The sequence below is a fragment of the Bacillus sp. E214 genome, from assembly GCF_008087365.1.
In the GTDB taxonomy this organism is placed as follows: Bacteria; Bacillota; Bacilli; order Bacillales; family Pradoshiaceae; genus Pradoshia.
The window spans coordinates 1-57,671 of record NZ_VENN01000004.1; the positions used below are offsets into that span (position 1 = coordinate 1).

Genomic DNA, 57,671 nt, shown 5'->3' on the forward strand with positions numbered 1-57,671 from the left:
TTTTCACATATCTTCAAGGAACTTCCATATCAATAAAGGAAGTTTATTTGTCATGCCTTAATTTCAGTATAACATGCTTAAATTATAAGATTGAGTGAAATGTTTGACAAACTATTAGCTGGTTTAGCTGCATAAGAAAAGGCCGTTAATTTAACAGCGGCAATCTTCTGTGCTATTGCTCCGTTAGTGGAATAGTAAAACTCAATCTTACTAATGCTCTTAAAGTACGGTTAACGGATGGTCAGGTGGGACTGGTAGGAGATATTTTTGAATAATGAATAAAATATAGAATTATTGATATTTTAAATAAGGTAGGCAAGACTCTGATATAAGAAAAAGGGAGGCTTTAATAGCCTCCCGCTAAGCTTATTCGCCTAGTCTACCTTTAAGTAATTTCTTTACGTATTCACAAAGAAAAGTATAGAAGTATACTTTTTAAAAGAGAAATTTCTTCGGCTTTATATCTAGCAAAAAAGACCGACTGGAATTGTTTAATCCTTGAGGTCAGTAATATGCAAAAGGATGACATCTAAAAAGATATGATATCCGCTTTCATTCAACCAGCAGTTAGCAAAAATGAAATGCTATAATAGGATTTGAAAGCAAGATACACAACTGAATATCAATAGTAATAAGCTATCTAATAGTAATCTTACTATTCTTCAATTTCAACTAGACTTAAATTTGTAATAGTAGCTGTGCCCCAATAATTAGCGTTAGGAGCATCATCCCTAGATTTAACTACCAATCTTATAAAACTACGTTCAGCAACAAAGGTCTGATCAAGAGTACCAGAATAGTTCCCACCTTTAAACCCAAAACTTTTACCATCATTTATATATATGTAAGGTGAAACTTCTCGAGAAGAATTATTAGCTGTGATTCGATATTTCTTACCCTTAGTCACCTTAAAAGCTGTGGTAAATGACCACTGGTTACCAGAAGGTCCTGATACAGTTATTGCGTCATAGTCATCCACTCTATAACTTGAATTATTGGTTTCAAATTCCGCTTTATTCAAATTAATTAAGTTTATACCAATAGATCCATTTTCATCAGTCCCCTCAAAGATTGAATCATCAAGTATCTCGGAACCTTCAGTGATAATACTATGTATATTTTGTTTGTGTGTGTGAGCGCTGTTATTAGCATTTGTCAATTCATTTTTAAGATGATTTATTTCATTAGTTGAATTTCCTGATTCAACTGTAAGGCGTTCATTTTCTTCTTTCAATCTTCCTATTTCAATATTGGCATCTTCTAATGAATTTGTTGTTTCATCAAGGTTGCTTTGTAGTTCATCAATTCTAGCTTCTAGGGTAATAATATCTTGTTCTAATTTTTCAACAGCAGCCTGCAAAGTTTCATTATTGCTATTTTTCTCTTCTAATTGTTGCTCCAAATCTGCTTTTGTTTCTTTTAGTGTTTCAACTTGAGATTTTAGAGAATTAATGGCTTTTTCTGTCTTGGTTATGTAATCATTTACTCCAGAAACATATTCACTCACTTCTGTTTCTGCATTAGATAATTGATTATCACCAGTCCAAGTTAAAAAAACCTCACTTGCTAGAACTCCCATACTAAATATTAAGATCCCGGCAAATGTTAATACCGCTATTCTTTTAATTTTCTTCATAATTTTCCCCCCTATATATATTCATAAAATATTATATCAATATACTTTAGGGTAGGTAGATTTATTTTTAATAAATCTTGATTATTTTCATATAAGTGACACTACCTGCAACTTACTCTAACTTCAACCCATAATTATAAAGCTCATAAACGCATAGGATACAAAACACATAAGAATTAATAATCAATCAACATAAGTTTGTTATTAGAATGTGAACAATAACAATTCCTTCCTTAATGTATCCTTGTTCCGCTAACCTGCCCCTTTAACGGAATAACAAAAAAGAGCTGATCACAGCCCTTCAGAGTAATGCCCTGGTACTTTAAGAAAACTGATACAAGGCATACATAAGTAAGAACCTATTAAAAGGAAATCATAGCTCCACGTTCATCGAATACTGAATCTGGATTCCAAGCAATCTCCCAAAGGTTGTTTTCAGGGTCCGAAAAATAAGCTGTTCTTCCTCCCCAGAAGGCATCGCTTGGTTCTCTTAAAATATTCCCACCTGCTTTTTTAATAGCATCAATTGTTGTATCAACTTCTTCGGGTTTATCTACGTTGATTGAAAAAGATACTCCACGAAAGGTATCTACACTTTGAGTAATTTCAACTGCTGCATCCTTAGCCAATTCCTCAATAGGAAATATTGAAAGATTAACACCTGCCGTTTTAAAGACAGCGTAATTATCAGAACTTATCTCTGTTTCTTCCCATCCTAAATTTTTATAGAACGAACGTAAAATAGGCAAATTGAATGCACCGATAGTAATTAGGCTAATTCTTTGCAAAACCATTTATATTCCCCCCTCATATATTTTTATAAAGTAATGATTTCAACAAAACGTTTTAATTCTCCTTCTTCAACTAAACTGCCCCGTTTCTACAATGATCAATGCCCCCGTTAGTTGAATAAGAAATTTCAAATTTTAAATTTTCAGCTTTAAACCTTCGTGCGTTGCTTTAAAACCTAATCGTTCATAAAATCTTAACGCATCTGGTCTTTTTTTATCCGTTGTCAGTTGTACCAAATGACAACCACGTTCTTCTGCACGCATAATTGCCCATTTTATAAGTTCAGTACCTACGCCCATTCCTCTTACAGAAACAGCTGTTCTCACTCCTTCGATAGTAGCTCTCAATCCACCTTGATGTGTTATATAAGGTGTGAAAGTAATTTGCTGTACTCCAACAATCACTTCATTTCCGTCACAAGCCACTACTAACTCGTTATTAGGGTCAGACGTTATAGCTTTAAATGCTTTTATGTAACTATTAGGAAGTGGATGCTCATAACGCTCACGTTTACTTCCCATAACATCATCTGCAAGCATTGCAACAATGCAATCTAAATCTTTTTCAGTAGCCATTCTGAACCTTATTTTTTTATTCAATCAAATCCTCCTCTTATTAGTAAACCTTTTTAATAGAGCACCAGTTAATCGAATAAGAATTAAAGAATTGGTTCTATAAAAACCTACAATCTTTCAATAGTAAGCAACGCTTAATTTAGTTATATTCTACATACTTATTGAACTAACCTGCCCCTTTAGTAGCATAAGAAAAAAGAGCTGATCACAGCCCTTGATATGGAGTAATTCCCCCGTTAGTTCAATAAACAGGTTACTTTTTCTTCAGTCTTTCTAGAGAAATTATATAAATCCCCGTCATCAAATCCTGTTGCAAATACGATTTCTTTAGGAAATTTTGAAGGGTTATCGACCAAATATGTATTTGCAAAAGTAATAGTTGAAGAAATCGTTAGAAATAAACCTAAATAAAACTTATCATCCCAAAAATCATATAGGTCATTATACAGCATTATACTAGGGTATCTATCTTCAGGAAAATAATCATTATTACTTGTCCAATCATCATCATCAAATTCCCATTCTGTTGAACCTGTAATATAGAGTTGAATACCGTTCTCATTTTCAAAAAGACCAAAATTAAAGGCTTGAATACTCTCTTGTGCTTTCTCTTGCTCAAATAATTTGTTAAGCCAATTCTCAAATTGTTTATAGCCAGTAGATAGTTGATTTTTAAAGTTACTTAAATCTACTGTATTATCTATATTTCTTGCATACTTTTCGAGTATGTCATACCCGTTTTTTAAAGTTGGGATTTCTTTTATTAAAGATTGTAACAATTCATCCACTTTTTCAATATCAGACATATCGCACCTTCTTGACCTTATAATGTTATATCTATTCCTTCGATTCTACAAAATATATCGTTTATCCCTTCCTGGATTAACGCCCGAATTGTTCCATATGTACTGAAGAAATATTTTGTAATTCACTTGCTTTTAATATTCCAAGATTATGCCATTTCTAAAGAACTCCACAAAAGAGTCAGCTACTTTTGCTTTACCGTGCTTAAGAATTTCATCTGGATTGTTTCCTACATCGTGATATATTTGAAATACAGGTGGGTTTTCAGAATCAAAATTAATAAAATAGGGGTCTCCAGAACCCGTTGGATCTCCGCCTATGCAGACATAACCTCTTTCTAAAATTTGTATACCTTGATATGCTTCAAAAGAGTTATCTATCATATGAATCGGCTGATATATTTCTACATATTCTATCCCATCATAATCTTCTTCAGGTTCATATGCTTGCCAACCAATTTCCATATGAATTAATGGAAGTTCGGAAATTAATTTACAATACCAACTTGGAATCTTATCCCCAAATTTGTCATTCAAAAGTTGGATTTCTTCTCTTGTAGCTGTTCTTCCTAAATATTTTTCACCTAATTTTTTAGCTTTTTCAATGAAGTTTTCGGCTTCTTGAAAAATAATTTCCGACATATAATCACCTCAAAATTTTATACAGCAAAAGTTGCTGTTCTTAACGACTTGTTTGTTTCTACTGTTGGAAATAAACAGGATCATATGTTTTAAATTCTTCACAGAACCCGGTTTAGCTCGTGACTAGTAAATGTTTATCTCTAAAAATATGATTTATAGGTAAATTATAACACCAGCTTACTTTAAGGGTAAATTGTTATTCAACTAACCTGCCCCGTTAGTAGCATAAGAGATAGCTGGAACTACGGCTGTTCTGTTCTTCTGCTATTCCATTCGTTACTTAAAAAAATTTGAAGCAACTATAACTACAATTATGACAAAAAGAATAAGTATCGCCGTACCTTTGTTATCTTGCATTTAGATACCTCCTGTAAGATAAACAATAAACCATTAACGTTCTTGCGAGTAACCTGTGCATTAGGTCAAAAAGACGAAATTCTCATTATCTACTCGGTTGTCGTAAGTCGATAAATCTTTCTATATTTCATCCCGCCTATATTATTAGATTCAATCTATCTTGTTAATATTCCTTCCTCCGCTAACCTGCCCCGTTTCTAAAATAAGAAGTTCAACACAAAAAGGCATTAATCCTTCTTTTTGGATCAATGCCCAGTTTGTTTAAGTACAACCTTTCACTTGCTATTTCCACATTTCATCTAATTTATCAGTATAGAAATTAATTGCATTTTTATAACTCAGTATTTCAGAGTCTGTTGTGGTATCTATCAAGCATTTTAGTAAAAACTCCATAGCTTTTTTATGCTCGCTTAAATTATATAAGGTCATTGAATAAAACACTTGTATTGCTCTATTAGTCGGGAATAATTCTATTCCTTCTAAAAAGACCTTTTCTGATTTTTCATATTCCCCTAAAGTTCTATATGTACTTCCAAGTCCCAATATTGCTCCTTCTAAATCTTTACCTGATAACCCTTGCTTAATAGCCTTTTCATAGAAAGGAACTGCTTTTGACTCTTCTCCTAAAACATCAAAGCTCCAAGCACATTGGTAGTTAATAAACGCATTATCAGGATGTTCCTCTACCATTTTTAGTAGTATGTGATTTGATTCTTTCTTCTTATCCTCTTTTCGTAATTCAAGTGCTTTTACCAATTGTTCTTCATTCAATATTAATAAACTCCTTTTCAAAATGTATTTGATAACAAGTTCATCACATCACTTTGAAAATCCTTCTTCAACTAACCTGCCCCATTTCTACAATAAGGAATTCAACGAAAAAGAGCATTAATCCTCCTTGGATCAATGCCCGCGTTTGTTTAAAATGAACTTTTTTATAATTAGGCTTTTGAATCATTCGACGTATAGGATTGAACAAAGCAAAAAATATAAGGACTATAAAATTATCAACATTTATAACTCTCTCCCCGAAAAGAATTTACTTAGACTCTAACTCAAAGGATTCTTGTTTTTCATTATCCCATTTAATTGTAACTTTAATTGGAAGGTCTTCCTGCATTACAGCACCACCCGAACTGGATAAAAAAAATCGAACCGTGGATCCTCTAGTACCATATTCTATATATTTTGTTTCACCGTTATTAATTACTACCTCTATGTTCCTAAAAAAGGTCTTGCTCGATCCGTTTTTATAGCTAAATACAAAATCTCCATCTTCTCTTGTTCCATTTTCAGAGATGATTACAGAGTATTCCCCTTTCCAGTTGTCACTTTCTCCTGAGAAAGAAAGAGGTTTACCATTTCCATTAGAAAGAAATGTTTCATTACATCCAATAATCAATAAAATAAAAGGAATCAAAGACAGTAAGCGTTTCATCATATCGCCCCTAATTAGCCTATTACCTATATTTATTCCTCTTTAAAAGAATTTATTCTTCTTCCACTAACCTGCCCCGTTTCTACAATAAGGAATTCAACAAAAAAGAGCATTAATCCTCCTTGGATCAACGCCCCCATTAGCTTAATAAGGATTGGTGTTCCTTTATAAATAAATTATATTCTTCAATAAATTGTTGAGCTTCTTCTAAGAAAGGGTAATGATTACTTTTTTCAATAATCACTAATTTTGAATTCGGTATTCCTTCCTCCATTTCAATAGAGTATAACACTGGACACTGTACATCATTTCTACCGCAAATTATTAAAGTTGGGGTTGATATAAACTCCAGCTTTTTCGTTACATCATAGACTTGTAATTCTCGGCTGAAAAAATCCATACGAATCGCAGACATTCCTTTACTAATGTTTAGACAAAAAAGCTCGTCATATTTTTCAGGGTCGAATAAAGATAGTTTCGTTCTTTCAATTTTTAGTTCTTTTCTTTTTTCTGATGATATACCTGAACGTTTCAATGTTTCATTAAGTTCTTGCATTCTGGTGAATTGGGAGTGTTTCGGATTATAAATACAATCTTTTGAGAATGTCATATATTCTCTTGCTGCAGCTCCGACAATCACATTAAATGTAAGAGATTTTGAAAAGTATATTCCGTAGATAATGCCTAACATACCCCCCAGTTGAGTGCCCAGAAAATCCCCATTTATTAAAACCCAATTCTTCTCGAATAGCTTCTATATCAAATATTGTTTCCAAAAAAATTAGTTGATACGGTTTTTGTGCTTTCTCTGAATTACCTGCTTCTCTTAAATTTATCAAAAATACTTTGTTTGTTTTTGTAAAAGTCTCTGCAAAATAATCACCTGTCTGATTAAATTCTGCATAATGATGGGTAACACAAAGTTGTTCGCCTTCACCCTTTATAAATATTTCGAATACACCACGTGATGTTTTAAGTAAATTCCTTTCCCAATTCCCCAATAATATCTTCCTTTCTTATTAAACTGACCTGGTCTACCATAATAAGTTCAACAAGAAAGGTATTAAACCTTCTTCCGCTAAACTGCCCCGTTTCAACAATAAGGATTTCAACAAAAAAGAGCATTAATCCTTCTTGGATCACCGCCCCTGTTTGTTAAATAAGGATAAAGTCTTTGTTGACCTAAATCCACCCCACATTAACCGTATCATCATGAAAGAATTCAATAACATATTTCTGTGTAAGACAATAAATATATAAATCATTTCCTAACCAAACAATATCCTCAATATTACTTAATATTTCTCCAGTCAATTTAGTTTTTACACATGGATAACTATCGTATCCCCAAAAGATATATATAGGAATTGAAGTATCAAATCTTTAGAAATTAGAAAGGATGGAATGCTCTTAATTTCTTGGTCATTTACTTCAACTCGGTTAACAATAGGATTCTCCCAGTCAATTCTGATCCAAAAAGCAATCAGGGAATTTTCAGAGAAATCTTCTACAATTGAATGACTGTTATTAGAACCTAGAATTTCAAATACTTCCGTATTCACAAACTTGGTTTTTTCATACATGATTTAATATTATTAGTTAACCTTTAATATGTTCCACAATAGCATTAAAATCCTTCTTGTACGCGTTGCCCTTCAAAGGATTTAAACCCTCACCAGTAATCTTTACTATTGTTATGTAAATAAAATAAAAAATGGTTTCCTGGTCTGGAATCCATTTTTGTAGTTGACCATATGGTGTTACCAATTCGTTTCTCTCTTTAACGTAAAGAAGATAAACAATTACTATTCACTGTCTCAGATGATATAAAAAATTCTTAAAGATAGAGGTGAGATTGATTGTTTTTTCTTCTAGAAATAATGACTTAAATAATATATTGTATACCTAAAACAATGAAAGCCCTACCTCTCTTTCATCCTTACGGCTCCTTGTCCGTGCCAGTGTGAATCAGGATTGCAAAAATCAAGTGACTATTTTATCGAGTTATTTGATGAAACTTCAAACGTTCGTAAAATAAATTTAAATAATAAAAATGGATTAGATTGTAGAAATTACAAAAGAGGTTAATGCTCTAAAGGTGAGTTGGAGAAGTTGAATGTCTTTGAAAAGATTTATTTTAATAATAAACATTTTCAAAAAAATCAGGAAATTTTCGGGAAAGTAATCAATTTTCTTAAATTAACCTTAACAGAAACTTTTTATTTGATTTTCAGTAATACCTTTAATTAATCCCAGTTCACTAATCAAAAATTCATGTGCGTTATCTAACATTTTTTTTTCGCTTGTATTAAGTGCTTTTTCTTTCTTCATACGCATTAAATCACGTACAACTTCAGTACATTCTTGTATTTTACCCGTTTTTATTTTGTCCGTGTTCACTTTATACCTTTGTTTCCACGGCAGTAATCTATCTGATTCTCCATGATGAAAGATGTTTATGATGTGTTTTAATGCAATTATGTCAGTAACAGGGCGTATACTTGAACTCTTACCCGTAGGAATCATGACTTGCATATTACCGATTAACATTTTTATGACATAATACTGTTGTTTTTCCTCTGAGATTTCCTTTTCTTCTATGGCTTTAATTAAACCTACTCCATGCATTGGATAAACAATGTTATCGCCAATTTGAAACAAATAATCCACCTCCATATATGGTAACCTTCTTAACCTTAACATATATATCATTTTTTAGCAAATATTTAATAATATCATAATTTATTTTCCGTTGTCAACTACTTTTTCTTAAAGATCAGAAAAAGCACTAACAATAGGAATCGTGTCGGATTACCAATAAAGGGAAGGTTGATTTTCCCACGTATATTCTGAAACCTCTACTAACCTTAATATTATTATTCTTTATAAAACCTTCCTGCGCAAATAACACAAAAAGCGACTGCCTTGTTTTGCAATCGCCCCCGTTAGCTTAATAAAAGGTATCCTAATAAATCTAACTTGCCATTTTCCCATTTTATATTACCTACTTCTTTGATCATAAGCTCATTAATCTTTTCATGTCCTATTCCGTAAGTTGATTGATTTTCATCGTCAATTTTTAACCATTTACATTCATTATTTACAGACTTGAATCCTGCGTTTAAGTACAATTTTTTGTTATCTGCAAACAAGAGTAAAAAATCAACTAACTTCCCTTCACAGAAATCATTTATTTCAGAGAGCAGTAATGAACCTATTCCCTGTGAACGCTTGTTTTTTGATACACATAAATCGATGATACCAAGAACTCTTATTGGTTTCCCGTTTAAATTCATTACTCTATAATCCAAGCCCACATGACCGACAAGTTGATTAGTATCATCAATTACAATGAACCTAAAATGAGGTAACTACTTAAAGTAAATTCTATCTTTTGGATATACATCTGTAAAACATTCTACTAATAACTGCCGTAATTTAGTTTCCAATTGACCATTAATTTCATATTCGTAAATTTTTACAATTTTCAATTCAGTTTATCATTGGGATTAAAACTTATATTATATTTTTTCTTAAATAAACCTTCCCCTTTTACTTCAATAAGAAATTCAACATAAAAAGAGATTAATCCTTCCTGGATCAACGCCCCCTATAGTTTAAGTGTACTTGTTCACAAGCTTTTTATTATTTCTGGAATGCTGCTCCTTTAGCGGTATAATCCTTAATCACAATGAGACATTCGCCAAAACAAACATAATCTTACTTTCTAAATAACTTATTGGTCCCAGATAACAATTACTTAAACAAGAATAGTGTTATTCCTTCTTCAATTAATGCACTCGTTAATTTAATAAGAGATGATTGAAATGTTTAATGATAATAGAGTTATTTAAAAATGAAACTTTCCCGCCTACCATTTATCGTGTACAGTTATAATAAAAAACTACAAGAAATAAGTCGATTGACTACAGTTACAGTTTTAAAATAGAATTATTTACGCTACTGCATTTACCGCGGCAAAATTAAATAAGGATGGTAATGCATATGATTGAAATGAACGATTGGCTTGAGCAATTTAGTCAAAAACTTATTCAACAATTTGGCGAGGAGATTGTCTTTATAGGATTGCAAGGAAGTAGAGCGAGGGAAGAGGCAAAGCTAGACAGTGATATTGATGTAGTGGTCATTTTTAAAGAACTGACGATTGATCGATTATTATCGTATGAAGTCGTTACCCATACGATGCCAAACCGTCATTTACTTTGTGGTTTTATTTCGGGTGTAGACGAACTCCAAGCTTGGGATAAATCGGATTTATTTACCTTTGTCTATGATACAAAAGCAGTTTACGGTAGCTTGGAATTTTTAAAGAAACATATTCAACCGGAAGATATCAAGCGATTTGTTCGAACAGGTGCAGGAAATAGTTATCATATGACTTTGCACAATTATTTGCACACAAAATCAGTAGAGGCAATTAAAGCTATATTTAAAAATGCACGTTTCGTAATACAAGGAAAGCAATTTTTAAAATCAGAAATATTTCAATCAGATATAGGGGAGCTTATTCTAAATGCAGAAAAGCTTGATCGACAAGTATTAAGCCGTTTTTTAGAGATTCAACAAGGTATGCCTGTTCATTTACAACAAGATACAACGTTAATTTTTCATTGGGCAAAGGAAACGTTACAAGCAATGAAATGATAAAGACAAAATTGTGCGTTTTTGAACAAATTTTAAAAGCCTTATTACATTTTATGTGTAGTAAGGCTTTTATTTTTCTGTATTAAAATTAAACGACTTTATTATCTTTGTACATATAGTTGCTTAATTCATAATAAAGTCGTTTGGTAATGGTAACATTCACTAGTGGTTTTCTCTTATTGAGCTAAACTGCCCCGTTAGTTCAATATGAAACTGTCCCAAATAGCTTCCTCCACTACAAAATATTCTTCGTGGGAGCATACAGCTAATATGCATTTATCATTATGGTAAAACATTAAGTCTTCTGGTAGTTCAGGACTAATCCAATCAAAAAGGGAATGACAACGCTCTTTCAAAAAGTCTCTTGTAGCATTATTCATTTTAAAATAAAAAACGTAGGCTGTATCTTCAGAAAGTCTTGTGGTTTCCCATTCTTTTTATATTCGTCTTTCATTTAAATGTTCTTCAATATCGATTATTAAATTATCAATAAAGGCAAAACGCTCCTTTTCAAACTCCAATAAACGTCCATCTTCTACAAAAGCAAAGCGATTACAATTCCTTGAGAGTAAGTCTATTAATTGCTTATAACGTTTGCCCTTTATATTTTTATGTACCCATATCATATTAATCTCACCTGAACGCTACAATTTACCGTTTTTTTGGGTTTCTATATAAATTCATCTTTAATATAATTCAATAAAATATTAATAAATTCCTTCTTTCACTAACCTATCCCATTCATTCAAGAAGGTAATCCCCACCCAATTTTACCGCAAATGGATAGCAGCTCCCTTTTTATTCAAAGCAACAATATTTACGAAAAAGCCTTTTATAGAGATCTCAGCCTATTAACAAAGGATATTTACAATTAATTACATATGAATTATGCTTTATTTACAGAGGAGGTGTTAGAGATTGAGCACAAACACATTTTTCATTCGATTTTCCATCAGCATACTTCTTATTTTCGGAGGAACATTTACAATCCGTTATTTTAGAACAGGTGAGCTTTTAATCGATCAAATAATGGGAATAGCCGCCGGTTTACTTATTTTAATTGCATCCCTCGTATGGAGAAATAAATCCAAGCAATCCACATAATAGACGTTTGACAGATTTACGCATACAATCCATCCTTAAAAAGATTCTCGAATTTGATGATTCTACTTCATTTGTTTACTTCAATTCTCATCTTCAGACCACTCATTTCTTTCGCTTTTTATAAATCAATTCTTAGCATATTAATAAAATTACGTTATTTCTCTGACATGTCATAATAATTTGGAAAAATCCTTGGAGGAAACAATGAAGAAAGTAATAAATAAGATCAATCCCAAGATTGAAGTAGCCGGAGTGTCATTAATTGAATTAAAGAAAACAGAACGAACACTTGGCGCTACCTTTCCAGAAGAATACAAGGAACTCTTTCTAGAAACAAATGGTGCAACATTCGGAGAATGGACTTTGTACTCGATTCAAACTAATGAACAATTAGCCTTTACAATGGATATTGTTAGGCAAAATCAAGAGAACCGGCCTAAAAATATGCCTGATGAATTTATTTGTATTGGTGACCATATCAATGGAAATAATCTCTGCTATCGAATTCGAAAAAGATTTATGCAAGAGCTGATTTTTCTATGGGATGATAAAAAGGGAAAATGCGAATGTAAGGCTTCAACTTTAAGTGAATTTATTGACTGGTATGTACCGAAAAAGACAAATAAGCCTAAAATCTTAGGCACATTTACAATCGAAAGTGGGAAGTTAATTGTTACGGACCCATGTTACGATAAAGATGAAGAAGACCTGCAAGTCTTACTTCTAAATGTGAAAAACGGAAAGTGGACAGCATATGTTACACACACTGATGAGGAAGCAGTACAAAATTTGTTCGTATATTATGGCGAAAAGAAACCAAGCGGGAGATGGCATGATTGCGCTCAAGCAATAGCGGTTGATTCAGCACAAGCAGGAATCTTTGATTTTGACGTTTTTCAAAAAGATGAAACAATCCCATATGAACTGATAAATACCCATGATATAGAGATAGATGAGGCTGGCTCTAAATACTATGTAGCATGCTGTGATATGACTGATACAGATGAGCAAGCCGGAGTGGTTCCTGGAGGTGCGGTTTCTATGTCTGGCTATGGTGATGGAATGTATGAAGTCAAAGTGAAATATAATATTTTCAAACAGGTTGTTGGCGTAATGATTACTTTTGAGGATGAGGAATAATACAAAGGTCGGACCATCTTATACAAGTATAGGGAGATAAAGTGATTACTGATCAAAAAAGAGAAGTCACCAGGATATAGTTCGATGAATACTTTACGAAAGGTAATCTTGAACTCTTAGATCAGCTTACAGATTCACATTTTATATTCCACTCAAGAAATACAGATAACCCCAAAAATGATTTGAGAGAATTTATGAAATGGTATAGGAATGTTTTTCAGGATGATGAATGGATAATAGATGATTTAATAGAACAGGGAGAAAAGCTAGTTGTCCGTTATACCGGCTGGATGACCTAAAAGGTGGTTGGTTTAACATTCCTTCGGATAACCAACGAATCAAAGAAACAGGTATCATGATATTTAAATTTAGGGAAGGAAAAAATAGTGATGCTGCCATCCTTTATGAATTAAGGGCTTTACCAAAAAATACTCATCAGAGCTTCTGATATTAGAATATACATATGAAAAGAGCTGCATAACTAATATGCAGCTCTTTTCACATCAATTTTTATATTCGCGCCTGTATGGCATTCCAGGCCGTATCTTTTCCAAGCCCAGTCTCCGAAGAGAACAAAATCACTTCGTCACTTTCGATAATATTCAGTGTGTCTTTCACGACTTTTAGATGCTTTTGCCATTTACCTTTTGGAATTTTATCCGCTTTGGTTGCAATAATGATACAAGGTATCTCATAATGCTTAAGAAAATCATACATCATTACATCGTCCACAGAAGGTTTATGGCGCAAATCAATGATTAAGAGCATAGCACGTAAAGGCTCACGTGTCGTAATGTATGTCTCAATCATCTTACCCCATGCTTCACGTTCGGACTTGGATACTTTCGCATATCCATATCCCGGTACATCGACGAAAAATAATTGCTCATTAAGCTTATAAAAGTTCAATGTTTGTGTTTTACCCGGTTTAGATGAAGTACGGGCCAAACCTTTCCGATTGATCATTTTATTAATAAAAGAAGATTTTCCTACATTTGAACGTCCAGCAAGAGCGAACTCCGGAAAACCATCTGTTGGATATTGTTCCGGTTTAACAGCACTCATCACAATCTCTGCTTGAGTAATTTTCAACTTTCTCCACCTACCAATGCATGTTGCAGCACTTCATCAAGTTGTGATACAAATACGAATTCTAATTCTTCACGAACACTTTCAGGAATATCATCAATATCTCTCTCATTATCAATCGGACATATAACTTTCTTTAGTCCTGCACGATGAGCACTCAATGACTTTTCCTTTAATCCCCCAATCGGCAATACACGACCACGCAAAGTTATTTCACCAGTCATCCCTACTTCCTTACGGATCGCTTTACCCGTAAGCGCTGAAATTAAGGCAGTCGCTATAGTAATACCTGCGGAAGGACCATCTTTTGGAACAGCTCCTTCAGGAACATGAATATGAATATCATATTTCTCATAGAAATCCTTGTCAATCCCAAAATCTTCAACCTTGGAACGAACATAGCTGAAAGCAGCCTGCGCAGATTCTTTCATGACATCTCCAAGCTTACCCGTCAACACAAGTTTGCCCTTACCTGGTGATAAAGAAACTTCAATTTGAAGGGTATCACCGCCAAATGTAGTATAAGCAAGTCCAGTTGCTACTCCAACCTGATCTTCACGCTCTGCTTCGCCATGACGGAAATACGGTTTACCCAAAAATTCAGCCACTACTTTTTCTGTGACAATAACTTTTTTCTTCTCACCTGAAACAATAATCTTGGCTACTTTCCGGCAGATTGCCGCCAATTGCCTTTCCAAAGTACGAACCCCAGCTTCTCTTGTATATTGCCTGATGATTTTGATAATCGCATCATCCTTCATTTGAAGCTGGCTTCTTGTCAATCCGTGAGCTTTGATTTGTTTTAGCATCAGATGATCTTTAGCAATATGGAGCTTTTCAATTTCCGTATATCCGGAGAGATTAATAATTTCCATCCGATCACGTAGAGGTGCCGGAATCGTTGCTAAATCATTGGCTGTAGCAATAAACATTACATTGGAAAGATCGTAGGTTTCCTCAATATAATGATCGCTGAAAGTATTGTTTTGCTCCGGGTCAAGAACTTCAAGCATAGCTGAAGATGGATCCCCCCGAAAATCGTTGGACATTTTATCAATCTCATCCAATAAGAAAACCGGATTAATGGTTCCCGCTTTTTTCATCCCTTGTATAATACGGCCAGGCATAGCCCCCACATACGTACGGCGATGTCCGCGTATTTCTGATTCATCTCTTACTCCACCAAGAGAAACCCGGACGAAATTACGGTTCAAAGACTTGGCTATGGATTTTGCCAAACTAGTCTTACCTACCCCTGGAGGTCCCGCAAGGCAAAGAATTGGTCCTTTTAAGGAATTCGTAAGCTTCTGAACAGCCAAATATTCAAGCACGCGCTCTTTCACCTTTTCAAGACCATAATGGTCTTTGTTTAAGATGTTCTCAGCTTTTCTAATATTCAGATCATCCTTCGTTGCTTTCGACCAAGGAATTGCAATCAGCCACTCAATATAATTACGAATGACCGCACTCTCTGCAGATGTTGCCGGAATCTTTTCATAGCGGTCCAGCTCCTTAAGTGCAGTTTCCATGACATGAGCCGGCATGCCCGCTTCCTTTATCTTCTCAGCAAATTCAGCAATCTCAGCAGCCTTACCTTCTTTGTCACCGAGCTCTTTTTGGATTGCTTTCATTTGTTCGCGTAGATAATATTCCTTTTGTGTTCGCTCCATTGATTTTTTGACACGCAGACCGATTTTCTTTTCGAGATTCAATACTTCTTTCTCGTTATTGATTAAACTGATTACTTTGTTTAATCTTTCCTTGACATCAATGGTCTCAAGTATTTCCTGCTTGTCCTTCAGCTTAAGCGGCAAATGTGATGTAACAATATCAGCCAGTCTGCCGGGTTCTTCTATATCAACAGTTGAATTATATGTTTCTGTTGTGACCTTTTTTGAGATTTTTATGTACTGTTCAAAGTAATTCAATAAAGTTCTCATCAAAGCTTCTGTTTCAGGATCCTTCTCTACTGGATCTTCAATAATTTCGAGCTTCGCTGTAAGAAAATCACTATCATCCTCATAGGAAACCATTTGTGCTCTCGATAAACCTTCTACCAACACTCGAATTGTCCCATTTGGGAGTTTAAGCATCTGTTTTACTTTAGTGAGTGTACCCATTTCATACAAATCATCTTCACTGGGCTCATCTGTAGAAGCTTCCTTCTGAGTAGTTAAAAATATCAAATGGTCATCTACCATCGCTTTCTCTAGCGCCTGAACAGATTTTTCCCTTCCAACATCCAGATGGAGAACCATCGTTGGGAAAACAAGCAATCCGCGAAGCGGCAGGAGGGGAACGTTTTTGTCCATAGTGTTTGCCATTTGTTGCACCTCCAAAACATGCTAATATATGTATTATTCATTGGCCTTTTACCAATTTTATCGTATTTACTGGTTTGTGTCTATTTGGGACGATAAACGAAACCATGTTACTTGTTTTCCCTAAATTTAAGTGGATGTAACACCTTTCATCAATTTTTAGGGTAACAAAATTTCCCACTCTCATTATTAGTAAGACAAAAAAAAGGCTCGCTCTGATGCAAGCCTTTTAATTTTGTTCCCTCAGCCGCTTTCCCGTTCAGAAAGTGGCATATTTTCGATAATAGTATCAATGGCCGCTGTACGATCGAATACTAGTTGAAATACTTCCTTTAAGTTCCTGACAGGTTTAATTTCAATATTTTCGACTTGGTTTAACAGGGCTTGTATATTTTCTTCCGGAATCAGAACTACATCGGCTCCCGCTAACTTAGCTGCTGTCACTTTCGTAAACACACCGCCAACCGGCTTAACCTTCCCGTGAATGCTGATTTCTCCTGTCATTGCAACATTATTTTTTACCGGTATTTGATAGATAGCTGAGTAAATCCCAACGGCCATAGCAATGCCTGCCGAAGGACCATCAATCGGTATACCGCCCGGAAAATTAACATGGATATCAAATTTGTCAGCTGGTACGCCAATCGTTCTCAGGACAGTCACCACATTTTCAATCGATCCCTTAGCCATGCTTTTTCTTCTGATGGATTTTCCAGCACTATTAATACTTTCTTCTTCTACGATTCCAGTTATATTAACTGATCCCTTATCAACCGCATCAATAACCGTCACTTCAATCTCAAGTAACGCCCCTGAGCTTGGTCCGGTTACAGCCAGACCATTTACAACACCAACGGCAGATTCTTTCGCAATAAAGCTTTGATATCTAGGAGACATTTGGCTGGATTGAACAATCCATTCAATATCTTCATCTTTAATATAATCTCTATTTTCTGTAATGGCTAAACCTGCGGCACTCTGAACCATATTTACAGCTTCCCGTCCATTGCTGGCAAAATTACCAATGACATTAAGCGCCTCATCACTAATCTCTAAGGACACCCGTTCAACTGCATTTTTGGCCACCTTTTTCAGTTCCTCCTGATTTAATTCACGAAAAAAAATTTCCATGCATCTGGAACGAATCGCAGGCGGAATTTCAGAAGGTGTTCTCGTTGTAGCCCCAACAAGCCTAAAATCAGCAGGCAATCCATTTTGAAAAATTTCATGTATATGTTTTGGTATATTCGGATTCTCTTCATTATAGTATGCACTTTCAAAATGTACTTTCCGATCTTCCAATACCTTCAATAATTTGTTCATTTGTATATTATGCAATTCTCCAATTTCATCAATAAATAAGACACCGCCATGAGCATTTGAAACTGCCCCCTGTTTTGGCTGTGGAATACCTGCCTGGCCCATTGCTCCGGCGCCCTGATAGATTGGGTCATGAACAGAGCCTATAAGTGGGTCAGCAATTCCTCTCTCATCAAATCTGGCTGTTGTGGCATCCAATTCTACAAATGTTGCGGTTTGCCTGAATGGAGATTTCATATTTGCTTTAGCCTCTTCCAGCACCAGTCGCGCAGCGGCCGTTTTCCCAATTCCAGGCGGACCATAAATTAGTACATGCTGTGGATTTGGCCCACAAAGTGCTGCCTTTAGTGCCTTGATTCCATCCTTCTGACCAATAATATCATCAAACCGTGCTGGTCTTACCTTTTCGGAAAGCGGCTCAGTTAATGAGATAGACTTCATTCGATGAAGCTGATCCATCTCCTTCTTAGCCTCTCGATCAATCGAAACCTTTTGTACCCTTTGACCCTTTAACAAATTTAAAAAATACATGCCAATCACTATTCCAAAGAACAGCTGGATAACAATAACCACACCAGTCCAACTCATATAAGCACCCTCCTGAAATCACATCGTTGAGATACAAGCTAGTATCTCCCTAGAAAGGATGGAATAAACATCAAAAAGCTGAGCCGACTGATCAGGCTTCGACAAGCATAAGAGGAGGCGCACAGATGTGTTCTTTCCTCCCGCAGTGGGTGGCTATCCTTATGACTCAAGCTCTATATATCTACACCAAAACCTGCCATCTACTTTAGCGTTTGGCTGGAATTTGAGCTGAATTGGCTGGATTAGTGCTGAATTTGGCTGGATAAAATCTAAAATTGGCTGGATTAATGAAGGAATCAGCTGGATTCCTACTCCAATCGGGTCAATCTCTTATTATTCTTCCTATAAAAGCAATTGTTTTCTTCTAACTCTCCAAACATGTATCCATTTAAGAATAGATAACCTGTAAATTACGTCATTTGCAATACAAAAAAGGCCAATCAAGATTTTGATTGGCCTCTTCTACAACTTATATCTTTATCAAGCAGATGTTTTCTTTTCAACTGTTTCAGTTGTTCCATCAACAAGAATTATTTTTGGAGATTCGCCTTTAGAGATCACTTCAGCTGTAATGATACATTTTTTAATATCATTACGGGAAGGAAGTTCAAACATGACATCCAGCATAATTCCCTCAATAATGGAACGAAGTCCACGTGCACCTGTTTTACGCTCAATTGCTTTTTTCGCAATTTCTAACAACGCTCCGTCCTCAAATTCGAGTTCTACGTCATCAAGTTGAAGCATTTTTTGGAATTGCTTAACAAGCGCATTTTTTGGCTTAGTAAGGATTTGGATTAATGTATCCTCATCTAATTGCTCAAGTGTAGCAATTACCGGCAAACGTCCGATAAATTCTGGAATTAATCCAAAACGAAGCATGTCTTCAGGAAGAACTTTAGTTAACAAGTTTTTATCTTCAACTTCTTCTTTAACTGATCCAAAACCGATAACTTTTTGGCCAAGACGGCGTTTAATAATCGGTTCGATTCCATCAAATGCACCACCGCAAATGAATAGAATATTCGTTGTATCAATTTGGATGAATTCTTGATGAGGATGCTTTCTTCCTCCTTGTGGCGGAACGCTTGCCACTGTGCCTTCAAGAATTTTCAGCAACGCCTGCTGTACACCTTCACCTGAAACATCTCGTGTAATGGATGGGTTTTCAGATTTACGTGCAATTTTATCGATTTCATCAATGTATATAATGCCTTTTTCAGCTTTCTCTACATCGTAATCAGCAGCCTGAATTAGCTTAAGTAAGATATTTTCAACATCTTCACCCACGTAACCAGCTTCAGTTAATGACGTAGCATCTGCAATGGCAAATGGTACATTTAATAATCTGGCTAAAGTTTGAGCAAGAAGTGTTTTCCCGCTTCCAGTAGGCCCGATTAAGCAAATATTGGATTTAGATAATTCTACATCTTCAATTTTGCTATTAGAATTTACACGTTTATAGTGATTATAAACGGCTACTGCCAAGGATTTTTTAGCACCTTTTTGACCAATAACATATTCATCAAGGATTTCTAAGATCTCCATTGGTTTTGGTATATCTTTTAACTCAACTTCTTCTTCAGTACCCAGTTCTTCTTCTACAATTTCAGTGCATAACTCTATGCACTCATCACATATATAAACACCTGGACCCGCTACGAGTTTTCGGACTTGTTCTTGAGTTTTCCCACAGAAAGAACACTTCAATTGCCCTTTCTCATCATTAAATTTAAACATAGTTTCACCCCTTGGTATTATGAACTCTATCATGAAATCTGCAATTCTTTACGATCCAGATTAACTAATGAAGGGTATGTAAGGATTGTAACATACATTGCCCCATATAAGGTAAGAAAAAGGCCGTACTCATTTGCCAAACTAATTGTTCCTTATGTATATGTACATAATATCCATTCTTGACTCCTTTCAATCCTGGAAATCAAAAATGGAAGAGTTTTAAATCCTATTTATTTAGAATTAATCTACACTTAATTCATGAAAAAAGCAATTATGTATGTGTTAAAATATTTCGATTCTAAAAGTCGAATCTTCTCGAAACTTTGGCCCTGCAATTAGTATGTATAGTATGTATAAAACAAGGTACGATAAAATCGCACCTTGTTTTGTTATTTAATATGTGTATTAAGCTTCTACTGTTTTGCTGTTATCAACTAATACGTCGATTGCTTTTCTTACTAATAAGTCACCTTTAACACTTTCAGTTCCGCCAAGCGCTTGGATGATTTGTTCAGCAGTCAAGCCATATTGCTCAGACATTGCTTGTACTTCAGTGTTGATTTCTTCTTCAGTAACTTCAAGGTTCTCTGCTTTAGCGATTGCTTCAAGAGTTAAGTTGATGCGTACACGCTTTTCAGCTTCCTCTTTCATTTGACCTTTAAGAGCATCTTTGTCTTGGCCAGAGAATTGGAAGTACATGTCAAGAGTCATACCTTGAGCTTGAAGACGTTGTTCAAATTCTTGAATCATACGATCTGTTTCAGTGTCGATCATTGCTTCTGGAATATCGATTTCTGCAGTTTCTGCCGCTTTTTCGATAACTGTGTCTTTTACATGGTGCTCTGCTTGATGGTTTTTAGACTCAACTAAACGAGTTTTGATTTTTTCTTTAAGTGCTTCCAATGTTTCTACTTCTTCATCAACATCTTTAGCAAATTCATCATCTAACTCAGGTAATTGTTTTGTTTTGATTTCATGAATTTTCACTTTGAATACAGCTGGTTTTCCTGCTAATTCTGCAGCATGATATTCTTCTGGGAAAGTAACTTCAACATCTTTTTCTCCACCAACTTCAAGACCAACCAATTGCTCTTCAAATCCTGGAATGAAAGAGTTAGAACCAAGTTCTAAGGAGTAATTATCTGCTTGTCCGCCTTCGAATGCTTCGCCATCAACGAATCCTTCAAAGTCTAAAACTACAGTATCACCATTCTCAGCTTGTCCTTCTTCTTTGATTACAAGCTCTGCGTTACGCTCTTGTAAAGTTTTGATTTCTTTTTCGATATCTTCATCAGTTACTTCAGTATCAAGTTGTGTAACTTCAATACCTTTGTATTCGCCAAGTTTAACTTCTGGCTTCACAGTAACAGTTGCTTTGAAAATAAGAGCTTCGCCTTTTTCCATTTTTTCAATATCGATTTCTGGACGATCAACTGGCTCGATTTTAGTTTCTTCAATTGCATTAGCGTATGCTTCTGGAAGAATAAAATCTAATGCGTCTTGGTAAAGAGACTCAACGCCAAATTTCTTTTCAAATAATGCACGAGGCATTTTTCCTTTACGGAATCCTGGCACTTGTACTTGTTTAACCACTTTTTTGAATGCTGAATCTAAGCCTTCGTTTACTTTTTCAACCGGTACTTCAACAGTTAATACACCGCTGTTCCCTTCAAGCTTTTCCCATTTTGCAGACATGGTTTTCCCTCCACTATATATATTTCCTAATAATCGTTTTCTCTTAACACGATATTATGTGCAACTAGATTTATTGATCTTAGGCAGTACAGCCTTACTGTACCAATGCATATTGCAACCACTATATTATAACATAGGTTTCCTACGTTTCAAGACTTGGACCCTCAAATAACAGGGAAAGTCATCCCCTCTAGATTCCTGATTTCCTCTATAATTATATTTATCCTTTCATCAGGCTCCTTCAAATCGATTCCATAGGCTTCCGACACAATTCGATAATAGCCTTCTGCCCATCCTTCGAGATTCGGTATATTCAATGGATAAAGCAGGATATTATGCCTTTTAACCATTTCCATTGCCTGTTCGAACATGATAGGATTATTATTTTCCAACCTGTCACGTAAGGTTTTATGTATGTCAGATAAAAAATGCGTTTCTTCAACAATTGGTAAGTCTACTATATTCACTGTAATAGTTTGACCGAACTTATCCACCTCTACAATCTTATCCACTTCCTGCTCTTTTAATATGGATAAAGTAAAGGTTTTTAAAAAAGGATGTTTTTCTTCTATTAAATATTGGCAAAGCAGCCCTACCCACGGTCTAATATTTTGCCCTGCAAGTGAAGATAGCATAAAAAATTGCTCTTGCATCGTTCCGGTTTCCAAAATAACTTTTATTTCTTCCTCCTGAATTTGAGGTGATTCGACTTTAAATTCAGGAAAATCATCTGAATATTCCTGTTCGCTGCCCTGTTCCACAATTCGTTTACTCATAGCCAATAGATGTTCTAATGATTCAACTCTGCCTTCAGGTACTTGATTTTCTTCCAATAACGCTTCGACTACCGATATAATCTCGCGATGTTCATTTAATTGCAGAAGGATCATTAAATAAATATTGATGACATGAAAATACTCTCCAATTCCATTTCCCATCATCTTATTCACTATAGCTTTTGCATCTTGGTAATTCCCGAGCTCTACAAGTGACAGAGCCAATCCGATATTGATATCTTCATCTTCCGGTTCCAATTCATACGCCTGGCCAAATAATTCACGGGCATTTTTGAATTTTTTCTCCTCCATGGCTTGCATACCTTTTTTGAGGAGCAATTGTGCCAGATTAGGAAAAGGAATTACCTTTTCATCCTTTCGTTCACTTTTTGTGTTCTTCATAACAAACCGCCTTGATTTTTTTGAATTAATTGTCGTTAGTTTAGCATGCCTTTCCATGAAAAACAAAAAATCTTTCTGTTATTCACTCAATAAACAATGAAACGCAAAAAAACATAGACTATATATCTTGTAGTCTATGCCAGTATTCTCTGTTCGTATTGATTGATTTCTTCATTATACTGAAGCGTTAGTTCAATTTCATCCCAACCATTAATCAGCATGTTCTTCCAATATGGATGAATATCAAATCGAGCAAGTACGTTTTCTTGTGCTCTCAATTCTTGATTAGGTAGATCAACCGTTAGATCCAACGGTGTTTTACGTATAAATTCCTTTAGTGAAGCAAGAGTCTCTTTTTCTAAGGTTATCGGCAGTATTCCATTTTGCAAACAGTTTTGATGAAAAATATCTGCAAAGGAGGAAGCTAAAATTACTTTAAACCCATAATCCCCCAGTGCCCATGGGGCATGCTCACGAGAGGATCCACATCCAAAATTTTCACCTGCCAACAAAATGGTCGCACCTTTAGCTTCAGGCTGATTCAGTTCAAAATCGTCTCGCTCGGTTCCATCTGCATGAAAACGCCAGTCAAAAAACACATACCTGCCAAACCCGGTACGCTCAATGCGCTTTAGGAACTGCTTCGGTATAATCTGATCTGTATCGACATGATCGCGTTCAAGAATAACAGGTTTACCTGTATAGACTGTCATTTTTTCCATTTTAATGACCTCCTTTTCCAGAAATCAAAGGATTCACCGCTTCTCTGATATCTACAAACTTTCCGTAAATCGCTGCCGCTGCTGCCATGCGCGGAGATACTAAATGCGTTCTTGCTCCAGTGCCCTGTCTTCCTTCAAAATTACGGTTCGACGTGGAAGCACAATGTTCACCTGCCGGCACCACATCTGGATTCATGCTTAAGCACATGCTGCAGCCTGCTTCTCTCCATTCGAATCCAGCTGCTTTGAAAATCGTATCCAGACCTTCTTCCTCTGCCATCTTCTTAACAGCCTGTGAGCCTGGAACGACCATTGCTCTCACTCCTGCAGCAACCCTATTACCATCGATAATTTCAGCCGCTTCCCTTAAATCTTCTATCCTGGAATTTGTGCAGGAACCAATAAATACATGCTGAACCGGTATATCTGTAATTGCCTGACCTTCTTTAAGACCCATGTATTCTAGCGCTCGCTGTAATGTTTTGGCTGCTGCTGGCTTCATTGAATTTGAATGAGGGATATTCCCGGTTACTGGGCTGCACATCCCAGGATTGGTGCCCCAACTGACCATAGGAGAAATATCATCTCCATTCATGTAGATTACTTTGTCATAATCTGCATCAGCATCACTGGCCAATTCTGACCACCGCTTACAATATTCCTCGAATTCGTCCGGCACGGGAGCATATTTCCGGCCCTTCATATAAGAAAAAGTAGTTTCATCCGGGCTAACCAGACCGGCACGAGCGCCACCTTCAATAGACATATTACACATAGTCATGCGCTCTTCCATCGACATATTACGTACTACATCTCCTGCATATTCCAAAATATAACCGTTACCAAAGTTCGTTCCATTTTGAGTGATGATAAATAAAATGACATCCTTTGCAGTAACCCCATTTTGGAGTGAACCGTTTATTTCAATTTTCATCGTTTTCGGTTTGTTTTGCCAAATGGTTTGCGTCGCTAATACATGCTCCACTTCGCTCGTGCCAATTCCAAAGGCCAATGCACCAAATGCACCATGTGTAGATGTATGGCTGTCGCCGCAAACAATGGTTTTTCCCGGCCAGGTTAAGCCTAAATCAGGTCCAATTACATGGACAATTCCCTGGTCTTCACTATCAAGGCCTGCTAAAGGTACTCCAAAGTCCTGGCAATTCCGTTCAAGTGCTGTCAATTGCCTTTTCGCCACCTCATCTGTTATTACAAAACGATTAATGGTGGGGACATTATGATCCATTGTTGCAAAGGTCAAATCTGGCCTGCGTACCTTTCTTTTCTTTAGGCGAAGACCCTCAAATGCCTGAGGAGAAGTCACTTCATGAACGAGATGCAGATCGATGTATAATAAATCTGGTTTTCCCGCCTCCTTGTGCACTATATGATTTTCCCAGATTTTATCCACGATCGATTTACCCACATAGATCCCTCCTCATTTTATTGATACCTTTAATTTTTTTACGCGTACGCTTCCATAATGTGAAAAATAGCGTCCTTCTGCAAAATTTCTTCCTTAATAGACCTGGCCATTTCCGTAGTTGACAGCACTTTTCCATCTCCTGATATATCTATTGTATGTTTGCCGGAGTCCAGTACATTTTTCACCGCTTGTTCCACTATACTTGCCTCTTCTTCCATTTGGAAGGAATGGCGAAGCATCGATGCAACAGACAGAATCATTGCAATTGGATTAGCTTTATCCTGGCCTGCGATATCCGGGGCAGAGCCGTGAATTGGTTCATATAAATGCAAACCATTTTCAGAAAGACTTGCTGAAGGTAGCATTCCAAGTGAACCAGTTAAGACACTTGCCTCATCGCTCAAAATATCACCAAACATATTTTCAGTCACCAATATGTCAAATTGCCTTGGATTACGGATAAGCTGCATCGCCGCGTTGTCTACGAGCATATGCTCAAGCTTCACTTTTGGATACTCACTGGCTACTTCTTCTGCCACCTCTCTCCACATTCGGCTTGATTCTAATACATTTGCCTTATCAACGGATGTTACCTTTCCTTTTCGTTCCTTTGCCAATTCAAAAGCGAGTGTGATAATCCGCTTTACTTCTTCGCGTTCGTAATACAGAGTATCGACAGCAGATTCCATGCCATCATGATAATTACGCTTACTCGGTTTGCCAAAATATAACCCGCCCGTTAGTTCCCTCACGATTAAAAAATCCGTACCATCAATGATTTCTTTTTTCAAAGGTGATGAATCCTCGATGCTGGCATAATAACTGATTGGACGCATATTTGCGTATAAATTTAACTCTTTGCGGATTTTTAACAGCCCTTGCTCAGGTCGCATCTCCGGGGGATTATGATCCCATTTCGGACCGCCAACTGCTCCAAGTAACACGGCATCATTTCGTTTACAAAGGTCAATCGTTTTTTCAGATAAAGGGGTACCCTCCGTGTCAATCGCTGCCCCGCCAATTTGCCCATATTCAAAGACGAATTCATGCCCGAATCGTTCACCAATAGCATTGAGGATTTCGAGGGCTCCTATCATAATTTCTGGTCCAATTCCGTCACCCGGCAATACAGCAATGTTTTTTTTCATATCGAAGAAATCCCCCTTATTGATTAATTCGTGATCACCATTGATTGGTGCTCTACTGTTAAAATCACTCGGTTAATAGCATTTAAATACGCTTTGGCCGACGCTTCCAACACATCCTGGGCTAATCCCCGTCCGCTTGTTTCCACTCCCTGATAAATAATTCTTACAAACACCTGTGCCAACGCATCTCTGCCACCGCCAACTGATTGAATACGGTAATCCTGCAGCTTAACTGGTTTCTGGATGCAACGCTCGAGCGTATTGTATAACGCTTCAATACTCCCTGCTCCAGTGGCGGCCTCCTGTATTCTGTCGTTATTTACCCCTGACAATGTAACGGTTGCTGTAGGAATCTGATTGGTTCCGTATTGAACCTGAATGGAAATTAATTCATAATAGTTATCCTCTTTTGTTACTTTCTCTTCCAGTACTAACGCGACAATATCATCATCTGTCATTTCTTTCTTACGATCTGCGAGATCCTTGAATACTTTGAAAAGGTGATTAACTTCTTCATCCGACACAGGGAAGCCTAACTCTTCTAACTTTGTACGGAATGCATGCCGGCCTGAATGCTTACCAAGCACCATGGAGTTAGAACTTAATCCAACTAATTCAGGTTCAATTATCTCGTAGGTTGTTTTCTCTTTAAGCACACCGTCTTGATGAATGCCGGATTCATGTGCAAAGGCATTTTTACCTACTACAGCTTTATTTGGCGGGATTACCATACCTGTCAGTTTACTGACCAATTCACTTGTACGTTTAATTTCACTAAGAACCAAGCCGGTTTCTGCCTGATAAAAATCTTTTCTTGTATATAGGCCAAGCGCTACTTCTTCCAGTGCAGTATTCCCGGCCCGTTCACCAATTCCATTAATGGTACCTTCTATCTGAGTCGCTCCGGCCAGAATCGCTGCCATAGAATTGGCGGTCGCCAATCCTAAATCGTCATGGCAATGGGCAGACAACGTAACCTGATCTATAGATGGAACGTGGCTCATTAGATATCGGAAGACTTCACTGTATTCTTTCGGTGTGATATAACCAACCGTATCCGGGATATTGATGATCTTTGCTCCGGCTTTGATAGCTTCTTCCACAATCCGAGCCAGGAATGGAAGCTCTGTTCGGCAAGCATCTTCAGCTGACCATTGAATAACCGGGAAATACTTCGAAGCATAACGGATCGAAGCCACGGCAGCTTCAACTACCTGATCCTCCGTCATTTTCAGCTTATACTGCCTGTGTATGGGTGATGTAGCAAGAAAGACATGTATCCTCGGGTCGGCCGTTTGCTTTAAAGCTCCCCACACTGCATCAATATCACTTTCCACAGATCTTGCCAGTCCTGTTACCGTTGAATTTTTGACTAAATCAGCAATTTTCTTCACTGATTCGAAATCTCCTGGAGAGGCTGCGGGAAAACCAGCCTCAATGATATCTACACCCATTTTTTCTAATTGTTTGGCTATCTCCAGTTTTTCGGTCAAATTAAGAGTGACTCCGGCAGATTGTTCTCCATCACGTAAGGTCGTGTCAAAAATATTAATTTTTCGCACTGCCGACCACTTCTTTCTGTTTCTTTTTTTGCTGTTGAATAAATGGCATCATTTGACGAAGTTCTCTGCCTACCTGTTCAATTGGATGTGCATTTTCCTGTGCCTGTGTCGCGTTAAATACAGGTCTGTTCACTTGATTTTCAAGCAGCCATCCTTTTGCAAATGTGCCATTCTGAATTTCTTTTAACACTTGCTTCATTTCTTCTTTAACAGCCGGGCCAACTACGCGGGGACCTGAAACAAAATCACCCCATTGAGCGGTATCAGAAATGGAATAGCGCATCCCTTCCATGCCGCCTTCATACATGAGATCAACAATTAATTTCAATTCATGTAAACATTCAAAGTAAGCAAGCTCAGGCTGATAGCCAGCTTCCGTCAGCGTTTCAAAACCTGCCTTTACCAAGGAGGTAAGTCCCCCGCAAAGTACTGCCTGTTCTCCAAATAAATCTGTTTCGGTCTCTTCCTTGAATGTAGTTTCAAGAGCTCCTGCCCTAAGTGCTCCAATCCCTTTTGCGTAAGCCAATGCAACTTCTCTTGCTTCACCTGACACATCCTGATAGATGGCAAATAATGCTGGAACACCTGCCCCTTGTTCAAATGTCCTTCTGACTAAATGGCCCGGTCCTTTTGGCGCCACTAGGGATACATCTACAAATGCCGGAGGAACAATTTGATGATAATGGACATTGAAACCATGAGCGAACATCAGTGTATGACCTTTTCGCAAGACTGGTTCAATCTCTGCTTTATATACTTTTGTTTGATGTTCATCCGGTAAGAGAATCATGATTACATCTGCTTCCTCGCTTGCTTCCCTAACAGATTTAACATCAAATCCATCTTCAACCGCCTGGTTCCAAGATTTACCCTCTCGCAATCCAATAACTACTTCAAATCCGCTTTCCCGTAAGTTCTGTGCATGGGCATGCCCCTGTGATCCATATCCAATAACTGCTACCTTTTTATTTGATAAAGCTGCTTCATTTGCTTCATTTTGATAGTACATTTTTGCCATAATTGTTCTCTCCCTTTTTCATTTTTATTTAGACAATTGAATAATTCTTTGTTCCCTGGTTGCCCATTTGAGTGGAGCGGGCAAAAGCGGTAGTGCCTGTTCTAGCTAATTCCTTAATTCCGTACGGCTTGACTAATTCGATAAAAGCTTCTATTTTATTTGATTCACCGGTTATTTGAATCACAAGACTTTCTTTGCCAATATCAATAACCGAAGCTCTAAAAGGCTCAATGAGTGAGTAAATCTCACTTCTCGATTGGGGAGTGGCTGTTACTTTTACTAACGCAAGCTCCCTGGCTACAACGGATTGATCTGTTATGTCCTGTACCTTTATGACATCAATCTGTTTATTTAATTGTTTGGTAATTTGTTCTGCAATTTGCACGGATTCGACGTTTACAACACAAGTTATTCGCGCTCTCTCCTCCATTTCGGATTGCCCTACCGTAATACTTTCAATGTTATAATTTCGTTTCGTAAATAAATTGGTAATCCGGTTAAGGACACCCGGTCTGTTTAGAACGGTTAAAGTGATGATCCTTTTCAATTTTTCTTCACCCCTACCATTTCATTAATTCCCTTTCCAGGTGCAACCATTGGGTATACATTTTCTTTAGGTTCTACAAAAATATTGATTAGTACTGGACTATCTTTACTAAATTCTTCGTTAAATACCCTTTCAGCTTCTTCCTCCGTCCGGATATCGAATCCCTTTATTCCATAAGCTTCAGCCAGCTTGCTGAAGGAGGGCTGGGAACGAAATACACTTTCTGAGTATCGGGATTCATAAAAGATTTCCTGCCATTGGCGTACCATTCCAAGAGAACCATTATTGATAATGATAATTTTTACTGGCAAGTTCAGTTCTGCGATAACAGCAAGTTCCTGAATGGACATTTGGATACCCCCATCACCATTTACGGAGATAACCAAATCATCTGGTTCAGCAATTTGTGCTCCAATCGCAGCCGGTAATCCAAACCCCATCGTGCCAAGTCCTCCGGAGGTTACCCATGCATTCGGACGCTTAAAAGGATAATACTGGGCAGCCCACATTTGATGCTGACCAACATCGGTTGTCACGATGGCATCCCCATTACTCATTTCATAAATCATTTCCATAATTCTCTGTGGTTTCAGGTGCTGACCGTTCCCCTTGTCATAATAGAATGGTGCATCCTCCAGCCAATTCTGAATTTGCTTCCTCCAGCCCTCGTTATCTGGCTGTTTGCCATTCTGCTTGATTAAATGCTTCAGAGCATGCCTGGCATCTCCTACAACCGGGATAGCCGTCGGAACATTTTTACCGATTTCAGCAGGATCAATGTCTATATGGGCAACCATTGCATGCGGTGCAAATTTTGATAGATTACCTGTTAAACGATCGTCAAACCTGGCACCAATATTGATTAATAGGTCACATTCAGACAGTGCCATATTGGCTGCGTATATTCCGTGCATCCCTCCCATTCCGATGTAAAGCGGATGACTCGGAGGAAAACTGCCAAGTCCCAATAATGTATTAACGACTGGGATTTGCTGTTGCTCAGCATATTCAAGTAAGTACTTTGAGGCTTTCGCATGAAGGATACCTGCACCAGCCAAGAAAACGGGTTTCTTAGAAGAACTGACTGCTTCTACGAGTCTTCTAATCTGCAAATAATTAGGTTCATACTTTGGCTGATATCCCGGCAAATGGATTGTCTCAGGTTCCTCTTCTATTGCTACGAGCTGAGCCATATCTTTCGGAATATCAATGAGGACTGGCCCTGGCCGTCCTGTTGAAGCAATATGAAAGGCCTCCTTCACGATTCTTGGAATATCTGCCGTATTTCGAATTTGATAATTATGCTTTGTGATCGGTGTTGTAACTCCTAAAATATCTGCCTCCTGAAAAGCATCTGTTCCGATTACTCCTGTACCAACCTGACCGGTAAAAACGACTAAAGGCAAGGAATCCATCATGGCATCAGCAAGACCTGTGACAATATTGGTTGCTCCGGGACCAGAGGTAGCAATTACCACTCCAGGCTTTCCACTTATCCTTGCATATCCTTCAGCCGCATAGATTGCGCCTTGCTCATGTCTTGGCAACACATGCTTCAATCCCGATTTATAAAGTGCATCATAAATGGGTAGAACGGCACCTCCGGGGTATCCAAATAAAACCTCCACTCCTTGCTTTTTCAGGGCATTGACCAACATCTCGGCTCCGCTGATTTTTATTTCAGTTTGTAGGCTTTTCTTCTCAGCAAGAGCTGTTTTCTCCAACATGGAATCTACCTCCTGTTTAGTGATAGGCTTATTTGCCAGGTCTTTTTTAAAAATAAAAAAGCCTTTTCATCACATACGTTTCCCAATTGAAACGCAGGGATGAAAAGGCTTGTTGTCCTTTCCATGGTACCACCCTAATTCATAATTGATTTCATCAATCATGCACTCTTTACTTTTGATAACGGGTTGATCGGTCAAACCCGGTCTGTATTACTGGAGAGTTCATACAGACGCTCAAAGGGGAGTTCATACTTGGAAACAGTACCGATTCTCAGCACCATCGGCTCTCTGTAACTGTTCAGCCCACTTACTACTTATCCTTATCATCGCTTCTACTTATTAAATTCTTGTTATTAGTTCCACTATTATAAATCCAAATAATTACTAATTTGTTATCTCGTTGAAATTTATAATACGACCTTCCAGACACATAGTCAACTGATTTTTCTAAATTATTAGACTATTTAATTAATTCTGAATAATTGTATGCGCTTTCATTGTTTTTGCTAAGCGGTTTTCCTATTTTTAAATTTTTATCATCGCAATATCATTTGTAATTAAAAGAAATAAATGAAATTTCATCTCTATTTTTTACACAAAAAAAGAGCCTATAAGCTCTGGAATTTATTGTGACACTCTGATTCTGGGTATAAATTTCACTAAAATAATAAATACAATAGCTGCTAAAAGTGTATAAGGCAAGTATTTCCCAAACAGGTCGGTAAAACGGAACGGTGCTTCATGGATAAACTCGGCTTTCTTCCATTTTTAGTTACCGATTTCAACAGCAATGGCAGAATCAGAAGATTGATTATTCAATTTATAATACTTAGTGCCTACAGGGTATATGTTAGAGCCATTCCCTTTATATTGTCCGGTATCGTAATCTGCTATTGACTCCACCTTGCCTATGTATTTACCAATTTTCCGAGGATCTATTGCCTCATCTTCCTTCATTTCATATACCTTACCCTCCCAAACAACAAAGTATTTATTCCAACTTAATACTTGGGCCAATGATAGATAGATGAATGAAAGGACAAATAGTATCAGGGTCGTCTTTTTTTCAAAGCAATCGAACTCCTTCTTAAATACTATTTTAATAGTAGCATATAATTTCCATATTATTTACATATAATTCAATAAAAAATCCTGCGGATCAATTACCACAGGATTTCACATTATGAAGTCTGGATATTTTTATACTGGCTTTCATACATTTCACTGTATCGACCTTTATGACGTAATAATTCTTCATGCGTTCCACTCTCTTTGACTTGGCCGTCATCAATGACCATAATCTTATCTGCCTCGCGAATCGTACTGAGCCTGTGTGCAATCACAAAGCTGGTACGTCCTCTCATCACTTTACGCATAGCATTCTGTATGGCAAGCTCTGTTCTCGTATCTACACTGCTCGTTGCCTCATCTAGGATCAGGATTGCTGGATCCTTTAATATTGCCCGGGCAATAGCTAGCAGCTGCTTGTTCCCTTGGCTGAGATTCGAGCCATTTTCTAGAAGCATCGTATCGTAGCCATTTGGAAGTCTTGTAATAAAATAATGAGCATTTGCCGTTCTGGCAGCTTCAATCATTTCTTCATCTGTAGCATCCAACCGGCCATATTTTATATTCTCTTTAATGGTTCCCGTAAACAAATACGTGTCCTGCAGCACAATCCCAAACGTATCTCTTAAGCTCTCTCTTGTATAATCACGAATATCTACCCCATCGATTAAGATGCTCCCTTCAGATACCTCATAAAATCTGGTTAAGAGATTCGTAATGGTTGTCTTCCCTGCACCAGTTGGTCCCACTAGCGCATTGTGGCTGCCCGTTTTTGCTTCAAAACTGATATTTTTTAAGATGGGGTGATTTGCGTCATATCCAAATGAAACATTCTTAAACGTTACATTTCCTTCTGAATGCCGGAGTGGAACCGCATGCTCGCCATCTTTTGTCTCTTCATTCTCATCAATCACCTGGAATACTCGTTCAGCACCTGCAACTGCAGACTGAAATAGATTGAATATATTGGCCAATTCATTTAACGGTTTCGTAAACTGCCTTGAATAGCTGACAAAACTGGCGATCACCCCAATCGTTACAGCTTCATTTACAGCCAAGATACCGCCTACAATTGCAATCGCGGCCAGTCCAAGATTATTAATTGCATTCATTAATGGCATTAAATAACCTGACCAGATTTGTGCCTTCCTTCCTGATTCAAATAATTTACCATTGATTTCTTCAAACGTCTCGACCACTTGATTTTCTCTATTAAAGGCTTTAATAATAAGCGTTCCGGATATCGTTTCTTCTATATGTCCGTTCAATTTGCCTAAATGTTTTTGCTGTTCCCGAAATAAAACCCGTGTCCGTTTAGCAATCATTTTCGTCAGCAAATACATAAATGGTATCGTAATACATGCAGCAACCGTCAAAATGGGGCTCAATATTAGCATCATAATAAATGATCCCGTTATTGTGATGACTCCACCCATCAGCTGCGTAGTCGATTGAGAAATACTACTGCTGACATTATCGATATCATTTGTAACTCTGCTCATCATATCGCCATGGGCATGCGAATCAAAATAACCGATTGGTAATTTAAGCAGCTTATGAAATAGCTTGCTTCTTAAAGATTGAACAACCCGCTGAGAAACTCGGACCATCATCCAGCCCTGGAGCAAACTGGATATTCCATCTGTTACATAGACCACAGCCAAAATTAGAATCATCATATGTAATAAGTTCAGGTCAACTGATTCCTTCGCAATCGTATCGACCGTTCTTCCAATCCAATAGGGAACAAATAAGCTGATAGCTGAACTAATAACAACAAAGCCAAAAATAATCCACAGACTTCTCTTTTCAGACCCAAAAAATCCCCAAATCCGTTTAAGAGTTCCCGTAAAATCCTTAGGTTTTTCTACAGGAGCAAATCGGCCCGCACCATGGCCATGGCCTCTTCCCCCTGGTTTCGGCATTTGCGGCTGTGAGGGCTTGCTTCCATTCTCCGATTTATTTGCCATGGCTAACCATCTCCTCACCTATTTGCGAACGTATAATTTCCTGATAAACCGGATTATGTGTTTTTAACTCTTCATGATTTCCAATACCTACTATTTTCCCATTATCCATAATGATAATTTTGTCGGCATCCATAACAGAGGTTATTCTTTGGGCAATCAAAAAAATCATCGACCCTTTCGTTCTTTCCCCTAATGATTCCTTTAATTGCTTCTCCGTGACCGCATCAAGTGCGCTGGTTGAATCATCAAGAATTAAAACAGATGATTTTTTCAACAGGGCTCTGGCAATCGATAATCTTTGCTTTTGGCCACCGGAAAGATTAATTCCGCCCTGTCCAAGATGAGTATCATACCCATTGGGCAAAGCCTCTATGAATGTATGGGCACAGGCTGCCTTGGCTGCCTGTACCACCTCTTCCATACTGGCATTCCCATTTCCCCAAAGTATATTTTCTTTAATCGTTCCCGTAAATAATATAGATTTCTGAGGCACATATGCCACAGACTCTCTCAATAAAGCTGGGTCCATCATTTGAATGTTTACCCCATTCATATAAATGGCACCTTTAGAAGGTTCATACAATCTAGGAATCAAGTTAACCAGACTGCTCTTTCCTGATCCGGTTGAACCTATTATCCCAACTGTCTCTCCCATATTTACATGAAAGGTAGCATCTTTTACTACAAAGTCCTTCGTTCCAAAGTATGAAAAACCAACTTGATTAAAAAAGATACCTTCTTTATCAATAGCTTTTCCAGATGTATCAAGTGTTGAAGGAGGCTCCTCAGTATTAAATACTTCTCCAATCCTTCCGGCAGATACCCTTGCCCGAACAAAGAAATTAAATATCATTGAAATCATCGATAAAGATACTAAGATTTGAGTCATATAGTTCACATAGGCAACAATTTGTCCAACCTGCATCTGTCCATTATTTATATTCCAACCGCCCACTAAAAGGACGAGCACAATTCCAAAATTCACGGTTAGCATGATTCCAGGACTAAATACAGACATTACTCGCATAGCTTTAATAGAGGTTTCTGCCAAATCATCATTCCGTTCTTCAAAACGCTCCTTCTCAAACTTAGAACGATTGAATGCCCTGATCACCCGTATGCCGGATAAATATTCTCTCATTACCCCGTTCAAGCGATCTGTCACTTTTTGAACGCGGATAAAGAAAGGAAAGCTAAGTTTCAGATTCAGCATAATGATACCCGCTACAATCGGAATAATAATTAATAGAATCCATGATATAGAAGCATTTAAACGGACTGCCATGATAATGCTCCCTATACAAATCAATGGAGCCTTCACCATAATTCTCATCAAGCCGTTCACAAATACTTGCACCTGCGTTACGTCATTTGTAAGCCTTGTAACTAGAGTCGCTGCTTCAAAACGGTTCATTTGCACGAGTTTTAAAGACTGTATCTTTTTATATAAATCAGAGCGAAGTTCGGCTCCCATTTTTTGCGAAATATTACTGGAGATTATATTCCTGCTTATCGCACCCAACGCACCTACTGCCGTAACAACTAACATCACTCCGCCCATTTCCAATACAAAAGAAAGGTCTTTATTTGCTACACCTTTATCAATCATCGTTGCTAATATCGTAGGCAGAAGCAAATCACAAATGGCTTCAACCATTAAAAATAGAATCGCAACCGTAAATAAAACTCCATATTTCTTTATATATTTTCGTAAATACCCCATACCTTCACCTTTTTTCGTTACCGACATATGACTACATCCTTATTTTGCTAAAACCTTTTCAATCATACAAGTAAAAAGCCCAATTTACCTTTCCTTTTAAAAACAGTTTAGGAGCTTTATATATAGATAGATAAAAAAACACACGGAATTTCCTAATCGGAAACCCGTGTGTATTCATATTTACATATTTGATTTTTTCAGATAGAGATATACAGGATAACCCAATGCGGTAATCGCTAATCCAATTAAAGAATATAAGGTATCGGTAAAAACCGTACATACCAATATATATACTCCACCAATGATTCCGACAAGCGGAACAAACGGATAGAAAGGAACTCGATAAGTCGGAACTAAGTCCTTACGCTTTTTACGAAGGATGAAAACCCCGTAAATGGCCATTACAAAGAAAATCCATGTGGCAAATAAGGCCAGAGTAGACAGTGTATTAAATGATCCAGATAAAATATAAATAATCGATAAGACCACTTCAAAAATAAAGACATTAATCGGTGTACTTGTACGGCTTTCAACACGTCCCATAACATGATGGAACGGGAAGATCTTGCTTTGTGCCATCGCAAATGGCACTCGGACACCTGTCATCAAATATCCGTTCAATGTACCAAATATAGAGATTAGAATCCCTATCGAGATAATCGCTGAGCCGCCGCTTCCAAAAAGAATGAGAGCAGCATCCGTTGCTACTTTTTCTGTCGTAACAATCTCCTGAACAGACATAACAGAGAAAAAGGCTACGTTTATTAGGACATAAGCTGCAATAATAATTGTCATTCCAAATAAAATAGAGCGTGGTAAGTCGCGCTGAGGATTTTTCATTTCTCCAGCCATATTTCCAACACTCACCCAGCCTTCATAGGCAAACAAAGTTCCTAGGATTGCAGCACCAAAGCTAGTTAGGGTAAAGCTATGAACAGATTCTCCCGAGAATAGCGATGCTGTTTCTTTCCCCATTCCATGAATAATTCCAAACACGATAATGGCAATAATTGGAATCATTTTAGCTATCGTAGAAATGAACTGAATCCTGCCTCCAAGTTTAGTTGAGATGATATTTAGTGCGGCCACAAATACTAAAATACCAATCGCTAATAATTTTTGCTGGAGGTCTGTCATAGGCATAAAATATGTTGCTTGTGTGGCAAAAACGATGGATAGCGCCGCCAGAATGCCTGGTATATAGATTAACGCTTGTACCCATCCAAATAGGAAAGCAAATTTTTCTCCATAAAGCTCCTTCAAATAAGCGAATACCCCACCTGTCTCCGGTATAGCTGAGCCAATCTCAGCCAACGTCAGAGCAGCTGCAAGAGTAATTAATCCCCCAAGTAACCAAGCTATAATAGCCGCAACTGGAGAACCGGCGCTTTCCAATACTGGAGTAGCTTTAAAAAATATACCTGATCCAATTACAACCCCAACTACAATGGTTAAGGCTTCTTTCAAACCAATCTCTTTCTTTAAAACAGCTCCCGCTGCATAGATGTTCTTCTTTTGATGTTTTGACATGGCTTAATTAATCCTCTCAAAATAAGTTCCTTATTTCACATATTAAAAATGTTATCCGAAAGAGAGAAGTTATTCAAGACAATTATTGATTTATTAATCATATTAGTATAGCAAAAATTGAATTTATTAATTGATACACTCCTAAATTATCCTATTTTATTTAATAATTACTTCACTAATTATTTGCTCACAATATTTTATAGGAGTATGGTGTGTTCTAGTTTCTAATATCTCTTGATGACGAACTAGCTTCCTTTCCAAAACCTAGTCTTGAAACCGTTATTTTTTATGGATATACATAAACATTTGAGTTTTATATTTTAACCTCTTATATAAAAGTTTAGAATTTGTTCTGAATCTTCACATAGTTAAATTTTACCACTAATCAAAAAACATTTATAATTAAAATTGAATCATATAAGGAGGTTGGAACTATGACGAAACAAGTATATGTCATTACAGGCGGATCTGGCGGAATGGGGAAAGCAACTGCTGAATTAGTCGGCAAGAAGGGGACTGTCCTTTTAGCAGACGTTTCGCATGAACGCTTACTTCAAACAAAAGAGGAATTGGCTGGAAAAGGGATTACAGATGTCCACATTCAAGTCGTTGATATTACATCTAAGGAAAACGTTGCAGACCTAGCTGATAAGGCTGCTGAGCTGGGTACATTAAAAGGATTAGTTCATACAGCAGGCCTTTCTCCTACTATGGCGGATTCAAAACGGATTACAGAAGTTAACCTGGTTGGGACAGGCATTATTCTAGAAGCTTTCCTTCCACTTGCTACAGAAGGAACAGCGGTCGTTTGCATCTCTTCCATGAGCGGTTATATGGCTCCCCGTCAAGGCCCTTATATGGAAGTACTAAAACAGCCGTTAGCTGAAAATGCCGTGGAAACAATGGAGCAATTTGCCCAAGGGAATCCTGGGGCTGCCTACAGTTTATCTAAATTAGGCGTACAATTAATTGTTGAGGACCAGGCATGGACATGGGGAGAAAAAGGCGCACGTATAAATTCTCTCTCTCCTGGAACAATCAACACACCAATGGGACGTCAGGAAGCCTCAAAGCAAGCAGAAATGAAGAAGATACTTGAAATTACACCTTTACGTCGTGAAGGGGAATCAAAAGAGATTGCAACAGCTGTAGAATTTTTATTAAGCGATGCGGCTTCTTATATCACAGGTATCGACTTACGTGTAGATGGCGGTACTGTAGCAAATCTAGCAAAACATAAATAATCAATCCTACAGTAATAGTAAATACTCTATTGCACTCTGAACATTAGGTTTCAAGCTTAACTTTCAGGGTGCTTTGTATGAATGCCTTCCACTACGTCTTCTCCATATCGCCGCTCTATTAATCTGACAATTTATCCTTCTTAGACCTATACATCATCCAATATCCAATATCTGCGAAGCCAATTCGTTTATATATAGCGCCAGCATTTGGATTATCATAAAACAAGCATATTTCCTTTCCCTCACTAAGAAGCTGCTTGCATAACTTGACCATACATTTCGTAGCATAGCCTTTTTTCTTATAATCTCCTAAAGTAGCGACAGCGACTACCATAGCTGAGCAGGAATTTTCCGCTGTAGTCGAAGCGGATGAAACAACTTTCCCATTATCGGTAATATAAGCACAACGCGAAAAACCATCCTTTAAACTTTTACGTTTTTCTTCTACCGACGTACATGAATTTTTAAATTCCGGGATATTTTGCAGCAATTTAACAATTCGTTCTGCATCATCAGGTGCAGCATACTGTACTTCTGTCGTATCTACATAGCCAGCCTCAGCGTTTAAAACTTGGCATTTCGCATAAAATGTTTGCCTTTTATTTAAAAGTCTCTGCTGTAAATAGGGTTCAATATTCTCAGTGACTTCCTTTAGACCGGACATCATGGAAAATTCAGGATCATTCAGCATAATATCAGCAAATCCTTTTGCATCAAATAGATCATTCTCAGCATATGGGATATAGTTTTCTATGTATTTTAAAAGAACGGCAATCAGATTCCCATTTGTATCAAACTCTCCCCAAACCTTTTGGAAATCTTCCTCATATCCATACGCTTCAATATCCCCAATTAAAAATAAGTTTTCAGAAGGCTTCGTATGAATAAAAGACACACAAACATCATGATCTTTTTCGCTTAAACGCTTAATCATTCTCCCTCACTCCCATACAAAAAAATATTGAATGCTTTAATATACAATTTAGCCCATCCACCGACAAAGAACGCGTAAAACTATGTTTTTGAATATTTTAACATAATTACCCATTTATTCAGTGGTATTCTATGTATATTTACGGTTGCTTAATAAAATCCTTACTGCCACATTTCCTTCTTCATGTTATCACTTTTCAACTGAGCTCGACGGAACAAATAGGATTGCAACGACACAATTTATTAATAAAAAAATCGCATCCTCACGGTTAAATACGTACCATCGGATGCGATGTTTTTTCATTATTGACCTTCAACCACTTCTTTTAGTATTTCGTAGGACCGCTTTTGTTTATCTTGATCATAGATATAGGAAACAGCCATAATTTCATCAGCATTATATTTTTCCTGGAAGCTGATTAGCTGCTCGCGTATGGATTGTTTTGAGCCAAGCAACGTGACACTGGACATGGATTTTGCCATTTGTTTTTCAGGTCCATTCCATAATTCATCCATGTTTTTGATTGGAGGGCTTAACAAATTTTTTGTCCCACGAACAACGTTTAGGAAAAATTGTTGCATGGTTGTAGATTCTATCTCAGCCTCTTCATCACTTTCCGCTGCAATAACATTCAAGCAGACCATCATATAAGGAGCACTTAGATATTCAGACGGCTTGAATTGATTACGGTAAATTGAGATGGCTTCTTCCAAATAAGTTGGAGCAAAATGGGCTGCAAATACATAAGGCAGACCCAATTTAGCAGCAAGAACAGCTGATTCCGTAGAGGATCCCAAAATATAAATTGGTATATTGGTGTCGACACCCGGGTACGACCTTACATAACCCTGATTCTCTTCCGGTCCCAAATAGGTTAACAAGGATTGCACATCTGAAGGAAATGTATAAACGGAATCCTTCTGTGAACGTCTTAATGCACTCGCCGTCATCATATCTGTTCCAGGCGCTCTTCCCAAGCCCAAATTAAGGCGATTTGGATAGATAGTTGCCATCGTTCCAAACTGCTCCGCCACAACTAATGGGGAATGATTAGGCAGCATAATGCCACCGGATCCGACCTCTATTTTATCTGTATGCTCCAAAATATGTTTAATTAAAATAGAAGTGGCTGAGCTAACCATTGTAGGTGTATTGTGATGCTCGGCAACCCAATATCGCTTATATCCCATCTTCTCTGTAGCCTGTGCAAGCTCAACCATTGAATCAATTGCTCCCTTTGCATCTTGGCCTTTGCGAATAGGGGCTAAATTTAGTACAGAAACAGGAACATTTATATTAATACTTTTATTTGTCATATAGTTTGGATCCTTCCATCATAAAGTTTCCATTTAATAGTAACAAGTAAGTGACAATAAACAAACATTCTTGCTTGATCAATCCTTTTTCTAAGCTTCGCACCTGGGTATTAATAGTTGTTTTTCCTATCAATAATGGATATACTAAGCGGACAAGTAAATCGTTAAAGGAGTAATCAAATGGCGAAAATTGAAGTGGGAGAAATCCTTGTATTAGAAGGCGAAAATGGACAGGAAGAAGAAATTGAAGTACTAGGTACATTGGATGTAGACGGAGCAGAATATGCTGTTACCGCACTCGTGGAAGAAATCAAACTCGAAACAGAAGAAGATATGGAAATATTCTTTTTCCGTGTTGACGAAGACGGTGAACTTCACGAAATTGAAAGCGACGAAGAATTCCAAAAGGTCGCAAGTGTACTTGAAGAGAATATGAAACACTCTCATTAATTTACAGGTAATAGGTTGTCCCAAATGCATTAATAGCATAAGGGACAACCTTTTTTTGTGAATTCAGTCAAGATCTACATATAGACCTAGGTGTTGACTGTGAATATCCTTAAATCCCAGCCATTCAAGGCCCATTCCGTTTTCATCCTTCAATTTCCCACGTACAGAAAATCTCTTAGTTATTTTTTCTTTAATAACAGTATTTCTCCTCTATGCTTGTATGCCACATTTAAATTGTAAAAAAAGTCAAAATGATTGTATAGTTAAATAGATAAAGATTGTATCTACCGCTCTCATTATGACATTTAATAAATGTTTTTATCTAAAGAAACCTACTCTGACTACGTTTTATCAACCAAAGAAAACTCCTCTTCCAGATTCAAAGAATCTTGCACACATAATTATTCCTAATACATTTTGAGCCATTTGCTTCAGAATACGAAACCTCTAATCATCATAAAATTATTTTTGTATTAAAAGACTGATTTGAATGGAGGATCATATGAAGGATACGATGAAGAAACGGATTGGTGTTATTCTATCAGCTGCGCTTCTTTTCTTACCATTCAGCCTGCCTACAAAAACCTCAGCCGGCAAGCTGAAACCACCTGATGAAACCTTTACGCCAGGCCAATGGTTCCTGGGTGAACGGCCGCCGAATTTAAATCCAGCTAAACCTCCGATTGTTTTTGTCCAAGGGAAAAATGGCAGTTCAACCAGTTGGTACGGTGAAACAGAATATCATGGCGTGAATGATATGTATACAAAGGCGTATGAAGCCGGATATCAAACCGCCTTTGTCCAGCTTTATGATGCAGCCGGAAACGGGTCGGAAAATCAGTATACGAACGGAGAATTACTTGCATCGATGCTAGCCGATATCTCCCGACACTTCAATGGCCAGAAAGTCAACATCATCGCTCACAGCAAAGGAGGACCAGATACTCAAGCAGCCCTAGTACACTATGGAGCCCACCCCTATGTCGGCAAGGTTATTACACTAGGTTCACCACATCGTGGTTCAGAGCTGGCAGACCTGGCATATAGCTGGTATGCTGGGTGGCTCGGAGATTTGCTTGGCCAAAACGATGCTGGTACCTATTCTTTGCAGCTTGGGGAAATGGCGAGATTCCGCTCTGTAACGGATGGGCATACGAATAGAAACAAGAATAAGTACTATACCGTGGCAGGAACGGATCATGGACCTGCTTTCTCCGCTCTATCCTTGGGAGGCGCCTATTTATCTTCATACGGGGCTAATGATGGATTGGTCACTGAAACAAGCTCCAAACTATCCTATGGTACACATCTGTTTACAGACAGCTCAATTGACCATGATAATATTCGGATGGGCTCCAAGGTGTTTTCGCGGATTGAGCCTTACTTGCGTTCTGCTACTGTCACACAAACTAAAACCACAACAAATCTTCCCAATCAATATGAATCAGCTATCCAAAACACATCGTCCCACTATATTCATGGGGATGCCTTAGCCCAAAATCAACTTGTAAAAAAAGAGATCTATATTCCGGAAAAAACCACCGGTACAATCTCGATCTATACGGCCCACTCATCAACAGGTGTCGAATTGATTTCACCAGATGGTACCATCATCCCCGCCTCTAAGCCGACTGTCGATCAGATACTTTTTTCCGGTGCCAGCTTATATACCTTTTATAACAAAGAATTCACTCCTGGTACATGGACGGTACAAATAAAGGCAACGGAAGCTGATGATGCCTATCTATTAGCCTCTACCTTTAACGAAAAGGAAATATATAAACTGGAGATGGCCGGAACAGGCAAAGCAGAGCTGACGGACTTCACCATCCGTGCCCCTAAGCATTCCGGAACAGCTAGCTTCTCAATTAAATTAATCGACAAAGACGGTATCGAATTGACACAAACCGTCCTCCCTAAGACAACCAACGGAATAGATTTCTCTGCCAAACTGCCAAAAGTGCCGAAGCCAGGTGTCTATAATATGACAGTCGATATCAAGACCAAGCATCCTAACGGAAAAGAATCTGTTCGCACGTTGGTGAGATCTGTTTATATTGATTAATGTGTATATACACCCCTCTTATGTTTCTTTAATAAGAGAGGTGTTTCTTTTTTGCTTATTCAGATTATAAAGTGGTCATAATATATTTTTAAGCTCTCGCTCCATCCAATAATCTTACACTTTGATACAGGTATACTTTCATTTCAGCAGGGAATTCTATTTCAAATCACCTCTATAAAAGGAGCACGGATTATGAACCTGCAGAGCGGCAAATATTATTGGCAAACAACTTATCCTAATCCTCCTGTATATCCATCGTTGGAGGAAGATATACTTTGTGATGTTCTTATTGTTGGGGGAGGAAGTTCAGGGGCACAGTGCGCATACCTTTTAAGCGACAAAGGACTTAAGGTGGCTGTAGTTGATAAACGAAGGATTGGTACCGGCAGCACAATGACCAACACCGCCCTCCTTCAATATTTAGGAGATAAGATGTTGTTTGAGTTGATCAATTCCTTTGGGGAAGAATCAGCCATTTACCATACAAAATTATGCGAGCAAGCCATTTCTGAAATTGAAGAAACATCGAAAAAACTAAATTTAGATTCCGAGTTTACACGAAGGGATAGCCTCTATTATGCCAGTGATCCCCAAGGAGAGACGAAGTTACAAAGGGAATACGATTATTTGATCAAGCACGACTTCCCTGTCGATCTGCTTAACGAAAGCCAAATTAAAGAGCGTTACCCATTTTCTAAGCAATCAGCCTTGTATATCCATAATGATGGGGAAATCAATCCATTTAAATATAATCATGGCCTGATTCAAGCAGCCCATCAAAAGGGTGTACAAATATTTGAGGATACAAAAATAACCGGTAAAAAATTCAATAAGGAGTATGCTACATTTTTTACAGACCGCAATCATTCCATCACAGCAAGAAAAGTCATCATTGCTGCTGGATATGAAGGGCTCGAATTTAAAAAAGATAAGGATTGTCTTCTGACAAGTTCATATGCTGTTATCACCAAACCGGTTGAAAATCTTCAGCAATCTGAATGGTATAAGCAAACATTAATTTGGGAAACAGCACGCCCATATATCTATATGCGCACAACTGCAGATAATCGGATTATCATTGGAGGACTTGACGAAAACACAATCTATCCTGAGGATCGTGATTCAAAAATTAATCATAAAAAGACGAAGCTTATTGAAGAATTTAATAAGCTCTTTCCCGATATAAAAGCTGAACCCGAATTTTATCTTGGAGCCTTCTATGGCGGGACACACGATGGACTTCCTCTTATCGGTCAATATGACGAATTTCCACACTGCCATTTTCAATTTGCCTATGGAGATAACGGACTTGTCTATAGCACTGTCTTGTCTAAAATCATCACGGATATCATCACAAAAGGTTCTCATCCAGCCTTTAACTTATATAGTCAGAAACGGAGGGAAAGGTAATCCAAATAGGTTATTTGTATAATTTCAATATTAAATGTAAAAAAAGGCAAAACCAACTTTAAAAGGTTTTGCCTCTTTCTTTAATTAACGGACTCGGAAGAGAATTTGTCTATACCATAGATTTAATCATTCTAGCTTCATACTTATTAGATTTAGAAAACAAAAAACCTCTTATGAAAATAAGAGGTTTTTTTACTAGCGTCCCAGGAGAGATTCGAACTCCCGACCGACGGCTTAGAAGGCCGTTGCTCTATCCAGCTGAGCTACTGGGACATGTTTTTATTTTTTTACGTTGTCCTTAACGACATTTATTATTATATAATCACTTTATTTATAAGTCAATAACTTTTTTGAAAAAGTTTTTTATCTTTTTAAAAGTGAAGGGAAGGGAACTCACAAATCCTGATCTGTATATTCCCTTCACTTACTATACAACTTTTTTTTGATTTAGGAAAGTGTTGTTTTCAATTGCCAGCCTGGTAATTTTTCCCCAGACATTGTGTAAAAATCAACGATTGCATTCTGACCTTGTTTTTCGAGAATCACATAGGTTTTATACTGACTTCCTCTCGGTAGACGTATACTGCCGGGATTAATATACAGGCAGTTATCAATTTTTTCTGCACCTGCTATATGAGAGTGGCCAAAACAGATAACATTCGCACCAACCTCTCTCCCTTTCAAGCTAATATTCATCAACGTAGATTTGATATTGTATAAATGCCCATGTGTAACAAGTATTGACCAGTCTTCAAGATGTGCAATTAAATCCTCCGGAAAGTCCTCTCCGAAATCACAATTACCTCGTACAGTTTGATAATACTGAATTACTTGATCATCACGAGATAATTCTGAATCCCCGCAATGTATAAACAGATCGACCTCTTCTTTATGTCTTTCATGCAAAACGTCCAATTCTTCCAGTAAGCCATGGCTATCACTGACAATTAAACATTTCATAGGAATTCCACTACTTTTTCATTTAGTACTTTCTCTAATTCTTTTAAAGCATTCGCTCGATGGCTGATTCTGTTTTTCTCCTCTGCTTCAAGGTTCGCCATCGTTGTTTGTTTTTCCGGCACAAAGAAAATAGGATCATATCCGAAGCCATTCTCGCCATCCGGCGCGTCAGCAATGATTCCCTCACATGTTCCGGAAACTGTAATAGGGTCCATCTTCGGACCGACAAGTGCTATTGCACAATAAAAACGGGCAGTTCGTTTTTCTTTAGGTACACCCTCTAGCTCATTAAGAACCTTTTCATAATTAGCTCTATCATCTTTTCCTGGACCTGCATACCTTGCCGAAAAAATACCCGGACGTCCATCCAATGCATCAATGACCAAGCCAGAATCATCAGACAAAACAGGCATATTCATAAGCTCAGAAATAGTGTTAGCCTTCAAAAGAGCATTTTCTTCAAATGTGCTTCCTGTCTCTTCAACATCAATCGCATTCTCAATATCCAATAGGGTAATAACCTTAATCCCTTTTGGGGAAAATAATGCTTCAAATTCTTTTGCTTTACCTTTATTTTTGGTTGCAATTAAAACGGTATTCATATTCAACTTCTCCTCCCAAGAGAAAAATCGTATAAATTGGTACGCTTTACTGAATTTTAGCTGCTATATCTCCCAATGACTCTTGCTGTACAGTAAATAATTGCTGTAAACCTTCACTTGCAAGGTCAAGTAATTCATTCAATTGATGTCTGGAGAAAGTCGCTTCTTCTCCGGTTCCCTGAAGCTCCACAAATTCCTCTGCGCCTGTCATAATGACATTCATATCCACTAAAGCCTTAGAGTCTTCATGATAATTCAAATCAAGAACCGCTCCAAGCTCCTCAATCATCCCGACTGATGTGGCAGCTAAATAGTTTTTAATCGGATAAGAGCTAATTTTCCCTGCCTCCTGAAGCTTATCGAGCGCAATCGCCATTGCAACGAATGCACCTGTAATCGAAGCTGTTCTTGTTCCTCCATCTGCCTGAATCACATCACAATCAATCCAGATTGTTTTTTCTCCAAGCGCTTCCAAATCGACTACCGCACGTAAAGCGCGCCCAATCAAACGCTGGATCTCCATCGTACGTCCAGTAACTTTCCCTTTAGTTGATTCGCGCATCGTCCTTTGCTCTGTTGCACGAGGCAGCATTGAATACTCTGCCGTAATCCATCCTTTTCCTTCTCCGCGCATAAATGGCGGAACACGGTCATCTACACTGGCTGTACAAATCACCTTTGTATCACCGACACTGATTAACACCGAGCCTTCCGGGTGTTTAATATAATTTGTTTCTATATGTACGGGTCTTAATTCATTCTTCTTTCGACCATCAAATCTCATAGGTACCTCCTAAATGTATACATCATGCTTAGTTTAGCATACCCTAAATCAATAAAAAAGCACCCTGTCCAAACAATATTGCCATTTATGTCCAAATTAAAAACAGGCAAGCTCCTAAACGGAACTTGCCCATCTTTTTCACTATTAGTATTTACCTGTATTGACGGTTTCAGGTCGTGTTACCGGTTCCGATAGCTTCTTGCCATCTTCCTTCAGAAGCTCACCCTCTCCATTTACCTGAATCGCCACTTTCTTTATATCTTTTTGCTCAGTAAGAGAAAGCACCAGTTCATTTAATAAATGGCCGGATACTATTTTCTCCTCCCCATCAAAGCTTGAATAAATAGATTCATTAAAATTAAGTGTAACCACGCCATCCTCTATTTTAGGTTCCTCGACTAATGCAACATCAGGTCTGAACTCCGTAACAAGCGGAGAGGAATAACCCGGACCTTTAATCAGGCTGCTGACTACGGCTTCTACATGATCATTTTCCTGATTACTGATTCTTTTTGTCACTGGTACATAATAATAGTTATCTGTTTCACCGGACATATAATAAACCGTAACAGGACGTGTATTCATAATATCGGTCGTGTCTGTATGATCGTTATTAATTCCCATTAATCTTGATGTTCCGTTTTGTATTGCTGTTTTATTAACGGGCATCTCCTTTAATGCTTGCCCTTCGATTTGCAATTTTACTTTCTCCACTTTATCAAATTGCGTTAAAGTCCAAGTCACTGACTCCAGAATTTTCGTTTCATCCTCTTTTTTATATTCCTTAAACTCTTTAGAAAAATCTACGGTGGCTACTCCATCCTTAATGTCTACACTTTTAACAGCAGTATCTGACGGCAAAACAGCTTTGAATCCATTCGGAAGCATTTGTGATACCGGGCCGTTCGTCACTAAATATTCCACCGCCTGCTTAGCTACACTTTCTGTATTTGGCAATGGAATGGTTTGTGGCACAATATATCCATTTGCATCCATTAAGTATAATTCCGTTTGAACCTTTAATGCCTCTTCATTCTTTCCTGCCTCTTCGTTGGTGTTAACACCCTCCTGATTGACAACTTCTTCTTCACCCTCTGCCTGCTCCTTCAAATAAGTAACATCCTGTGGCGGATCAATTTCTTCTTTTTTTGGTAAATCGAACAAGCCGCAGCCTGACACTAAAACAGATGATATAAGTACCGAAGCAACCAATGTTGATTTCGTTCGTAAAGGCATACACCATTCCTCCTAAGACTGTTTGTACTACATATATACGGGGCTTGGCTCATTTTATACCTTTATAGGCAGAAAAAAATTATGGATTAAAAAAACCCTTGCACAATTTTAGCGAAGTATTTTCATACTTAAAATTGTGCAAGGGTTTTTATAAGTTGCTTTACTAGTCTCCATCTACCAACTGATTAAGCGTAGCATGTTCAACCGTTTCAACTGCTTCACCAAGCCAGGCGTAAGCAATAGATTTAAACATTCTTCTGGAGCCGGTAGTATAGAAATTGTAGGTTGGCTGAGGGGTTTCCTTATTTAGCATGCCAGCATGCTCCAATAGTACACTTGCCTCTCTGGCCGTTTCTTCCCCTGATGATATAACCGTCACATAGGATCCCATATAATTTGATATAGGTTCTGTTAGCAATGGGTAATGTGTACATCCCAAAATCAATGTATCCATGCTCCTATTTTTCAAGGGCTTTAATGTTTCAGCAACAATTTTTTTAGCAATTGCACTGTTCCATTCCCCGCTTTCTACCAGAGGGACAAATTTTGGGCATGCCAAACTTTCAATGTGTACCTTTGGATGAATGCTTAATAACGCCTTATTATATGCTTTACTGCGCACTGTTCCTTCCGTACCAATAATACCGATGTTTCTTGATTTTGATACATCAATCGCTGCCCTAGCTCCCGGCTGAATAACACCCAAAACCGGAATTGGCAGGCTTGCCCTCATTTCCTCAAGTACGGCAGCCGTCGCGGTATTACAAGCTATAATTAACATTTTAATATTCTTCTTCAAAAGGAAATGAGCCATTTCCCATGTAAACTTTCGAACTTCTTCCATTGGTCTGGGCCCATATGGACATCTGGCTGTATCACCAAGATATATTAAATTTTCATTTGGAAGCTGCCTGATAAATTCTTTAAAAACCGTTAATCCGCCAACTCCCGAATCGATAAGTCCTATTGGGTTTTCTCTATCCAAATCAGATCGCCTCTATCTATCTTTTGCTTGCAGCATTTTGCTCTATTATTTAAACCGGACTGTATATCACTTTATCATTAGTTTATTTCTTTTCCAATCCATCACTTGGGCATAAAAATAGAGTAGTGATTCAAACCACATACTTTACATTTTACAATGACGTGTATAGTGATTTGATATTCGCTACTCTTCCTAATTTATGGACTCATAAAGGAATTGTCAAGAACAATGATAAATAGATCATTTGCTAGGCGAGCTTCTAAAAAGATCATTGAATGATCTTATAATTCTAATTCACCCATTCGAAGTAGTTCTACGACCGCTTGGGAACGGCCCTTTACGCCCAATTTTTGCATCGCATTAGATATGTGATTTCTCACAGTTTTCTCACTAATAAAGAGGTCCTTAGCGATATCTTTTGTTGTTTTGTCCTGTACCAATAACTCAAATACTTCTCTTTCTCTTTTTGTGAGTAAAGGTTTATGAGTGAAATCGTTCTCCTTCAACTATTGTAACCCTCCTTGCTACCAGCCATAACCTTAGGATTGGGTATATATTTAGTCACGATAGTGTATGTGACTGGTCTATAAGGAGTGACTATATTTAGATAAGAATGAACGTGTTTTTATGATTGAGGTTGCTTCTTCAATCCGTCATTAAACAATTCCTTCATCTCTTTTGTCCAAGCTACCGGCTTACCGCTTAATCTGGAAATTTGGACAACTGTTCCTCGACCGGTGAAGCAGGGAACCCCATCCTCTCGTAGACCAAGATAATGGATATCAACCGATGAATTGCCTATTTTATTTGCCTTAACTTTAATATTGAGTTTCTCATCGAAAAAAACCTGGTGGAGAAAATCACATTGAAGATCAGCTACTACAGGAATCGTTTCATGTTTGGTATCCACCCAATCCTGCATCATGCCAAGACTTTTAAAATATTCAATCCGTGCCTGTTCAAAATACGTAAAAGGCACTGTATTGTTTAAATGCCCAAACATATCTGTCTCTGAAAATCTAACTTTAATAGAATAAGAAAAAGTAAATTCTTCTTTCCACTCTTCCATGTCTTTAATATATGCAATTTTACCCATTGGGAACACACCTCTCTATAAATATGAATGACTATTCATTCATTATACAGAAAAATCGACGAAATTGTAATTATTTTACTGGTGGATAGCATGTTTTTTGGACCATGTCCTTTGCTTAGATTACAAGTGAATAAAAATAAAACTTTATTGTATGATCACAAATGTAGTACTAACCTATTTATTTATATTTCTACAAACATAACACAATCGCTAAACGGAAAAGGCCGTCTGACTATTACAGACGGCCTTTCTTACTATATTACATTTATTCACATCCATCTAAGACTATCAAAATGAAAAGACTTAGATTTTGTCACTTCCAAAGAAATTTTTGAAAGCCTGGACATTCGTGTCCCGATTTAATGCAGCAATCGAGGTTGTCAAAGGAATACCTTTCGGACAAACTTGAACACAGTTTTGGGAGTTACCACAATCCTGAATTCCTCCGTCACCCATTAACGCATTCAGACGTTCTGCTTTTTGCATTTCACCTGTTGGATGAGCGTTAAATAGACGAACCTGTGACACAGGAGCAGGTCCGATAAAATTGGACTTATCATTTACATTCGGGCAGGCCTCCAGGCAAACACCGCAAGTCATACATTTAGATAATTCATATGCCCACTGGCGTTTTTTCTCAGCCATACGAGGTCCCGGACCTAAATCGTACGTACCATCGATAGGAATCCAGGCTTTAACTTTTTTAAGTGAATCGAACATTCTGCTACGGTCTACCTGAAGGTCACGGATAACCGGGAAAGTACGCATTGGTTCCAGCACGATTGGCTGTTCATATTGATCCACTAATGCCGTACAGGATTGACGTGGCTTTCCATTAATGACCATGGAACAGGCACCGCAAACTTCTTCCAGACAGTTCATATCCCACGTAACCGGGCTTGTTTTCTTGCCTTCCTTTGTAACCGGGTTACGACGTATTTCCATTAGTGCAGAGATGACATTCATATTTGGTCGATAGGACAACTCAAAGTCTTCAAAATAAGGCTCAGAGTTCGGGTTATCCTGGCGTTGGATCTTAAACAGTACTTTACTTTCTGTAGCCATAATTAATTTGCCCCCTTGCTCTTAGAGTAGTCACGTTTACGCGGCTTAATAAGTGAGACATCAATCTCTTCATAATAAATATTTGGTGCAGATTTTCCATCAACAAAGTCAGCCATTGTCGTTTTCATGAACTCTTCATCATTTCGTTCTGGGAAATCCGGTTTGTAGTGAGCACCACGGCTTTCGTCACGCTGCAGGGCACCCAATGTGATAACGCGTGCCAGTTGAAGCATATTGTATAGCTGACGTGTGAATGATGCTCCCTGGTTGCTCCATTTTGCCGTATCGTTAATATTAATGTTTTCCCATCTTTCAAGCAGCTCCTGAATCTTTTCATCTGTTTTTTGAAGCTTATCATTATAACGAACTACTGTTACATTATCGGTCATCCATTCACCCAATTCTTTATGGATGGAATAAGCATTTTCTGTTCCATTCATGGACATAATGCGATTCCATTTTTCCATTTCAGCCTTCTCATGCTGTTCGTATAAAGAATCCGGTAGGGAATCAGCGTTTCTAGCAAGTCCATTTACATAGCGTACCGCATTTGGTCCTGCAACACTTCCTCCATAAATGGCGGATAGCAGGGAGTTCGCTCCTAAACGGTTAGCTCCATGCTGTGAAAAATCACATTCACCGGCAGCAAATAATCCAGGTATTTTAGTCATTTGGTCGTTATCAATCCATAGTCCACCCATGGAATAGTGAACAGCCGGGAAGATTTTCATAGGCAATTTGCGCGGATCTTCACCAGTAAATTTTTCATAGATTTCAATAATACCGCCCAATTTAATATCAAGCTCTTTAGGATCTTTATGAGAAAGATCCAAGTAGACCATGTTCTCACCGTTGATTCCCAGCTTTTGATTCACGCACACATCAAAAATTTCACGTGTTGCGATATCACGAGGAACTAGATTTCCATAAGCAGGGTATTTCTCTTCAAGGAAGTACCAAGGCTTTCCATCTTTATAAGTCCAAATACGTCCGCCTTCTCCACGCGCAGACTCACTCATTAATCGAAGTTTATCATCCCCAGGGATTGCCGTTGGATGTATTTGAATAAATTCACCATTTGCATAGGTAGCACCCTGCTGATATACAATCGCAGCTGCTGAACCAGTGTTAATGATGGAATTCGTAGATTTACCAAAAATAATTCCAGGTCCTCCGGTTGCCATAATAACTGCATCCGCACGGAAAGATTTAATTTCCATAGAGGTTAAATTTTGTGCTACAATTCCGCGGCATATCTGTTCATCATCCAGCACCGCTCCAAGGAATTCCCAACCCTCATATTTCTGAACAAGACCCGCCACTTCATAACGACGAACCTGTTCATCCAATGCATAGAGCAATTGCTGGCCAGTAGTTGCGCCTGCAAATGCTGTTCTATGATACTGTGTACCGCCGAAACGTCTGAAGTCGAGCAATCCCTCAGGCGTACGGTTAAACATAACGCCCATACGGTCAAACATATGAATGATCGAAGGAGCCGCATCACACATTGCTTTTACCTGCGGCTGGTTAGCCAGAAAGTCACCGCCATACACGGTATCATCAAAGTGCTCCCAAGGAGAATCACCTTCACCCTTTGTATTTACCGCTCCATTAATTCCCCCTTGGGCGCAAACAGAATGGGATCTTTTAACGGGTACGACTGAAAAAAGTTCTACTTTATGTCCTACTTCAGCGATTTTGATGGTAGCCATTAAACCAGCAAGACCGCCGCCGACTACGATTATATTACCTTTACTCATAAACCGACCCTCTCCTTATTAAACTAGCAGACTCACCTGCTAAGCTATTGCAATTGTTTAAGCCATGTTGATAAACGCCAGCAGCGTGCGAATGGATATAAAAGCTAAAAATACAAAAACTCCAAGAGTTATATATGTAAATATTCTTTGGGATTTTGGTGTTACGATAAGTCCCCATCTTAAAGCAAATGACCATAACCCGTTTGCAAAGTGAAATATTGCTGAAAGTACACCTACCATATAGAAAGCAATCATAAATGGATTAGAAAAAATTTCAACCATCATATCCGCATTTGCTGTATCACCCAATGCGACCTGCACCCTCGTTTGCCATACATGCCAAACGATAAAAACTACAGTCACGATACCTGTGATTCTTTGTAAAGCAAACATCCAGTTACGGAAATAGCTGTAACTTCCCACTGAATATTTCGCCGTAAATGCAATATGAAGACCTAATACAGCATGGAAAAGGATTGGCAAATAGATGACAACAATCTCCATTAAAAGCCTAAAAGGTAAATCATGCATAAATTCAGCTGCTTTGTTGAATGCTTCAGGCCCTCTTGTCGCAAAATAATTGACCATTAAATGCTCAATCAAAAAAAGCCCGATTGGTAATACCCCTAACAACGAATGTAACCTACGTAAATTAAACTCGCGACGACTCTCCATAGTTACCCTCCCTCTGAAAATGAAAAAATAAAAGTATAGCCTTGGATAAGGACTATGCCTTAAATAATTGCAAGCAGGTCTTCAACATAGCTGCAATCATCTAACCCACCACCCATCTAAGATGCCAAAAACATTTTTCTGCAAAATTAATAGATGAATAGTATAAAAACAAAAATAATTCCACATATTCTTACAATTATGTGACGGTTTTATTGTACTCCTTTCAACCAAAATGCGTCAAGAAAACGGATACAGAGATTTCCTATTTCTACCGATAATTTGTAAATAACTGATATTTTTCTATTTCTATATATTACCTGGAAAATACTTAATAGAAAATACAACTTTACCCTTGCATCCACTCCCATATATATAGCTATAATAATGTAAGGAAAGAGGGGAAACTATGACAAAAGAAGATAAGTTAGAGTCAGTAGAAATGGCACCTGTCACTGAAAATGAGCCGTTAATACCTGCATTTGGGTATGAAATAATAAGAGAATTCCTTTTGGAAGATTTATTAGGAAAGGAAGGCCCTCAAATCCTTTATTGGGCTGGAAAGCAACTCGGAAGAAGATTTCCATTATCTAGTACAGAAGAAACCATCACGTTTTTTCATGACGCCGGTTGGGGCGACCTTACGCTGGTAAAGGAAACAAAAGATGAATTAAAGTGGGAGCTTACAGGTGAATTAATTAACCGCAGATTTTCAATCAACGAAAATACCCATTTCCAATTAGAAGCAGGTTTTCTTGCCTACCAAACAGAACATCAGAGAAAAGTAGTTTCTGAAAGCTATGAGGAACAAAAAAAACGGGCAAATAAAGTATACTTCACGGTGAAAACCGACAATAAAGATACCATTTAATGTAAATTGATTAAAAAGGGTAATTCCATATATGAATTGCCCTTTTTCTCTATGATATCTGTTTACCTTCAATAAAAAACCTGCACCATAAAATTAAAGGTGCAGGTTTACTGGTTAGTCATTTTTTTGTTCTTCATTTAGTTTATCCAATAAAGCCTTGGTGCTTGCTTCAGGGATTCCCAATTTTATAAATTCCTCTGATGTGGCTTCTTTCATCTTTTTAATCGAGCCAAAATGCTTAAGCAGTACTTTCTTTCTTTTCTCTCCTATACCAGGAACTCCATCCAGGACAGATTGGAAGCTTGATTTTCCTCTAATTTGTCGATGGAAGGTAATTGCAAATCGGTGAACCTCATCCTGTATACGCTGCAAGAGGTAAAACTCTTGGCTGGTTCTGCCCAATGGAATTATTTCTAAAGGGTTTCCGTATAGCAATACGGAGGTCTTATGTTTATCATCCTTAGCCAATCCCGCTACAGGAATCTCCATTCCGTATTCATCCTCGATTACTTCGCGAACTGCCTCAATATGTCCTTTGCCTCCATCAACTATGATTAAATCCGGCCAAGGGAGATTCTCTCGAAGTACGCGGGCATATCTCCTTCTGACGACTTCTCTCATGGAATCGTAGTCATTCGGGCCGATTACGGTTTTAATTTTATATTTCCGGTATTCCTTCCGTTCAGGTTTCCCATCAATAAATACAACCATAGCAGAGACAGGATCAACACCCTGAATATTCGAGTTATCGAAAGCCTCGATTCGATGCGGTGTATGAATCCCCATGATTTCTCCTAAGTTTTCAATTGCTTTTATCGTCCGTTCTTCGTCTCTTTCGATTAAAGAAAACTTCTCCTGTAAGGCGATTTTTGCATTTTTAACAGCAAGTTTCACCAGGTCTTTCTTTGGTCCACGTTTAGGCTGTGCCACTTTCACGTCAAGAAGTCCTTCAGCTAATTCTATATCTATATCATCAGTGAGGAGTACTTCATGTGGTTTAAAATGATTTGGCTTAGAATAAAATTGCCCCAAGAAGGTCAATAGCTCATCAGCAGGATCATCATATAAAGGGAATAACGAGACATCTCTCTCAATCAGCTTTCCTTGCCGAACAAAAAAGACTTGGACACACATCCAACCTTTATCAACTGCATATCCAAATATATCCCGGTCCGTTAAATCGCTGAATACAATTTTTTGTTTTTCCATTGTTGCTTCAATATGAGCGATTTGGTCCCTTAATTCCTTGGCCCGTTCAAAGTCCAATTCTTCTGATGCTTTATACATGTTATCCTGTAAATCTTTCTTGATATCCTTAAAACCGCCATTTAAAAACTTTGTTATTTCATCTGTAATTTGTTTATATTCATCTTCCCTGACCGTCTTTTCGCATGGTGCAAGGCATTGTCCAATATGATAATACAAACATGCTTTAGCCGGTAAGGTTGTGCACTTCCTGAGCGGATACAGCCGGTCTAACAGCTTTTTAGTTTCATTGGCTGCATATACATTGGGATAGGGCCCAAAGTACTTACCTTTATCTTTTTTTACGTTTCTTGTAATGATTAATCGAGGATGCCTTTCCGAAGTGATCTTGATAAACGGAAAGCTTTTATCATCCTTCAGCATGATATTGTATTTTGGATCATATTTTTTTATTAGATTCATTTCTAATATGAGTGCCTCCATATTAGAAGAGGTTACGATATACTCAAAATCCTCAATCTCCGATACAAGGCGCTGGGTTTTCCCATCATGAGAACCAGTAAAATAAGAACGTACCCTATTTTTTAAAACTTTGGCTTTTCCCACATATATAACAACATTTTGTCGGTCCTTCATTAGATAACATCCCGGCTGATCGGGTAACAAGCTAAGCTTATCTTTTATATGTTGATTCAAAAGGGTCCCCCCTCTACTTAAAGTTTAAGTTTCTATATATTATAAACGGATTTTACAATTAAAGGAGGTTTTAATACTTTCCAAAAGAAAAAAGACTCCGGTCGTCCGAAGTCTTTTTTACGTTAAACCTTAAGAATGCTTGGAAATCAAATTAACAAGTGCTTCTTTTGGTTGGAATCCGATCACTTTATCTACTACTTCTCCATCTTTAAAAAGAACAAGTGTAGGAATGCTCATGACACCGAATTTAACAGCTGTTTCTTGATTCTCATCTACATCAAGTTTAACGATTTTAACTTTACCATCTAACTCTGCATCGATTTCTTCCAATACAGGTGCGATCATTTTACAAGGTCCACACCAAGGTGCCCAAAAATCAGCTAAAACCAAGCCTTCGCCTGTTTCAGTTACGAATGTTTGATCCGTTACATTAGAAATTGCCATGAATTTTACCTCCTAAAGCATACATTAAGTAAACTATAAGTGGAGTATACCACTGTTCTATATAGGATGGCTACTGTCCTGCTTAATTATCCTGAATTTCAAAGAAATGGGTTTGTACTAATTTTACCTTTATGTTGAAAAACAGGATGGCTTTTGCCACCCTGTTTACCCAAAATATGAACTTAAGATTTCACAAGAAGATTTTTGAACTCTTCTGTTAATAAAGGAACTACATCAAATAAATCGCCAACAATACCGTAATCAGCTACTTTAAAAATATTAGCCTCTGGGTCTTTGTTGATTGCTACAATTACTTTGGAGTTAGACATACCGGCTAAATGCTGGATT

Annotated in this window: 52 protein-coding genes, 1 tRNA gene, 1 pseudogene and 1 other annotated feature (1 of these 55 running past the window's edge); of the genes and pseudogenes, 8 read left to right on the forward strand and 46 right to left on the reverse strand. The window is 37.7% G+C overall.

The genetic code is table 11. The features are described 5' to 3' along the window. Positions 1–655: 655 nt before the first annotated feature. The 12 genes and pseudogenes from FHY47_RS14005 to FHY47_RS14055 all read right to left on the reverse strand — a co-directional run bounded on the left by FHY47_RS14005 (position 656) and on the right by FHY47_RS14055 (position 9,596). Positions 656–1,636, reverse strand: a complete 981-nt coding sequence (locus tag FHY47_RS14005) for a hypothetical protein (RefSeq protein WP_148630920.1) — start codon at positions 1,634–1,636, stop codon at positions 656–658. 362 nt (positions 1,637–1,998) lie between these two features. Then, a complete protein-coding gene (locus FHY47_RS14010; RefSeq protein WP_148630922.1) occupies positions 1,999–2,430 on the reverse strand; it encodes a VOC family protein in 432 nt (143 codons plus the stop codon). A gap of 132 nt (positions 2,431–2,562) precedes the next feature. Continuing rightward, on the reverse strand, positions 2,563–3,003 hold the full coding sequence (locus FHY47_RS14015) for a GNAT family N-acetyltransferase (protein ID WP_395940475.1): 441 nt from the start codon (positions 3,001–3,003) through the stop codon (positions 2,563–2,565). Between the two features lie 236 nt (positions 3,004–3,239). Beyond that, complete coding sequence (locus FHY47_RS14020) at positions 3,240–3,809, reverse strand: hypothetical protein (RefSeq protein ID WP_148630926.1); 570 nt, start codon at positions 3,807–3,809, stop codon at positions 3,240–3,242. A 132-nt stretch (positions 3,810–3,941) separates the two neighbouring features. Further along, the gene (locus FHY47_RS14025; RefSeq protein WP_148630928.1) at positions 3,942–4,448 is read right to left on the reverse strand and encodes an SMI1/KNR4 family protein; all 507 of its coding nucleotides are present in this window, start codon (positions 4,446–4,448) and stop codon (positions 3,942–3,944) included. A 639-nt stretch (positions 4,449–5,087) separates the two neighbouring features. Then, positions 5,088–5,576, reverse strand: a complete 489-nt coding sequence (locus FHY47_RS14030; protein ID WP_262366023.1) for a tetratricopeptide repeat protein — start codon at positions 5,574–5,576, stop codon at positions 5,088–5,090. A 268-nt stretch (positions 5,577–5,844) separates the two neighbouring features. Further along, on the reverse strand, positions 5,845–6,243 hold the full coding sequence (locus FHY47_RS14035) for a hypothetical protein (protein ID WP_148630932.1): 399 nt from the start codon (positions 6,241–6,243) through the stop codon (positions 5,845–5,847). A 139-nt stretch (positions 6,244–6,382) separates the two neighbouring features. Then, positions 6,383–7,244 (reverse strand): annotated as a pseudogene (locus FHY47_RS14040) (alpha/beta fold hydrolase). Between the two features lie 181 nt (positions 7,245–7,425). After that, positions 7,426–7,557: a hypothetical protein gene (locus tag FHY47_RS19580; RefSeq protein ID WP_483861457.1), complete on the reverse strand. Its 132-nt coding sequence runs from the start codon at positions 7,555–7,557 to the stop codon at positions 7,426–7,428. Positions 7,558–7,565: 8 nt separating this feature from the next. Further along, entirely contained in the window at positions 7,566–7,826 is a 261-nt protein-coding gene (locus FHY47_RS14045) for a hypothetical protein (RefSeq protein ID WP_148630934.1), read from the reverse strand. 622 nt (positions 7,827–8,448) lie between these two features. Next, on the reverse strand, positions 8,449–8,904 hold the full coding sequence (locus tag FHY47_RS14050) for a CarD family transcriptional regulator (RefSeq protein WP_175354316.1): 456 nt from the start codon (positions 8,902–8,904) through the stop codon (positions 8,449–8,451). A 284-nt stretch (positions 8,905–9,188) separates the two neighbouring features. Beyond that, positions 9,189–9,596: a GNAT family N-acetyltransferase gene (locus FHY47_RS14055; protein WP_262366027.1), complete on the reverse strand. Its 408-nt coding sequence runs from the start codon at positions 9,594–9,596 to the stop codon at positions 9,189–9,191. Between the two features lie 652 nt (positions 9,597–10,248). On the opposite strand from FHY47_RS14055, the gene FHY47_RS14060 reads away from it, so the two are divergent. Beyond that, the gene (locus FHY47_RS14060; RefSeq protein ID WP_187393496.1) at positions 10,249–10,908 is read left to right on the forward strand and encodes a nucleotidyltransferase domain-containing protein; all 660 of its coding nucleotides are present in this window, start codon (positions 10,249–10,251) and stop codon (positions 10,906–10,908) included. A 437-nt stretch (positions 10,909–11,345) separates the two neighbouring features. Here FHY47_RS14060 and FHY47_RS19320 read toward each other — a convergent pair whose 3' ends face one another. Then, positions 11,346–11,534 carry a hypothetical protein gene (locus FHY47_RS19320; protein ID WP_262366024.1) on the reverse strand — a complete coding sequence of 63 codons (189 nt, stop codon included), beginning with the start codon at positions 11,532–11,534 and terminating at the stop codon, positions 11,346–11,348. A 292-nt stretch (positions 11,535–11,826) separates the two neighbouring features. On the opposite strand from FHY47_RS19320, the gene FHY47_RS14070 reads away from it, so the two are divergent. Together FHY47_RS14070 and FHY47_RS14075 are read left to right on the forward strand one after the other, a co-directional pair. Further along, entirely contained in the window at positions 11,827–12,012 is a 186-nt protein-coding gene (locus FHY47_RS14070) for a hypothetical protein (protein ID WP_139892831.1), read from the forward strand. Positions 12,013–12,216: 204 nt separating this feature from the next. Further along, complete coding sequence (locus FHY47_RS14075; protein ID WP_148630939.1) at positions 12,217–13,152, forward strand: SMI1/KNR4 family protein; 936 nt, start codon at positions 12,217–12,219, stop codon at positions 13,150–13,152. A gap of 510 nt (positions 13,153–13,662) precedes the next feature. Here the strand turns inward: FHY47_RS14075 and yihA are convergent. From yihA to FHY47_RS14160, 17 genes are all read right to left on the reverse strand, one after another. Next, a complete protein-coding gene (yihA, locus tag FHY47_RS14080; RefSeq protein ID WP_066108642.1) occupies positions 13,663–14,244 on the reverse strand; it encodes a ribosome biogenesis GTP-binding protein YihA/YsxC in 582 nt (193 codons plus the stop codon). Further along, positions 14,241–16,565 carry an endopeptidase La gene (lon, locus tag FHY47_RS14085; RefSeq protein ID WP_139892829.1) on the reverse strand — a complete coding sequence of 775 codons (2,325 nt, stop codon included), beginning with the start codon at positions 16,563–16,565 and terminating at the stop codon, positions 14,241–14,243. The genes yihA and lon overlap by 4 nt, the downstream gene beginning before the upstream one ends. A 240-nt stretch (positions 16,566–16,805) precedes the next feature. Then, complete coding sequence (lonB, locus tag FHY47_RS14090; protein ID WP_066108648.1) at positions 16,806–18,470, reverse strand: ATP-dependent protease LonB; 1,665 nt, start codon at positions 18,468–18,470, stop codon at positions 16,806–16,808. A 480-nt stretch (positions 18,471–18,950) separates the two neighbouring features. Beyond that, positions 18,951–20,210 carry an ATP-dependent protease ATP-binding subunit ClpX gene (clpX, locus tag FHY47_RS14095; RefSeq protein ID WP_066108651.1) on the reverse strand — a complete coding sequence of 420 codons (1,260 nt, stop codon included), beginning with the start codon at positions 20,208–20,210 and terminating at the stop codon, positions 18,951–18,953. Positions 20,211–20,615: 405 nt separating this feature from the next. Continuing rightward, on the reverse strand, positions 20,616–21,905 hold the full coding sequence (gene tig / locus FHY47_RS14100) for a trigger factor (RefSeq protein ID WP_066108652.1): 1,290 nt from the start codon (positions 21,903–21,905) through the stop codon (positions 20,616–20,618). Between the two features lie 164 nt (positions 21,906–22,069). Then, positions 22,070–23,083, reverse strand: a complete 1,014-nt coding sequence (locus FHY47_RS14105; protein ID WP_066108655.1) for a tetratricopeptide repeat protein — start codon at positions 23,081–23,083, stop codon at positions 22,070–22,072. Positions 23,084–23,217: 134 nt separating this feature from the next. Next, a complete protein-coding gene (leuD, locus tag FHY47_RS14110; protein ID WP_066108658.1) occupies positions 23,218–23,805 on the reverse strand; it encodes a 3-isopropylmalate dehydratase small subunit in 588 nt (195 codons plus the stop codon). Position 23,806: 1 nt separating this feature from the next. Then, positions 23,807–25,231, reverse strand: coding sequence for a 3-isopropylmalate dehydratase large subunit (gene leuC / locus FHY47_RS14115; protein ID WP_139892828.1), 1,425 nt, complete (start codon positions 25,229–25,231; stop codon positions 23,807–23,809). A 38-nt stretch (positions 25,232–25,269) separates the two neighbouring features. Continuing rightward, complete coding sequence (gene leuB, locus FHY47_RS14120; RefSeq protein WP_148630943.1) at positions 25,270–26,379, reverse strand: 3-isopropylmalate dehydrogenase; 1,110 nt, start codon at positions 26,377–26,379, stop codon at positions 25,270–25,272. Positions 26,380–26,402: 23 nt separating this feature from the next. Then, on the reverse strand, positions 26,403–27,941 hold the full coding sequence (locus tag FHY47_RS14125) for a 2-isopropylmalate synthase (RefSeq protein ID WP_148630945.1): 1,539 nt from the start codon (positions 27,939–27,941) through the stop codon (positions 26,403–26,405). After that, positions 27,928–28,959 (reverse strand): ketol-acid reductoisomerase, encoded by a 1,032-nt coding sequence (gene ilvC / locus FHY47_RS14130; protein WP_066108666.1) that lies wholly within the window; start codon positions 28,957–28,959, stop codon positions 27,928–27,930. The genes FHY47_RS14125 and ilvC overlap by 14 nt, the downstream gene beginning before the upstream one ends. A gap of 28 nt (positions 28,960–28,987) precedes the next feature. Next, complete coding sequence (ilvN, locus tag FHY47_RS14135) at positions 28,988–29,506, reverse strand: acetolactate synthase small subunit (protein ID WP_066108669.1); 519 nt, start codon at positions 29,504–29,506, stop codon at positions 28,988–28,990. Then, on the reverse strand, positions 29,503–31,233 hold the full coding sequence (gene ilvB, locus FHY47_RS14140) for an acetolactate synthase large subunit (protein WP_148630947.1): 1,731 nt from the start codon (positions 31,231–31,233) through the stop codon (positions 29,503–29,505). The genes ilvN and ilvB overlap by 4 nt, the downstream gene beginning before the upstream one ends. A 92-nt stretch (positions 31,234–31,325) precedes the next feature. After that, positions 31,326–31,569, reverse strand: a binding site (T-box leader). Positions 31,570–32,001: 432 nt separating this feature from the next. Further along, complete coding sequence (locus tag FHY47_RS14145; RefSeq protein WP_148630949.1) at positions 32,002–32,190, reverse strand: hypothetical protein; 189 nt, start codon at positions 32,188–32,190, stop codon at positions 32,002–32,004. Between the two features lie 224 nt (positions 32,191–32,414). Continuing rightward, positions 32,415–34,271, reverse strand: a complete 1,857-nt coding sequence (locus FHY47_RS14150; protein ID WP_148630951.1) for an ABC transporter ATP-binding protein — start codon at positions 34,269–34,271, stop codon at positions 32,415–32,417. After that, the gene (locus tag FHY47_RS14155) at positions 34,261–35,994 is read right to left on the reverse strand and encodes an ABC transporter ATP-binding protein (protein ID WP_066109241.1); all 1,734 of its coding nucleotides are present in this window, start codon (positions 35,992–35,994) and stop codon (positions 34,261–34,263) included. The genes FHY47_RS14150 and FHY47_RS14155 overlap by 11 nt, the downstream gene beginning before the upstream one ends. A 180-nt stretch (positions 35,995–36,174) precedes the next feature. After that, positions 36,175–37,524 (reverse strand): APC family permease, encoded by a 1,350-nt coding sequence (locus FHY47_RS14160; protein ID WP_148630953.1) that lies wholly within the window; start codon positions 37,522–37,524, stop codon positions 36,175–36,177. 434 nt (positions 37,525–37,958) lie between these two features. Between FHY47_RS14160 and FHY47_RS14165 the strand changes: the two genes are divergently transcribed. Beyond that, entirely contained in the window at positions 37,959–38,768 is an 810-nt protein-coding gene (locus FHY47_RS14165; RefSeq protein ID WP_148630956.1) for an SDR family oxidoreductase, read from the forward strand. A 118-nt stretch (positions 38,769–38,886) separates the two neighbouring features. On the opposite strand, the gene FHY47_RS14170 is transcribed toward FHY47_RS14165, so the two are convergent. Beyond that, positions 38,887–39,702, reverse strand: coding sequence for a GNAT family N-acetyltransferase (locus FHY47_RS14170; protein WP_148630958.1), 816 nt, complete (start codon positions 39,700–39,702; stop codon positions 38,887–38,889). A 302-nt stretch (positions 39,703–40,004) separates the two neighbouring features. Beyond that, positions 40,005–41,018, reverse strand: coding sequence for an LLM class flavin-dependent oxidoreductase (locus FHY47_RS14175; RefSeq protein ID WP_066108694.1), 1,014 nt, complete (start codon positions 41,016–41,018; stop codon positions 40,005–40,007). A gap of 180 nt (positions 41,019–41,198) precedes the next feature. On the opposite strand from FHY47_RS14175, the gene FHY47_RS14180 reads away from it, so the two are divergent. From FHY47_RS14180 to FHY47_RS14190, 3 genes are all read left to right on the forward strand, one after another. Then, complete coding sequence (locus tag FHY47_RS14180; protein WP_066108697.1) at positions 41,199–41,468, forward strand: DUF1292 domain-containing protein; 270 nt, start codon at positions 41,199–41,201, stop codon at positions 41,466–41,468. A gap of 502 nt (positions 41,469–41,970) precedes the next feature. Beyond that, positions 41,971–43,533 carry an esterase/lipase family protein gene (locus FHY47_RS14185; protein WP_262366025.1) on the forward strand — a complete coding sequence of 521 codons (1,563 nt, stop codon included), beginning with the start codon at positions 41,971–41,973 and terminating at the stop codon, positions 43,531–43,533. 192 nt (positions 43,534–43,725) lie between these two features. Further along, a complete protein-coding gene (locus FHY47_RS14190; protein WP_148630960.1) occupies positions 43,726–44,943 on the forward strand; it encodes an NAD(P)/FAD-dependent oxidoreductase in 1,218 nt (405 codons plus the stop codon). Positions 44,944–45,142: 199 nt separating this feature from the next. On the opposite strand, the gene FHY47_RS14195 is transcribed toward FHY47_RS14190, so the two are convergent. From FHY47_RS14195 to FHY47_RS14245, 11 genes are all read right to left on the reverse strand, one after another. Then, positions 45,143–45,216 (reverse strand) — tRNA-Arg (locus FHY47_RS14195). A gap of 174 nt (positions 45,217–45,390) precedes the next feature. Beyond that, positions 45,391–45,903, reverse strand: coding sequence for a metallophosphoesterase family protein (locus tag FHY47_RS14200; protein ID WP_066108704.1), 513 nt, complete (start codon positions 45,901–45,903; stop codon positions 45,391–45,393). Continuing rightward, the gene (locus FHY47_RS14205) at positions 45,900–46,505 is read right to left on the reverse strand and encodes an XTP/dITP diphosphatase (protein WP_066108707.1); all 606 of its coding nucleotides are present in this window, start codon (positions 46,503–46,505) and stop codon (positions 45,900–45,902) included. The genes FHY47_RS14200 and FHY47_RS14205 overlap by 4 nt, the downstream gene beginning before the upstream one ends. Positions 46,506–46,551: 46 nt before the next feature. Beyond that, entirely contained in the window at positions 46,552–47,289 is a 738-nt protein-coding gene (gene rph / locus FHY47_RS14210) for a ribonuclease PH (protein WP_139892820.1), read from the reverse strand. Between the two features lie 144 nt (positions 47,290–47,433). Next, the gene (locus FHY47_RS14215) at positions 47,434–48,525 is read right to left on the reverse strand and encodes a GerMN domain-containing protein (RefSeq protein WP_066108713.1); all 1,092 of its coding nucleotides are present in this window, start codon (positions 48,523–48,525) and stop codon (positions 47,434–47,436) included. A 163-nt stretch (positions 48,526–48,688) separates the two neighbouring features. Beyond that, a complete protein-coding gene (gene racE, locus FHY47_RS14220) occupies positions 48,689–49,510 on the reverse strand; it encodes a glutamate racemase (protein ID WP_066108716.1) in 822 nt (273 codons plus the stop codon). A 281-nt stretch (positions 49,511–49,791) separates the two neighbouring features. Beyond that, positions 49,792–50,016, reverse strand: a complete 225-nt coding sequence (locus tag FHY47_RS14225; protein WP_066108719.1) for a helix-turn-helix domain-containing protein — start codon at positions 50,014–50,016, stop codon at positions 49,792–49,794. A 119-nt stretch (positions 50,017–50,135) separates the two neighbouring features. Then, positions 50,136–50,606 (reverse strand): acyl-CoA thioesterase, encoded by a 471-nt coding sequence (locus FHY47_RS14230; RefSeq protein ID WP_139892818.1) that lies wholly within the window; start codon positions 50,604–50,606, stop codon positions 50,136–50,138. 303 nt (positions 50,607–50,909) lie between these two features. After that, on the reverse strand, positions 50,910–51,671 hold the full coding sequence (gene sdhB / locus FHY47_RS14235) for a succinate dehydrogenase iron-sulfur subunit (protein WP_148630963.1): 762 nt from the start codon (positions 51,669–51,671) through the stop codon (positions 50,910–50,912). Positions 51,672–51,673: 2 nt separating this feature from the next. After that, the gene (sdhA, locus tag FHY47_RS14240; protein ID WP_066108728.1) at positions 51,674–53,434 is read right to left on the reverse strand and encodes a succinate dehydrogenase flavoprotein subunit; all 1,761 of its coding nucleotides are present in this window, start codon (positions 53,432–53,434) and stop codon (positions 51,674–51,676) included. Positions 53,435–53,491: 57 nt separating this feature from the next. After that, complete coding sequence (locus tag FHY47_RS14245) at positions 53,492–54,109, reverse strand: succinate dehydrogenase cytochrome b558 subunit (RefSeq protein WP_066108731.1); 618 nt, start codon at positions 54,107–54,109, stop codon at positions 53,492–53,494. A gap of 406 nt (positions 54,110–54,515) precedes the next feature. On the opposite strand from FHY47_RS14245, the gene FHY47_RS14250 reads away from it, so the two are divergent. Beyond that, on the forward strand, positions 54,516–54,977 hold the full coding sequence (locus tag FHY47_RS14250; protein ID WP_066108735.1) for a YslB family protein: 462 nt from the start codon (positions 54,516–54,518) through the stop codon (positions 54,975–54,977). Positions 54,978–55,091: 114 nt separating this feature from the next. Here the strand turns inward: FHY47_RS14250 and uvrC are convergent, their stop codons facing one another. The 3 genes from uvrC to FHY47_RS14265 all read right to left on the reverse strand — a co-directional run. Beyond that, complete coding sequence (gene uvrC, locus FHY47_RS14255) at positions 55,092–56,879, reverse strand: excinuclease ABC subunit UvrC (RefSeq protein WP_066108740.1); 1,788 nt, start codon at positions 56,877–56,879, stop codon at positions 55,092–55,094. A 129-nt stretch (positions 56,880–57,008) separates the two neighbouring features. After that, positions 57,009–57,323: a thioredoxin gene (gene trxA, locus FHY47_RS14260; protein WP_066108745.1), complete on the reverse strand. Its 315-nt coding sequence runs from the start codon at positions 57,321–57,323 to the stop codon at positions 57,009–57,011. A gap of 182 nt (positions 57,324–57,505) precedes the next feature. Next, on the reverse strand, positions 57,506–57,671 hold the 3' end of the coding sequence (locus FHY47_RS14265; protein WP_066108748.1) for an electron transfer flavoprotein subunit alpha/FixB family protein. 812 nt of this gene lie beyond the right edge of the window; the window shows 166 of its 978 coding nt (coding positions 813–978); its start codon lies off the right edge, out of view; its stop codon occupies positions 57,506–57,508.

Excerpts from the sequence above, each read along its gene's own strand:
- FHY47_RS14005 (WP_148630920.1), bottom strand. The coding sequence starts at position 1,636 with ATGAAGAAAATTAAAAGAATAGCGGTATTAACATTTGCCGGGATCTTA.
- FHY47_RS14010 (WP_148630922.1), bottom strand. The coding sequence starts at position 2,430 with ATGGTTTTGCAAAGAATTAGCCTAATTACTATCGGTGCATTCAATTTG.
- FHY47_RS14015 (WP_395940475.1), bottom strand. The coding sequence starts at position 3,003 with ATGGCTACTGAAAAAGATTTAGATTGCATTGTTGCAATGCTTGCAGAT.
- FHY47_RS14020 (WP_148630926.1), bottom strand. The coding sequence starts at position 3,809 with ATGTCTGATATTGAAAAAGTGGATGAATTGTTACAATCTTTAATAAAA.
- FHY47_RS14025 (WP_148630928.1), bottom strand. The coding sequence starts at position 4,448 with ATGTCGGAAATTATTTTTCAAGAAGCCGAAAACTTCATTGAAAAAGCT.
- FHY47_RS14035 (WP_148630932.1), bottom strand. The coding sequence starts at position 6,243 with ATGAAACGCTTACTGTCTTTGATTCCTTTTATTTTATTGATTATTGGA.
- FHY47_RS14045 (WP_148630934.1), bottom strand. The coding sequence starts at position 7,826 with ATGTATGAAAAAACCAAGTTTGTGAATACGGAAGTATTTGAAATTCTA.
- FHY47_RS14060 (WP_187393496.1), top strand. The coding sequence starts at position 10,249 with ATGATTGAAATGAACGATTGGCTTGAGCAATTTAGTCAAAAACTTATT.
- FHY47_RS19320 (WP_262366024.1), bottom strand. The coding sequence starts at position 11,534 with ATGATATGGGTACATAAAAATATAAAGGGCAAACGTTATAAGCAATTA.
- FHY47_RS14075 (WP_148630939.1), top strand. The coding sequence starts at position 12,217 with ATGAAGAAAGTAATAAATAAGATCAATCCCAAGATTGAAGTAGCCGGA.
- lon (WP_139892829.1), bottom strand. The coding sequence starts at position 16,565 with ATGGCAAACACTATGGACAAAAACGTTCCCCTCCTGCCGCTTCGCGGA.
- lonB (WP_066108648.1), bottom strand. The coding sequence starts at position 18,470 with ATGAGTTGGACTGGTGTGGTTATTGTTATCCAGCTGTTCTTTGGAATA.
- clpX (WP_066108651.1), bottom strand. The coding sequence starts at position 20,210 with ATGTTTAAATTTAATGATGAGAAAGGGCAATTGAAGTGTTCTTTCTGT.
- tig (WP_066108652.1), bottom strand. The coding sequence starts at position 21,905 with ATGTCTGCAAAATGGGAAAAGCTTGAAGGGAACAGCGGTGTATTAACT.
- FHY47_RS14105 (WP_066108655.1), bottom strand. The coding sequence starts at position 23,083 with ATGAAGAACACAAAAAGTGAACGAAAGGATGAAAAGGTAATTCCTTTT.
- leuD (WP_066108658.1), bottom strand. The coding sequence starts at position 23,805 with ATGGAAAAAATGACAGTCTATACAGGTAAACCTGTTATTCTTGAACGC.
- leuB (WP_148630943.1), bottom strand. The coding sequence starts at position 26,379 with ATGAAAAAAAACATTGCTGTATTGCCGGGTGACGGAATTGGACCAGAA.
- ilvC (WP_066108666.1), bottom strand. The coding sequence starts at position 28,959 with ATGGCAAAAATGTACTATCAAAATGAAGCAAATGAAGCAGCTTTATCA.
- ilvB (WP_148630947.1), bottom strand. The coding sequence starts at position 31,233 with ATGTTGGAGAAAACAGCTCTTGCTGAGAAGAAAAGCCTACAAACTGAA.
- FHY47_RS14145 (WP_148630949.1), bottom strand. The coding sequence starts at position 32,190 with ATGAAGGAAGATGAGGCAATAGATCCTCGGAAAATTGGTAAATACATA.
- FHY47_RS14150 (WP_148630951.1), bottom strand. The coding sequence starts at position 34,271 with ATGGCAAATAAATCGGAGAATGGAAGCAAGCCCTCACAGCCGCAAATG.
- FHY47_RS14155 (WP_066109241.1), bottom strand. The coding sequence starts at position 35,994 with ATGGGGTATTTACGAAAATATATAAAGAAATATGGAGTTTTATTTACG.
- FHY47_RS14160 (WP_148630953.1), bottom strand. The coding sequence starts at position 37,524 with ATGTCAAAACATCAAAAGAAGAACATCTATGCAGCGGGAGCTGTTTTA.
- FHY47_RS14165 (WP_148630956.1), top strand. The coding sequence starts at position 37,959 with ATGACGAAACAAGTATATGTCATTACAGGCGGATCTGGCGGAATGGGG.
- FHY47_RS14170 (WP_148630958.1), bottom strand. The coding sequence starts at position 39,702 with ATGATTAAGCGTTTAAGCGAAAAAGATCATGATGTTTGTGTGTCTTTT.
- FHY47_RS14175 (WP_066108694.1), bottom strand. The coding sequence starts at position 41,018 with ATGACAAATAAAAGTATTAATATAAATGTTCCTGTTTCTGTACTAAAT.
- FHY47_RS14180 (WP_066108697.1), top strand. The coding sequence starts at position 41,199 with ATGGCGAAAATTGAAGTGGGAGAAATCCTTGTATTAGAAGGCGAAAAT.
- FHY47_RS14185 (WP_262366025.1), top strand. The coding sequence starts at position 41,971 with ATGAAGGATACGATGAAGAAACGGATTGGTGTTATTCTATCAGCTGCG.
- FHY47_RS14190 (WP_148630960.1), top strand. The coding sequence starts at position 43,726 with ATGAACCTGCAGAGCGGCAAATATTATTGGCAAACAACTTATCCTAAT.
- FHY47_RS14200 (WP_066108704.1), bottom strand. The coding sequence starts at position 45,903 with ATGAAATGTTTAATTGTCAGTGATAGCCATGGCTTACTGGAAGAATTG.
- FHY47_RS14205 (WP_066108707.1), bottom strand. The coding sequence starts at position 46,505 with ATGAATACCGTTTTAATTGCAACCAAAAATAAAGGTAAAGCAAAAGAA.
- rph (WP_139892820.1), bottom strand. The coding sequence starts at position 47,289 with ATGAGATTTGATGGTCGAAAGAAGAATGAATTAAGACCCGTACATATA.
- FHY47_RS14215 (WP_066108713.1), bottom strand. The coding sequence starts at position 48,525 with ATGCCTTTACGAACGAAATCAACATTGGTTGCTTCGGTACTTATATCA.
- FHY47_RS14230 (WP_139892818.1), bottom strand. The coding sequence starts at position 50,606 with ATGGGTAAAATTGCATATATTAAAGACATGGAAGAGTGGAAAGAAGAA.
- sdhB (WP_148630963.1), bottom strand. The coding sequence starts at position 51,671 with ATGGCTACAGAAAGTAAAGTACTGTTTAAGATCCAACGCCAGGATAAC.
- sdhA (WP_066108728.1), bottom strand. The coding sequence starts at position 53,434 with ATGAGTAAAGGTAATATAATCGTAGTCGGCGGCGGTCTTGCTGGTTTA.
- FHY47_RS14245 (WP_066108731.1), bottom strand. The coding sequence starts at position 54,109 with ATGGAGAGTCGTCGCGAGTTTAATTTACGTAGGTTACATTCGTTGTTA.
- FHY47_RS14250 (WP_066108735.1), top strand. The coding sequence starts at position 54,516 with ATGACAAAAGAAGATAAGTTAGAGTCAGTAGAAATGGCACCTGTCACT.
- trxA (WP_066108745.1), bottom strand. The coding sequence starts at position 57,323 with ATGGCAATTTCTAATGTAACGGATCAAACATTCGTAACTGAAACAGGC.